The sequence below is a fragment of the Natrinema amylolyticum genome (genome assembly GCF_020515625.1).
In the GTDB taxonomy this organism is placed as follows: Archaea; Halobacteriota; Halobacteria; order Halobacteriales; family Natrialbaceae; genus Natrinema; species Natrinema amylolyticum.
Genome location: NZ_JAIWPJ010000002.1, coordinates 386,265 through 442,921, shown reverse-complemented (window position 1 = coordinate 442,921; position 56,657 = coordinate 386,265). Strand labels below are relative to the sequence as shown.

At 65.7% G+C, this 56,657-nt stretch carries 50 protein-coding genes (2 of these 50 cut by a window edge); 30 read left to right on the top strand and 20 right to left on the bottom strand.

What is annotated here, in order from left to right:
* Together LDH66_RS12450 and LDH66_RS12445 are read left to right on the top strand one after the other, a co-directional pair.
* Positions 1-709: the 3' portion of an IucA/IucC family protein gene (locus LDH66_RS12450; protein WP_226481397.1), read on the top strand. 1,448 nt of this gene lie to the left of the window's left edge; only the last 709 of its 2,157 coding nucleotides appear in the window; its start codon lies off the left edge, out of view; the stop codon is at positions 707-709.
* Between the two features lie 396 nt (positions 710-1,105).
* A complete protein-coding gene (locus tag LDH66_RS12445) occupies positions 1,106-1,300 on the top strand; it encodes a hypothetical protein (protein WP_226481396.1) in 195 nt (64 codons plus the stop codon).
* Positions 1,301-1,327: 27 nt separating this feature from the next.
* Here the strand turns inward: LDH66_RS12445 and LDH66_RS12440 are convergent, their stop codons facing one another.
* Both LDH66_RS12440 and LDH66_RS12435 read right to left on the bottom strand, forming a co-directional pair.
* Positions 1,328-2,260 carry a Vms1/Ankzf1 family peptidyl-tRNA hydrolase gene (locus tag LDH66_RS12440; protein WP_226481395.1) on the bottom strand — a complete coding sequence of 311 codons (933 nt, stop codon included), beginning with the start codon at positions 2,258-2,260 and terminating at the stop codon, positions 1,328-1,330.
* A gap of 29 nt (positions 2,261-2,289) precedes the next feature.
* Positions 2,290-2,673, bottom strand: coding sequence for a DUF5802 family protein (locus LDH66_RS12435; RefSeq protein WP_226482011.1), 384 nt, complete (start codon positions 2,671-2,673; stop codon positions 2,290-2,292).
* 397 nt (positions 2,674-3,070) lie between these two features.
* Between LDH66_RS12435 and LDH66_RS12430 the strand changes: the two genes are divergently transcribed.
* Positions 3,071-4,363 carry a putative sodium/potassium/calcium exchanger gene (locus tag LDH66_RS12430; protein WP_226481394.1) on the top strand — a complete coding sequence of 431 codons (1,293 nt, stop codon included), beginning with the start codon at positions 3,071-3,073 and terminating at the stop codon, positions 4,361-4,363.
* Between the two features lie 86 nt (positions 4,364-4,449).
* A complete protein-coding gene (locus LDH66_RS12425; RefSeq protein ID WP_226481393.1) occupies positions 4,450-5,109 on the top strand; it encodes an ArsR/SmtB family transcription factor in 660 nt (219 codons plus the stop codon).
* Between the two features lie 20 nt (positions 5,110-5,129).
* Here LDH66_RS12425 and LDH66_RS12420 read toward each other — a convergent pair whose 3' ends face one another.
* The gene (locus LDH66_RS12420; protein WP_226481392.1) at positions 5,130-5,762 is read right to left on the bottom strand and encodes a DUF456 domain-containing protein; all 633 of its coding nucleotides are present in this window, start codon (positions 5,760-5,762) and stop codon (positions 5,130-5,132) included.
* A gap of 25 nt (positions 5,763-5,787) precedes the next feature.
* On the opposite strand from LDH66_RS12420, the gene LDH66_RS12415 reads away from it, so the two are divergent.
* A complete protein-coding gene (locus LDH66_RS12415) occupies positions 5,788-5,925 on the top strand; it encodes a hypothetical protein (protein ID WP_226481391.1) in 138 nt (45 codons plus the stop codon).
* Here the strand turns inward: LDH66_RS12415 and ppsA are convergent.
* The 4 genes from ppsA to thiC all read right to left on the bottom strand — a co-directional run bounded on the left by ppsA (position 5,918) and on the right by thiC (position 12,300).
* Positions 5,918-8,263: a phosphoenolpyruvate synthase gene (ppsA, locus tag LDH66_RS12410; RefSeq protein ID WP_226481390.1), complete on the bottom strand. Its 2,346-nt coding sequence runs from the start codon at positions 8,261-8,263 to the stop codon at positions 5,918-5,920. The two genes, LDH66_RS12415 and ppsA, sit on opposite strands and share 8 nt — an antisense overlap.
* 200 nt (positions 8,264-8,463) lie before the next feature.
* The gene (locus tag LDH66_RS12405) at positions 8,464-9,363 is read right to left on the bottom strand and encodes a PhzF family phenazine biosynthesis protein (protein WP_226481389.1); all 900 of its coding nucleotides are present in this window, start codon (positions 9,361-9,363) and stop codon (positions 8,464-8,466) included.
* 69 nt (positions 9,364-9,432) lie between these two features.
* Entirely contained in the window at positions 9,433-10,770 is a 1,338-nt protein-coding gene (locus tag LDH66_RS12400) for an alpha/beta hydrolase family protein (protein WP_226481388.1), read from the bottom strand.
* A gap of 84 nt (positions 10,771-10,854) precedes the next feature.
* Positions 10,855-12,300: a phosphomethylpyrimidine synthase ThiC gene (gene thiC / locus LDH66_RS12395; protein WP_226481387.1), complete on the bottom strand. Its 1,446-nt coding sequence runs from the start codon at positions 12,298-12,300 to the stop codon at positions 10,855-10,857.
* A 164-nt stretch (positions 12,301-12,464) separates the two neighbouring features.
* On the opposite strand from thiC, the gene LDH66_RS12390 reads away from it, so the two are divergent.
* A complete protein-coding gene (locus tag LDH66_RS12390; protein WP_226481386.1) occupies positions 12,465-13,124 on the top strand; it encodes a hypothetical protein in 660 nt (219 codons plus the stop codon).
* Positions 13,125-13,347: 223 nt separating this feature from the next.
* Positions 13,348-14,046: a phosphoribosyltransferase gene (locus tag LDH66_RS12385; RefSeq protein ID WP_226481385.1), complete on the top strand. Its 699-nt coding sequence runs from the start codon at positions 13,348-13,350 to the stop codon at positions 14,044-14,046.
* A gap of 153 nt (positions 14,047-14,199) precedes the next feature.
* Here LDH66_RS12385 and LDH66_RS12380 read toward each other — a convergent pair whose 3' ends face one another.
* On the bottom strand, positions 14,200-15,657 hold the full coding sequence (locus LDH66_RS12380; protein ID WP_226481384.1) for an MATE family efflux transporter: 1,458 nt from the start codon (positions 15,655-15,657) through the stop codon (positions 14,200-14,202).
* A gap of 149 nt (positions 15,658-15,806) precedes the next feature.
* Here LDH66_RS12380 and mtnP point away from each other — a divergent pair, with 149 nt between their 5' ends.
* The 3 genes from mtnP (at position 15,807) to LDH66_RS12365 (ending at position 18,604) form a co-directional block, all read left to right on the top strand.
* Positions 15,807-16,661, top strand: coding sequence for an S-methyl-5'-thioadenosine phosphorylase (gene mtnP, locus LDH66_RS12375; protein ID WP_226481383.1), 855 nt, complete (start codon positions 15,807-15,809; stop codon positions 16,659-16,661).
* Positions 16,662-16,777: 116 nt separating this feature from the next.
* Positions 16,778-17,977, top strand: coding sequence for a M48 family metalloprotease (locus tag LDH66_RS12370; protein ID WP_226481382.1), 1,200 nt, complete (start codon positions 16,778-16,780; stop codon positions 17,975-17,977).
* A 105-nt stretch (positions 17,978-18,082) separates the two neighbouring features.
* Positions 18,083-18,604 carry an SRPBCC family protein gene (locus LDH66_RS12365; RefSeq protein WP_226481381.1) on the top strand — a complete coding sequence of 174 codons (522 nt, stop codon included), beginning with the start codon at positions 18,083-18,085 and terminating at the stop codon, positions 18,602-18,604.
* A gap of 271 nt (positions 18,605-18,875) precedes the next feature.
* Here the strand turns inward: LDH66_RS12365 and LDH66_RS12360 are convergent, their stop codons facing one another.
* The 4 genes from LDH66_RS12360 to LDH66_RS12345 all read right to left on the bottom strand — a co-directional run bounded on the left by LDH66_RS12360 (position 18,876) and on the right by LDH66_RS12345 (position 27,276).
* Positions 18,876-20,150, bottom strand: coding sequence for a segregation and condensation protein A (locus LDH66_RS12360; protein ID WP_226481380.1), 1,275 nt, complete (start codon positions 20,148-20,150; stop codon positions 18,876-18,878).
* Entirely contained in the window at positions 20,143-23,715 is a 3,573-nt protein-coding gene (gene smc / locus LDH66_RS12355; RefSeq protein ID WP_226481379.1) for a chromosome segregation protein SMC, read from the bottom strand. The genes LDH66_RS12360 and smc overlap by 8 nt, the downstream gene beginning before the upstream one ends.
* 88 nt (positions 23,716-23,803) lie before the next feature.
* Entirely contained in the window at positions 23,804-24,118 is a 315-nt protein-coding gene (locus LDH66_RS12350; RefSeq protein WP_226481378.1) for a DUF7518 family protein, read from the bottom strand.
* A gap of 125 nt (positions 24,119-24,243) precedes the next feature.
* Positions 24,244-27,276, bottom strand: coding sequence for a PAS domain-containing sensor histidine kinase (locus LDH66_RS12345; protein WP_226481377.1), 3,033 nt, complete (start codon positions 27,274-27,276; stop codon positions 24,244-24,246).
* Between the two features lie 289 nt (positions 27,277-27,565).
* Between LDH66_RS12345 and LDH66_RS12340 the strand changes: the two genes are divergently transcribed.
* From LDH66_RS12340 to LDH66_RS12320, 5 genes are read left to right on the top strand one after another with little or no spacing between them, the layout of a single operon-like run.
* On the top strand, positions 27,566-28,894 hold the full coding sequence (locus tag LDH66_RS12340; protein WP_226481376.1) for an ABC transporter substrate-binding protein: 1,329 nt from the start codon (positions 27,566-27,568) through the stop codon (positions 28,892-28,894).
* 28 nt (positions 28,895-28,922) lie between these two features.
* Entirely contained in the window at positions 28,923-29,855 is a 933-nt protein-coding gene (locus LDH66_RS12335; protein WP_226481375.1) for a branched-chain amino acid ABC transporter permease, read from the top strand.
* Entirely contained in the window at positions 29,852-30,994 is a 1,143-nt protein-coding gene (locus LDH66_RS12330; RefSeq protein ID WP_226481374.1) for a branched-chain amino acid ABC transporter permease, read from the top strand. Before LDH66_RS12335 ends, LDH66_RS12330 begins: the two co-directional genes overlap by 4 nt.
* Before the next feature lies 1 nt (position 30,995).
* Positions 30,996-31,769: an ABC transporter ATP-binding protein gene (locus LDH66_RS12325; protein WP_226481373.1), complete on the top strand. Its 774-nt coding sequence runs from the start codon at positions 30,996-30,998 to the stop codon at positions 31,767-31,769.
* Positions 31,766-32,536 carry an ABC transporter ATP-binding protein gene (locus tag LDH66_RS12320; RefSeq protein WP_226481372.1) on the top strand — a complete coding sequence of 257 codons (771 nt, stop codon included), beginning with the start codon at positions 31,766-31,768 and terminating at the stop codon, positions 32,534-32,536. Before LDH66_RS12325 ends, LDH66_RS12320 begins: the two co-directional genes overlap by 4 nt.
* Positions 32,537-32,842: 306 nt before the next feature.
* Here LDH66_RS12320 and LDH66_RS12315 read toward each other — a convergent pair whose 3' ends face one another.
* Positions 32,843-33,559 carry a helix-turn-helix domain-containing protein gene (locus tag LDH66_RS12315; RefSeq protein ID WP_226481371.1) on the bottom strand — a complete coding sequence of 239 codons (717 nt, stop codon included), beginning with the start codon at positions 33,557-33,559 and terminating at the stop codon, positions 32,843-32,845.
* Positions 33,560-33,784: 225 nt separating this feature from the next.
* Here LDH66_RS12315 and LDH66_RS12310 point away from each other — a divergent pair, with 225 nt between their 5' ends.
* Together LDH66_RS12310 and LDH66_RS12305 are read left to right on the top strand one after the other, a co-directional pair.
* The gene (locus LDH66_RS12310) at positions 33,785-34,642 is read left to right on the top strand and encodes an SDR family oxidoreductase (RefSeq protein WP_226481370.1); all 858 of its coding nucleotides are present in this window, start codon (positions 33,785-33,787) and stop codon (positions 34,640-34,642) included.
* A 2-nt stretch (positions 34,643-34,644) separates the two neighbouring features.
* Positions 34,645-36,723 (top strand): AMP-binding protein, encoded by a 2,079-nt coding sequence (locus tag LDH66_RS12305; protein WP_226481369.1) that lies wholly within the window; start codon positions 34,645-34,647, stop codon positions 36,721-36,723.
* 9 nt (positions 36,724-36,732) lie between these two features.
* On the opposite strand, the gene LDH66_RS12300 is transcribed toward LDH66_RS12305, so the two are convergent.
* Positions 36,733-38,058: a dicarboxylate/amino acid:cation symporter gene (locus LDH66_RS12300; protein WP_226481368.1), complete on the bottom strand. Its 1,326-nt coding sequence runs from the start codon at positions 38,056-38,058 to the stop codon at positions 36,733-36,735.
* Between the two features lie 226 nt (positions 38,059-38,284).
* Between LDH66_RS12300 and LDH66_RS12295 the strand changes: the two genes are divergently transcribed.
* Together LDH66_RS12295 and gatB are read left to right on the top strand one after the other, a co-directional pair.
* Positions 38,285-39,616, top strand: coding sequence for an outer membrane protein assembly factor BamB family protein (locus tag LDH66_RS12295; RefSeq protein WP_226481367.1), 1,332 nt, complete (start codon positions 38,285-38,287; stop codon positions 39,614-39,616).
* A 134-nt stretch (positions 39,617-39,750) separates the two neighbouring features.
* Positions 39,751-41,247, top strand: coding sequence for an Asp-tRNA(Asn)/Glu-tRNA(Gln) amidotransferase subunit GatB (gatB, locus tag LDH66_RS12290; RefSeq protein ID WP_226481366.1), 1,497 nt, complete (start codon positions 39,751-39,753; stop codon positions 41,245-41,247).
* 163 nt (positions 41,248-41,410) lie between these two features.
* Here the strand turns inward: gatB and LDH66_RS12285 are convergent, their stop codons facing one another.
* Positions 41,411-41,551, bottom strand: coding sequence for a hypothetical protein (locus LDH66_RS12285; RefSeq protein ID WP_226481365.1), 141 nt, complete (start codon positions 41,549-41,551; stop codon positions 41,411-41,413).
* Here LDH66_RS12285 and LDH66_RS12280 point away from each other — a divergent pair.
* The 6 genes from LDH66_RS12280 (at position 41,550) to LDH66_RS12255 (ending at position 47,481) form a co-directional block, all read left to right on the top strand.
* Positions 41,550-42,515 carry an MBL fold metallo-hydrolase gene (locus LDH66_RS12280; RefSeq protein ID WP_226481364.1) on the top strand — a complete coding sequence of 322 codons (966 nt, stop codon included), beginning with the start codon at positions 41,550-41,552 and terminating at the stop codon, positions 42,513-42,515. The two genes, LDH66_RS12285 and LDH66_RS12280, sit on opposite strands and share 2 nt — an antisense overlap.
* 155 nt (positions 42,516-42,670) lie before the next feature.
* Positions 42,671-44,014, top strand: coding sequence for an ABC transporter substrate-binding protein (locus LDH66_RS12275; protein WP_226481363.1), 1,344 nt, complete (start codon positions 42,671-42,673; stop codon positions 44,012-44,014).
* A 3-nt stretch (positions 44,015-44,017) separates the two neighbouring features.
* Complete coding sequence (locus LDH66_RS12270; protein WP_226481362.1) at positions 44,018-44,890, top strand: branched-chain amino acid ABC transporter permease; 873 nt, start codon at positions 44,018-44,020, stop codon at positions 44,888-44,890.
* Positions 44,883-46,040 carry a branched-chain amino acid ABC transporter permease gene (locus LDH66_RS12265; protein ID WP_226481361.1) on the top strand — a complete coding sequence of 386 codons (1,158 nt, stop codon included), beginning with the start codon at positions 44,883-44,885 and terminating at the stop codon, positions 46,038-46,040. Before LDH66_RS12270 ends, LDH66_RS12265 begins: the two co-directional genes overlap by 8 nt.
* Positions 46,037-46,768 carry an ABC transporter ATP-binding protein gene (locus tag LDH66_RS12260; RefSeq protein WP_226481360.1) on the top strand — a complete coding sequence of 244 codons (732 nt, stop codon included), beginning with the start codon at positions 46,037-46,039 and terminating at the stop codon, positions 46,766-46,768. Before LDH66_RS12265 ends, LDH66_RS12260 begins: the two co-directional genes overlap by 4 nt.
* Entirely contained in the window at positions 46,765-47,481 is a 717-nt protein-coding gene (locus LDH66_RS12255) for an ABC transporter ATP-binding protein (RefSeq protein ID WP_226481359.1), read from the top strand. Before LDH66_RS12260 ends, LDH66_RS12255 begins: the two co-directional genes overlap by 4 nt.
* A 77-nt stretch (positions 47,482-47,558) precedes the next feature.
* Here LDH66_RS12255 and LDH66_RS12250 read toward each other — a convergent pair whose 3' ends face one another.
* Positions 47,559-48,035: an acyl-CoA thioesterase gene (locus LDH66_RS12250; RefSeq protein WP_226481358.1), complete on the bottom strand. Its 477-nt coding sequence runs from the start codon at positions 48,033-48,035 to the stop codon at positions 47,559-47,561.
* 249 nt (positions 48,036-48,284) lie between these two features.
* Here LDH66_RS12250 and LDH66_RS12245 point away from each other — a divergent pair, with 249 nt between their 5' ends.
* Both LDH66_RS12245 and LDH66_RS12240 read left to right on the top strand, forming a co-directional pair.
* A complete protein-coding gene (locus tag LDH66_RS12245) occupies positions 48,285-49,334 on the top strand; it encodes a gluconate 2-dehydrogenase subunit 3 family protein (RefSeq protein WP_226481357.1) in 1,050 nt (349 codons plus the stop codon).
* The gene (locus tag LDH66_RS12240; RefSeq protein WP_226481356.1) at positions 49,334-51,097 is read left to right on the top strand and encodes a GMC family oxidoreductase; all 1,764 of its coding nucleotides are present in this window, start codon (positions 49,334-49,336) and stop codon (positions 51,095-51,097) included. Before LDH66_RS12245 ends, LDH66_RS12240 begins: the two co-directional genes overlap by 1 nt.
* Positions 51,098-51,158: 61 nt before the next feature.
* On the opposite strand, the gene LDH66_RS12235 is transcribed toward LDH66_RS12240, so the two are convergent.
* Positions 51,159-52,139, bottom strand: a complete 981-nt coding sequence (locus LDH66_RS12235; RefSeq protein ID WP_226481355.1) for a nucleoside hydrolase — start codon at positions 52,137-52,139, stop codon at positions 51,159-51,161.
* Positions 52,140-52,200: 61 nt separating this feature from the next.
* Entirely contained in the window at positions 52,201-52,338 is a 138-nt protein-coding gene (locus LDH66_RS12230; RefSeq protein ID WP_226481354.1) for a transporter, read from the bottom strand.
* A 189-nt stretch (positions 52,339-52,527) separates the two neighbouring features.
* Between LDH66_RS12230 and LDH66_RS12225 the strand changes: the two genes are divergently transcribed.
* On the top strand, positions 52,528-53,883 hold the full coding sequence (locus LDH66_RS12225; protein WP_226481353.1) for an NAD(P)/FAD-dependent oxidoreductase: 1,356 nt from the start codon (positions 52,528-52,530) through the stop codon (positions 53,881-53,883).
* A 148-nt stretch (positions 53,884-54,031) separates the two neighbouring features.
* Positions 54,032-54,253 carry a hypothetical protein gene (locus tag LDH66_RS12220; protein ID WP_226481352.1) on the top strand — a complete coding sequence of 74 codons (222 nt, stop codon included), beginning with the start codon at positions 54,032-54,034 and terminating at the stop codon, positions 54,251-54,253.
* Between the two features lie 43 nt (positions 54,254-54,296).
* Here LDH66_RS12220 and LDH66_RS12215 read toward each other — a convergent pair whose 3' ends face one another.
* Positions 54,297-55,013, bottom strand: coding sequence for a metallophosphoesterase (locus tag LDH66_RS12215; protein ID WP_226481351.1), 717 nt, complete (start codon positions 55,011-55,013; stop codon positions 54,297-54,299).
* Positions 55,006-56,100, bottom strand: a complete 1,095-nt coding sequence (artA, locus tag LDH66_RS12210; RefSeq protein ID WP_226481350.1) for an archaeosortase A — start codon at positions 56,098-56,100, stop codon at positions 55,006-55,008. The genes LDH66_RS12215 and artA overlap by 8 nt, the downstream gene beginning before the upstream one ends.
* A gap of 128 nt (positions 56,101-56,228) precedes the next feature.
* On the opposite strand from artA, the gene LDH66_RS12205 reads away from it, so the two are divergent.
* A protein-coding gene (locus LDH66_RS12205) for a DUF7839 domain-containing protein (protein WP_226481349.1) crosses the window boundary here: on the top strand, positions 56,229-56,657 show its 5' portion. It continues 351 nt past the right edge of the window; only the first 429 of its 780 coding nucleotides appear in the window; the start codon lies at positions 56,229-56,231; its stop codon lies off the right edge, out of view.

Below are 56,657 nucleotides of genomic sequence, written 5' to 3'. Positions count from 1 at the left end.
GGTGGTGGCCGCGAGCCTCGTCGCCGACGCGCCGACCTCGGGACGCCCTCTCGTCTGCGATCTGATCGATCGATACGGGGAGACCCGGGAGACGACGAGCACCGCGGATGCGGCGCTCGCGTTCGTCGACGAGTACGCCAGCGTCGTCGTCCCCGACCAGCTTCGGCTGCTGTGTACGTACGGCATCGCTCTCGAGAGCCACCTCCAGAACAGTCTGGTCGTCTTCGACGCCGACGCGCGCCCGCTCGCAACGCTGGTTCGCGACCTCGGAGGAATTCGCATTCACGGCGACCGACTCGCGGACCGCGGCCTCTCGCTCGAGCCGTATCCGGAGTCGGATCTGGACGCCGACGGCGAGGCGGACTGCCACCGGAAGCTGTACTACGCGCTCTTCCAGAACCACCTCGCGGAACTCGTCGCGACGATCGGCCACGAACTGGGCGTCGACGAACGATCGTGTTGGGCGCGGATCCGCGAGCACTGCGAGCGATCTTTCGAGCGGCTCCGAGCCGACGGCGACGTCCCCGAATCGCGGATCCGGCGGGACGAACGGGCGCTGTTCGCGGAGCCGACGGTCCACAAGGCGCTGACCGTGATGCGGCTGCGGGGCAAGCGTCACGAGTACGCGACCAGCGAGGTGTCGAACCCGCTCTCCGCGTCGGGTCGCCGGCGAATCGACGACCCCGACTCGGGCGGTAATCGGGGCTAACCGACCGCACGGCGGACCGAAAATAACGGATTCGAGACCGGTCGCCGATCAGGTCGCCGCGAGGGCACACGCGGGACTACAGAATCCCCGCTCCGCGGCTTCGGCGTCCGGATATGCCTTGAAGTCGTCACCACACCGCTCGCACGTGACGGTTTCGAAGTCAGACATACTCGGTCGAGCATTCGTCGTTCGAAAATGAAAACGTGTTGGACACGGGTCGATGACAGCGACGTTCCTGCCCGTAAATAATCGTTTCAGCGCTGGAAACAGCCGGTTTCGGTATCGAATCGGGTTCCGTTACTCGTTCGCTCCGTTCGATAGCCGGAGCGATTCGACGCTCCTCGCCGCGCAACGGACGATGAACTTATATAGTCTGGAGCTGTGCTAACGTATGGCATGAATGGTGTCCTGAACGAGACGACGGACAAGATCCACAAGTACAAATCCGGGCAGTCCGACTTTCAGACGACCTGTGGAGCGACATCGCACGTGGCACACGAGCACCTCCGACTGGTTCCCGTCGAGCAGGCCGTCAGCGATGGCGACGTGAACCGATGCGGCCGCTGTTTTACTAACGGAGACGGGTACTGACGATCAGTCGGGACTCGAGTTCGAAGCTCACAGTACCCGCAGCTCCGTCGTCCAGAACGAGTGAACGGCATCCTCGAGCGCCGGCTCCGGATCGCCGGTCGCGTCGACGGCGGCCGTCGCGGTCGGCACGAGCCCCGATTCCGCAACGAGCGTCTCGACGATGCCGCGCTGGCCGACCAGATAGAGCGGTGTCTCGGCGCGCTCACCGTCGGGTTCGTACGCGGCGAGGGCGTCCCGGCAGCGCTCGAGGTGGTCGTCGATTTGCCCGTCCCGAATCCGTTCGAAGCGGGCCTGAGAGAAGCCGCCCTTGGAGTGGCTCCCCTTGACGTCGCTCTCGAAGCCCCGATAGTCGACGCGCTCGTCGTCCTCGTAGACGCCGAGGGCGAAGAGATCGGTCCGGACGAGCGCGACCGCGTGGCGGCCGGTCGGCAGGAACCACTCGCGCTCGAGGGCGAATCGATCGCGCCAGGTCGCGTCGAGATCGGGGACGGCCGGCGGCTCGAGGGTCACGGCGAGCAGGCCGGCGTCGTCGACGCAACACAGGCAGGGCGCGCCGTCGTCGACGAGCGCGATCCGATCGCCGAGAACGGATTCGAGCTCCGCGCGGACGGACTCGGAAATTCCATCGTCGCCCACGCCGACGGTCAGTGCGCCCTCGGGGCCCGTTCGAAACGACGCGAGGCGATCGAACACCGACTCGAGGCGGGCACCTCGCAGTTGGTCGCGGTGGCGGACGGTCGGTCCGGTCTCCGCCTCGTTAGTCTGCTCTAGTTCGCCCTCGAGTTGGGCGATCCGGTCCTCGAGCCGGTTGACCCGCTCCTCGGCGTCCTGTCTGGCGGTGGCGGCTTCGGCCCGGCGTTCGGATTCGGCCTCGTAGCGCTTCCGTAACCGCTCGTTTTCGTCCTCGAGTTCGTCGATTCGGTCCTTGAGCGATGCGCGGCCAAGCAACTCGTCGAGCATCCGGCCGAAACCGGGAAGCGAGCCTACTTCTAGGTTCCGGCGTTTCGTAGGTCGTCGATCGGACCGCTATCTGACCGCTGGCCGGTGAATTCGAGTAACTGTCGGGCTCGTTCCCGGCGGGCGAGAAACACCTCTCGGAGCGAGGGCGGATTCCGAACGTCGGTCCCCTCGAGCATCGATTCGGGCAACGCGAGCGTGTTCGTCGGGACGTCCGCCGCCCCGTGAACCGGGAAGTGCCGGGACTCGAGTTTCATCACCAGCGGGGTATCGAGGCGCTCGAGCCCGTCACCGGTCGCGTACACTTCCTCGTTGATCCGCTCGTGTTGCTCGCTGTGCATGAGTGCGTGCTCCCCGTCGGTGGGGGTCACGTAGAGACGTCCGAGATAATAGCTTCGGGAAAACACCTCGAACATGCTAACTAGTACCATGATCTGGATAGACATAACTGTTTGCGAATACGTTTAAATGGTCGTGCAATCAGACCGATCGCTTAGCCTCGATCTCGATCACGGGGCAGGTACTCGGTGACACGCCGTCGGGATATCGGGGAGTCGTCTTCGGGTGCTTCCCCGTTCCGTTTACGGCGGTTCGTAGCACTCAATTGACTCGTTTGCGACCGCGCGAAACAGTCCGAATAGTGAGTAACGGTCGGTCGATTCGAGGCGCGAAACCCGCCCGACGAGCCATCCGAATTACGGGAACTACTGCCGCCTTGAACGCTCACAACGGTTCTCGGCTGCTCTTCGAACGGAGTAAACGATTCGAACGAAGGTCCGTCTTTTTAGTATGTTCCGGACAACAACAAAGCTGATGACAACCACCCGGTCGGTCGCTCTCCTCGTGGCCATCGCCGTCGTCGGACTCACGGTCGCACCGCTCGCGAGCGGCGCCGCCGTGAGTTCGCTGACGGCCAGCCACGCGTCCCAATCCGACCACTCCGAGACGGCATCGACGAACGTGTCCGTCGGAACGCTGATGCAAGCGACGGCGGCCGATACGGAGGAAACGGTCGAAACCGGAATGTTCGAAGCGGCGTACGAAACCGCGGACAACGAGAGTCAAGCGGCCCTCGTCGGCGATCGGACGGCCGAACTCGATGCACAGTTGCGGGCCCTCGAGGCCGAACGCGCCGACCTCCGGAACGAACGCGAGAACCTCTCGCGCGGTGCCTATCGGTCCCGAATGGCGAAATTGACCGTCGAAATCGCCAGCCTCGAGCGGTCGATCGAGCGAACCAATAGCACCGTCGACGACAGCAGTCTCGACGAGACCGAACTCGCGACGCTTCGAGAGAACGCGACGGAGATCCGGCGAAACGCCTCGGAAGAGGCCGGGCCAGACGTCGCAGCGGTCGCTCGAGGACTGTCTGAGTCCAACGGTTCGCCCGGTGTCGGAGCGGGGCCGCCCGACGACCGCGGCCCGCCCGCCGACAAGGGGGACTCGAGCGCCGACAGGACGCCCGGAAACAGCGAGAGTGCGAGAAACGCTACCGGGCCTGGAAACAGCGAAGCGACGGGCAACGGTGACGCTAATGGCGGTGCACCCGGGAATAGCGAGAGTGCAGGAAACGGGAACGGGCCCGAGAACAGCGAGGGGTCGGACAACCGTCACAAATCCGAGGACAACGAGGAGGGAGACAACGGGAAGGGGACAGCGAACAGCGAGACGGGTAACGACGAGAACGGCTCTGCGAACAGTGAGAAACGCGGAAGCGGAGCTTCGGACGGCGAGACGGGCGCCGACTCCGCGAACGGCGAGAAAGGTGAAAGCAAACGCGGAAACGGGGCCGAAAACAGCGAGGAGAACGGAGACGGGAGCGGACCCGAGAACAACGAGGGCGGAGACGACGGAACGCACTCCGCGGACAGCGAGAAACGCGGAAACGGTAGCGGTTCCGAGAACGGTGAGGGTGCGGGAAACGATAACGGCTCCGAAGACGGCGAGAACGCCGAATCCGAGGACGGGACGTCCGCCGGCAACGCGGACGACGAGCGATCGACGGGACCATCCGCCGATTCCGGTCCACGGAACGACGATTCGACGGACGATTCCGACGAGGAGCCGGGAGCAGACGCGGGCGGCGGGAACGATACCGGCCGCTAATCCCCGTAACGGCCGGATCGGACCGGCTCTCCCGCGAGTACAGTAAGCAGACACGCTTTTCAGCGGTGATCACTAACTCTCTCTCGATGGACTCCGCCGCGTTGTTGGATTTACTCGGGAACGAAAACCGAAGACGAATCCTTCGGTTGCTCGCCCGCAAACCCTGTTACGTGACCGAAATATCGGAATACCTCGGCGTGAGTCCCAAGGCGGTTATCGAACACCTCCGAAAACTCGAGGAGGCGGGTCTGATCGAGAGCCGCGTCGACGACCAGCGGCGAAAGTACTTCCATATCGCCCGGAACGTCCGCCTCGAGGTGACCGTCTCGCCCTACGGCTTCGCGAGCAAGAGCGCCTATCCGGCGAACAATAGCTTCGATATCACGACCTGTCGGCACCTCTCGCTCGACGTCTCCTGGGACGACACTGACGGTCTCGACGACCTGCTCGTCGCGCTGGAAGATCTCGAGCGACTCGAGAACGAACTCTCGCTGGCCCAGCGATGGGTTCAGGGGCGGCTCTGTGACGTGCTCGACGATATCTCCGAGACCGTCGGTGCCGGCCCGGAGAGCCGTATTTACGCCGATCTGCTCGCGAGCGTTCGCGCCGAGCCGAAATCGGTCGGCGAACTCAGCGAGGATATTGACGCGCCCCGCGAGGTCGTCGCCGAGTTGCTCGAGGTGATGGCCGACAACGGGGTCGTGCGTCGGACCGAGCGCGGCTGGGAGCTGACGACGAACGCGTGAGGCCGACGGCGCGACGGGACTCAGTCGATATCCTGCGAGAGCCCGGTCCGGAGGTCGCGCCCGAAGTAGTAGCCGACGACGGACGCGAGGAGGCCGACGGTCGCGCCGACGGCGACCAGCGTCTGTCCGGAGCCGACGGCGGCGATGACGGCGTTGGAGAGAACCGCCGCGACGCCGCCGACCGAGACGCCGGCGACGCCCATCTCGAGGTAACGTCGCTTCGAGGCGAGGAGCCCGACCGTGAAGGCGACGGCGAACATGCCGATCGTGCGACCGGCGAACGGTAGCGCGGTCTCGCCGGCCAGTAAGCCGGCGCTGAGAACGCCCACGAGTGCGATGTACTCCTTCGGCGAGAAGTATCGACCGAGCGAGAGCCGCGAGGTGAGCGGGGAGAGCCACGAGCGCGACGAGTCGTTCTCGGGCCCGTCGGTCGGTTCCTCGGCTGCCGTGCCGGCGGGTCCGCGATCGCGGTCGGTCGGAGAATTCAGGGGATCGTCACCGACGGACGGCTCTGGCGGGGCAGCGGATTCGGACGCATCGCCGACGTCGGCACCCGACTCCGAGAGCAGGCGGTCCGTCTCCTCTAAGAGGTCGTCGGTGGCGGGCGGGTCTCGGTCCCGGCTCTCGGTCACCTCGTCCGATCGATCGCTCATATGTCAACTGAAGTCAGCCCGCACCATGGGCCTTTCCCCGCGGCCGCAGGGGAGCGGGCGGTCGGCGTTCCACCGCACGTCCGGCCTCTCCCGAAATGCGCCGCTCGAGGCGACTGACGGCGATGCAGAAAATGCGGCGGGGCCGACGGGGCCAGTTATCTGACCGAGTCGAGGAGGAGCTTCTGCTCGACGCGTTTGACTTCGTGTTGGACGTCGCGGACGGCGTCGATGTTCGCCGAGATCGACGTGATCCCTTCCTTGGCGAGGAACTGGACCATCTCGGGTTTGGAGCCGGCCTGTCCGCAGATGCTCGTGTCGACGTCGTGTTCGCGACAGGTCTCGATGACGTCACCGATCAGGCGCAACACGGCGGGGTGGAGTTCGTCGAAGCGGTCGGCGACGTGCTCGTTGTTGCGGTCGACCGCGAGCGTGTACTGGGTCAGGTCGTTGGTCCCGAACGAGGCGAAGTCGATACCGGCTTCGGCCATCTCATCGACCGACAGCGCCGAGGCCGGCGTCTCGATCATCGCACCCCATTTCCGCTTCTCAGGGTCGATGCCCGCCTCTTTCATGCACTCTTTGGCCTGATAGATGTCCTCGGCGTCGTTGACCAGCGGGAACATGATCTCGACGTTGTCGTAGCCCATCTCGTAGAGCCGGTGGAACGCCTCGAGTTCGTGGGCGAAGACGTCGGTGCGGTCGAGCGAGCGACGGATCCCTCGGTAGCCGAGCATCGGGTTGTGCTCCTCGGGTTCGTTTTCGCCGCCCTCGAGCTGGCGGAACTCGTCGCTGGGAGCGTCGAGGGTGCGGACGCGAACGGGACGCGGGTAGAACTCGTCGGCGACGCCGCGGATGCCCTCGACGAGTTCCGTGATGTAGTCGTCCACGCCGTTTTCCTCGATGAACTTCTCTGGCGTCTGGTTCAGCGAGAGGATCATATGCTCGGTTCGCAGCAGGCCGACGCCGTCAGCACCCGTCGCGGCCGCGCGTTCGGCGGCCTCGGGAATGGAGACGTTGACCTTGACCTCCGTCGCGGTCATCGGCTTGACCGGCGACTGCGGGCGGACCTCCTCGACGGGTTCGGTCTCCTCCTCCGGATCGACTTCCGATCCCTCGAGCACGGAGCCCTTGTCGCCGTCGAGCGTGACGACCTGGCCGTCCTCGAGGACGGTCGTGGCGTTGGTCGTGCCGACGATGGCGGGGACGCCGAGTTCGCGGGAGACGATAGCGGCGTGGCTGGTCATGCCGCCCTCGTCCGTGATGATCCCCGAGGCCCGTTTCATCGCGGGTACCATGTCGGGCATCGTCATCTCGGTGACGATGATGTCGCCCTCGCTGACCTTGGCCAGGTCGTCGAGTTTGGTGACGATCTTCGCAGGGCCGCTGACCGTTCCCGGACTCGAGCCGAGGCCGTCGACGATGACGTCGCCGGTGCCGCTCGCATCGTCGGTCTCGGCGCTGCTACTGCCGGCGTCAGCGGCCTGGACGCTCCCGCTGCCGTCGGTCAGGCCCTTCGCGGCGTCGACGCTGCCGGTCGCGTCCGCGGCATCGTCGGTCCCCTCGTCGATCGTCGTGATCGGGCGCGACTGGAGCATGTAGACGTCGCCGTCGACGATCGCCCACTCGACGTCCTGGGGTTCGCCGTAGTGGTCCTCGACGCGCTCGCCGAGATCCATCAGCGCGTCGATCTCGTCGTCGGAAATGACTCGCTGGGTGCGCTTGTCTTCGGGGACCTCGCGCTCGACGGTCTGGCCGGTGGCCTCGTCTTTCTCGTGCATCACCTTCTTCTCGGCGACGGTCACGTCCATCGAGCGGTCCTCGCGGTCGATGACGTAGTTGTCCGGAGAGACCGCACCGGAGACGACGGCCTCGCCCAATCCCCACGCGGCCTCGATGATCATCGTCGGATCGCCAGTCGAGGGGTGGCTCGTGAACATCACGCCGGACTTCTCGGCGTCGACCATCTGCTGGATAACGACCGCGATGTTCACCGCCGAGTGGTCGAATCCCTGCTCCTGGCGGTAGTAGATCGCTCGCTGGGTGAACAGCGAGGCCCAACACTCCCGAACGCGGTCGAGCAGGTCGTCCTCGGTGACGTTGAGGAACGTCTCCTGTTGGCCCGCGAAGGAGGCGTCGGGCAGGTCCTCGGCCGTCGCCGAGGACCGAACGGCGACGAACGCCTCGCCGTCGCCGACCTCACTGTAGCTCTCGAGGATCTCCGCCCGAAGCTCGTCGGGGAAGGGGGTCTCGAGAATGAGTTCCTGTGCGCGGTCGGCGGCGTCGGCCAGCGCGGCCGAATCGTCGACGTCGACGTCGACGGCCGCGAACAGCTCCTCGTCGATTTCGGCCTCTTCGATAAACGATCGATAGGTCCCGGCGGTCACGACGAATCCCGGTGGGACGGGCAGCCCCGCGCCCGTCAGTTCGCCCAGGGAGGCACCTTTACCGCCGACCTTCTCGAGGTCGCCGGCACTGATCTCGTCCAGCCAGAGTACAGCCATCTCTATAGAGTCGATCACTGGAACGAATAAAGAAGGTTGCGAACGGACGCGCCCAGTCGAAACTCGAACGCGAGTAAATCGCGCTCTGACCGTCGGACGGACGCGTCCGGCCGACCGGTTCGCGTCCCGATTGGACGGCCGTCTCACGGTGACAGTGAGGATCGGCGGAATCCGCTCTCGTTCCGACGACGGCCGCGCGGTCAGGCCTCGAGGATTTCGTCGTCGTCGGGCTCGGGGACGACCAGCGAGCCGTCGAGGACGGTCACGCCGCGGCCGCCGACCCGAACCGCGTCGTCGAGGCGAACGCGAACGATCCCCGGCCGGTCGACGTAGTGGCCCTGCTCGAGCCGGAGTTCCTCGGGCAGATCGCCGTCGAACGCGCCGAAGCGGTCGAGATACGCGCTGACGGCCCCGCTCGCGGTGCCGGTGACGGGGTCCTCCGGGACGCCGGCCCCCGGCGCGAACATCCGCCCGTGGACCGTCGACTCAGCCTCGAGCGCGTCGAACGTGAAGAGATAGACGCCCGTCGCGTCGACATCGTCGGTGAGCGCTTCGATCGCCGCCGCGTCCGGGTCGGCGTCGCCGACGTCCGAGAGGTACGTGATCGGGGCGATCAGGAACGGGAGGCCGGTCGAGGCCACCGCGAGCGGAATGTCGTCGCTCGCGCCCTCGAGCGCGGCCCGATCCACCCCGAGGGCGTCGGCCACGCGGTCGTAGCCGACGTCGACCTCGCGGATCGTCGGCTCGTCCTGTGTCATCCAGACCGTGCCGTCGTCCTCGACCTCGATCTCGAGCGTGCCGACGTTCGTCTCGAGGGTCGTCACACCGGGCTCGAGGCCCTCGTCGCGAAGGTGGGCGAAGGCGCCGATCGTCGCGTGGCCGCAGAGGTCGACCTCCTGCGTCGGGGTGAAGTAGCGGATTCGACGGTCGGCGGTCTCGCTCGAGCGGAGGAAGGCGGTCTCGCTGACGGCCATCTCCGCGGCGATCGCCTGCATCTGGTCGCTCGAGAGGCCGTCCGCGTCCGGGACGACGCCCGCCGGATTCCCCGTGTGCGGTTCGTCGGTGAACGCGTCGACCTGTACGATCCGAGTGGTCTCCATACGACGTGGGTCGGGCGACCGGCGTATGAATCCTCGGTCGTGTCGCGCGTCACGGGCCGCGATCGACCGTCAGAGCCCGTCGATCCAGTCCGCGAGATCGCCGACGACGTCCTCAGCGACGTTGTTCCGGACGGCGTACGCGAACTCCACGGACGGTTCCTCGCCCGGCATGAACAGGTGGTCGAGCTCGTCGTACGTCTCGAACGTCGCGTCCGCGTCGTCGAGTTCGGTCCGCCACCGCTCGAGGTCGTCGGCGACGCTGACCTGGAAGTCGCGGGTCCCCTGCAGGAAGTAACGCGGCGCGTCGATCTCCGCCGCAGTCCCGAAGTGGTCGTACGCGGCGAGACTGTCCCAGAACGCGCCCGGTTTGCCCAGCAACGTTTCGGTCGGCTCGTACGCTCCCGATCGGACCCGTTCGATCTCGTCAGTCCAGGTCTCGTAGACGGTCACCAGGTCCGCCCACTCGTGGTCGCCGACCGACACCTTGTGCTCGAGCTGTTCGAGCGTCAGTTCGTGAAACGGTCGCGCCGGCGCGGCGAGGCCGACGACGCCGGCGAGGTCGCCGTCTCGAGCGGCGATCCTCGGTGCCGCCCGGCCGCCGAGGCCGTGCCCGACGACGACGATCCGATCCGGGTCGACGCCCTCGGTCGCCCGGAGTTCCTCAATCGCGACCAGCGCGTCGTCGACGGTGACGCGATCGAGCGTGTATTCGCCGGGAGAGACATCACATGCAGGCAGGCGCTTGTCGTACCGGAGGGTCGCGACGCCCCGCGTCGCGAGCCCCTCGGCGAGATCCGTAAACGCCTGCGTCCCGCCGCGGGCGGTGTCTCGAGTCACCGGTCCGGAGTCGTGGACGAGGACGACTCCGGGAACGTCGCCGCCGTCCGCGGGCGTCGCGACGGTTCCCGGCAGCGAACAGCCCTCGACCGCGAGGCTGACGTCCTCGGTCGCGACCGCGCTCGAGTCGACGTACGACGGCCGTTCGTACTCGTCGGTGACGCCGCAGTCGACGAGTCGCGACTGTCCGTCGACGACGACGCGACAGTCGTGCTCGCCGCGGGCGAACGAGAGCGTCGCGTCGATCGCGGTGGCGTTAGTTCCCGACTTCTCGGTCGTCTCGACGATCTCCTCGAAGCCTCCGCTGACAGAACCGTATCCCATCCAGAATCGCTCGAGGCGGCCAGGGTCGCCGCGTCGGTTCCGTTCGGCCGCGACGAATCGCTCGCTGGCCGCGTCGAACCGATCGTTCGCGAGGTCCTCGACGAACGCCGTCGCCGCGTCTCGCGCGGTCTCCGGATCGCTTCCGTCTTCCTCCGTCGTGTCGGCGAGCAGATCGGCACAGCCGGCCGCTGCCGACGCCGTCGCCGTCGATACCGCCGCCAGTACGGTCCGTCGTCGGGGTGCCATCGATACCGAATCGACCACGGTCTGTCGGATAAAGACGAGGTCGTTTCTCTGTGACTGTATTCGATCGCTAGACGTGCCGACGGCTCAGTCGTCTCCCGGTTCCTCGAGCGGGTCACCACTCTCGTGATCGGCCATCGGCGGCAACGCGCCCGACTCGTGGGTTCCCACGGGCGGCCGGTTGACTTCCGCGGCCGGCGAGGCCTCGAGGTCGGTGCGCTCCTCGCCCTCGATCGCCTCCATCTCGCCGTCTTCGCGCGCGTCCTGATCGATCCGCATCGAGCAGAACTCGGCCCCGCACATCGAGCAGAAGCGGGCTTCCTTGTAGTTGTCTCCGGGCAGGGTCTGGTCGTGGAACGATCGGGCCCGATCGGGATCGAGCGCGAGGTCGAACTGTTCGCGCCAGTCGAACTCGTAGCGCGCTTCCGAGAGGGCGTCGTCCCAGTCGCGAGCGCCGGGTCGTTCGTTGCCCACGTCGCCGGCGTGGGCGGCGATCCGGTAGGCCGCGAGCCCGTCGCGGACGTCTTCCTCCTCGGGGAGGCCGAGGTGTTCCTTCGGGGTGACGTAACACAGCATCGCCGCGCCGGCCTGGGCCGCCATCGCGGCACCGATGGCGCTCGTGATGTGATCGTAGCCCGGCGCGATGTCGGTCACCAGCGGCCCGAGGACGTAGAACGGCGCGCCGTCACAGACCTCCTGCTGGCGCTCGACGTTCTCCGCGACCTTGTGCATCGGGACGTGGCCCGGCCCCTCGACCATCACCTGCACGCCGTGGTCCCAGCCGACGCGAGTCAGTTCGCCCAGGGTGTCGAGTTCGGCGTACTGAGCCTCGTCGCAGGCGTCGGCCAGACAGCCGGGTCGCAGACTATCGCCCAGACTGAACGTCACGTCGTGCTCGGCGAAAATCTCACAGATCTCCGGGAAGATCTGATAGAACGGGTTCTGTTCGCCGTTCTCCTCCATCCACTTGGCCATGATCGAGCCGCCCCGCGAGACGATCCCCGTCTTCCGCCCGTCGGTCAGCGGCAGGTGTTCGGCGAGGATCCCCGCGTGGATCGTCATGTAGTCGACGCCCTGTTTCGCCTGCTTCTCGACGATCTCGAGCAGCAGGTCCGTCGTGATCTCCTCGGGGCTGCCGGCCTGCTTGACCGCCTCGTACAGCGGCACCGTGCCCAGCGGCACCGGTGAGTGCTCGACGTGTGCCTCGCGGATCTCGTCGAGATCGCTGCCGGTCCCGAGATCCATCACCGTGTCCGCGCCGTAGTGGACCGCGGTGTGGAGCTTCTCGAGTTCCGTCTCGAGGTCGCTGGTGGTCTCGCTGTTGCCGATGTTGGCGTTGACCTTCGTCGCGAACTCGCGACCGATGATCATCGCGTCGAGCGCGTCGTGGTTGACGTTCGCCGGAATCACGGCCTGCCCCTCGGCGACCTGCTCGCGGACGAACTCCGGATCTCGGTTCTCTCGTTCGGCAACGCGTTCCATCTCGGGCGTCACCGTCCCCTCGCGGGCGGCCTGAATCTGAGTCTGCGCCATCGATAACTAGGTTGTACTACTGGATTATAAAGATCCTCCGCTCCCGACCGATCGGTCGAGCCGAGGAACCGGCGTAGGGCCGATCGAAGGGGCAACCGGTCTCGAGTCATCACTCCCGGAGAACCCACTCAAAAATTAATAAATATCTAACACGAAGTCCGTCTATGGTCGCCTCACACTCCCCCGTCTCGTGGCCGCTTCGTCCGCTCGCGTCCCGCGCCGGGACGGTCGTCGCTCAGATCGATCCCGAGACCCCGACGGCCGATCCGGCGGTCGCCGAACTCGTCGTTCTCGTCGCCCTCGTGTACGCGGTGTCGGTCGCGTTCACGATCGGCCTCGGTGCGCTCATGCTCGCCGTCTCGAGTGCCGTCGGTTCCGAATCGCCCGTTCGAGCCATCCAGCAGCGGATTCTTGCCCATCCAAGTCGATCCGCGGCGATCGGGATCGGGACCCTCGTCGGCGGCGTCGCTGGGATCGTTCTCCTGCTGTTCGCGCTGGCTTTTCTCGGGGCGGTCGGGCTCCCGGACCCCGTCGCACTGGTCGCCATGGTTCCCCTCCTCGGCGTGCAGTTGTTCGTCTCGCTCACGGCGACGATCGGGGCGATCGCGATGGGCGCGGCCCCGCTCGAACGGCTCCGCGGCGGCGACCCGAGTCCCTGGCTCGCGCTCGTCGTGGGTGCGCTCGTGGTCAATATTCCAGGACTCAATCTCGTACTCGCCCCCCTTGCGCTCGTCCTCGGCACCGGAGCCACGGTCGACTACTGGTGGCAGCACCGACGGAACGGTCGGTCCGGGCAAGCCCCGGAGGGACCGGTCGAAAGCTGACTGACGACTCCGAAACCGACCGATCCGGTGACCGGGACTACCGGATCCTCCCGACCGGGCCGCCCCGGTTCCGACGTCGTCCTCGTTGGACAGCCGGTCCCGCGGTCGCTTCCGCGAGACGAGGACCGTCACCCGGTCGGCGGCCTCGTCGGAGTCGACGCCGATCACGTTTTCAGCCAACTTAAGGGGACCGCGCTCGAGTCACCGGGTAGGTGGCCATCAGATGTCCGATCTACCGGACGATTTCGACTGTACGATAACCAACTGGGAGTACATTTACGGCCTGTGCCGAGACGTCGCCGACGACGTGCGCGACGACGAGTTCGAACCGGACGTCGTCGTCGCCTTGGCCCGGGGCGGCTGGTTCGCCGGCCGATGTCTCTGTGACTTCCTCGGCCTCGACGACCTGACGAGCCTGAAGATGGAACACTACGTCGGTACCGCCGAGATGTCCGGCGAGCCGACCGTCCGCTACCCGATGCCCGAGGGCAGCGTCGAGGACAAGGACGTCCTCATTATCGACGACATCGCCGACACCGGCGGCTCGATTCAGCGGGCCTACGAGTACGTCGACGACCGCGACGCCGGCGAGGTCCGCACGGCGACGCTCCAGTTGCTCGGCACCAGCGAGTTCCGGCCCGACTACGTCGGCGAACGCCTCGAGGAGTGGACCTGGGTCGTCTACCCGTGGAACTTCATCGAGGATATGGTCGATCTGATCTCGAGTGCGATGGAGAAAGCGGAGCAGGAGAGCTTCACGATCGAGGCGATCCGCCGCTACCTCACCGAACACCACGGCATCGAACGCATCGAGATGGAGATCGCCCAGCCCGACCGGCTGTCCGAGGTCCTGAACGAGATGGAACGGCGCGACGTGCTCGAGTCGGTCGGCGACGACGAGTGGGCGCTCGTCGGCGAATAACATCCGACGCCTGCTTCAGTCGTCTCAATCGACCGAACGCTACGACCGGTCGAGTCGATCGGATCAGCCGTCGCGACGGCATCTATTTGTTGATGTCAACCTCACAAGCACGTAAGCGATGATTGCGACCAGAGCGGTCGACTCGATCGCCCGTCATTCAGCGGTCGACTCGGTCTCGGCCGCTCCCGTCGGTCCGTCCGCCGCCCTCTCGTCTCTCTCGTCCGCTTCGACCAGCGACTCCTTCCACGTGCCGCGCGTGAACCACGCGATGGCAGCGATGGCACCGACGACGTCACCGATCACGACACCCGTCCAGATACCCGTCGGCCCCCAGTTCGCGACGAAGAGCAGATAGTAGGTGACGGGAACGCGGACGATCCAGAGCCCGAGTACCGCGAACGCGAGCGCGGTCTTCGTGTTGCCAGCGCCGCGGAACGCGCCCTGAATCACCTGCAAGACGCCCATGAAGGCGAATCCCACCGCGGCGAATCGGAGGTAGGTCACGCCGTAGTCGATCGTCGCCGCTTTGCCCGCCGCGTCCGCGGTGACGAACACCGAGACGAACGGCCTCGGAAAGAGGAACGCGAACACACCGGCAGTGAACATGACCGCCCCGATCACGCCGGCGGCGATCCGGACCGCTCTCGCCGCTCGGTCGGGTTTGCCCGCGCCCAGATTCTGGCCGACGATCGTGTCCGTCGCCTGCCCCATTCCCAGCGCCGGGAGAAAGGCGAGCGAGATCAACCGGTTCCCCAGCCCGTAGGCCGCGACCACCGCCGGCGGGAAGGTGACGACCATCGCCGTCATCGCGACCAGCGCCAGCGCCGTCATCGACTGCTCGAGCGCCGTCGGAATCCCCAGGCGCGTGATCTTCGCGACGTACTCGCGTCGCGGCCGGAGGTGAGCCGCTCGGATGTCCGGGCCCACGTCGGTGTAGTACAGCAGGTAGAAGCCGATAGCCGTCGCGATCCCCCGCGAGATGAGCGTCGCGACAGCGGCGCCCTGTACCTCGAGGCGGGGGAACGGCCCGACGCCGAAGATGAACAGCGGATCGATCACGAGGTTGATGACGACGCTGACGAGCATCACGCGCATCGGTGCGCGCGTGCTGCCGTAGCCGCGCATGAGCGCGACGAAGACGAAGAAGCCGAAGAGGAAGGGGAGTCCGAGGAAGAACACGCGCAGGTACTCGGCGGCGAGCGGAATGATCGCGGCCTGGGTCTCGGCGTCTGCTGGCAACGCGGCGAGCATCGGTTCGGTCGCGACGAACCCGAGGGCGCTCAGTGCGATGGCGACCAACGAAACGAACGACAGCGTCTGGCCGGCGATCAATCCCGCGTCACCGCTCTTCGCGCCGGTGTGCTGGGCGATCAGGATCGCCCCGGCGGTCGTGAATCCGCCGCCGATCGCGATCAGGAGAAAGAGCAGCGGAAAGGCGAGGCTCACCGCCCCCACCGCGTCGGGCGAGAGCGCGCCCAGCCAGAAGGTATCACCGACGTTGTAGGCGACCTGTAACAGCTGAATGACCACCAGCGGCCACGCCAGCCGGACCATCGGCCGAACGAGAGGGCCGTCGGTAAGGCCACCGCTTGACTCCTCGTCGAACGACATACTCGTTCAGTCGCGGCGACACTACTTGGGTTCTCGTGAGGCGTGGTATCGACGGCCACCGACCGCGACACCGCATGGATCGTCGCACCGCAGCGTTCCCGGTGCCCGGAACCGGTCCGTTTACGGCACTGGTCGGTCCATTCAGTGACATGACGATCGGCGTTATCGGCGGCAGCGGCATCTACGACGCACTGCCGCTCGAGGCAGTCCGGACCGAATCGGTATCGACGCCCTTCGGCGAGCCGAGCGACGACCTGACGATCGGGACCCTCGCGGGGACCGAGGTCGTCTTCCTGCCGCGGCACGGCGAGGACCACCAGTACTCGCCGACGGAGACGCCCTATCGAGCGAACATCTACGCGCTCAAATCGCTGGGCGTCGATCGGGTCATCGCCACCAACGCGGTCGGCAGCCTCCGCGAGGACCTGCCGCCGCGGACGCTCGTGATCCCGGACCAGACGTTCGACCGGACCAAACACCGCACCCCTACGTTCTTCGGCGACGGCATGGTCGTCCACATGGGATTCGCGAACCCGTACTGTCCGGCGCTGTCCTCGCATCTCGCGACGGCCGCGCGGGAGGCCACCGACGCGGCCGTCGAGGACGGCGGCACCTACGTCTGCATCGAGGGCCCGCAGTTCTCGACGAAAGCCGAGAGCGAGTTCTACCGCGATCAGGGCTGGGACGTCGTCGGCATGACCGCCATCCCGGAGGCCAAACTCGCCCGCGAGGCCGAACTGAGCTACGCCACCGTCGCCGGCATCACGGACTACGACGTCTGGAAGGCCGACAGCGAGGTATCGCTGGAGGAGGTCCTCGAGAACGCGGCGGCCAACCGAGACGCGATCAACGCGGTCGTCGAACGCGCCGTCCGGACGATGCCCGACGACTTCGAGAGCGAGGCCTGGTCGGCCCTCGAGGGGACGATCAACACGCCGACGCAGGCGATTCCCACCGAGACCAGAGAGCGCGTCGACCTGCTGGTCGGCGACTATCTGGACTGAGTGTGCGAACGCGGCCGAGTTCCGGCAACGAGTGACTCGGCCGATCGATCGGCGCTCGTCTCCGTTCGTGTGAACTTCCCGACAGCATTTTGAGCCGCGGCGGTGAAGCGTCGGCTATGTTCGCCGCCGTCGCGCTCGTCCTCGCGCTCGCGGTCGGTCCGTTCCTCGGATTTCGGGCGTACGCTCGGCGCGTCGAGGCGACCGACGAACCGACAGCGGACCGGCTCCACCGGCTCGACCGGGCCCAACAGGCGGGGGGCATCGCCCTGCCGATCGTCGCTATTCTGGCCGCGTACGAACTCGACGTGATCGCTCCGGTGACCGCTGCCGTCGGCGTTTCGGGCCCCGAACTGTTCGGTATCGCCGTCCTCGAGTTCGGGGCGGTCGTGCTGGTCTCGTTCGGGATCGTCGTCGTCCCGATCGTGTCGATAGCGCTCGGCACGTATCCGACGGTTCGCTCGCTCCGAGACACGTCGGCGTCGCTGTGGCGGGTCGCCAAGGGCGTTCTCGCCGTGATGGGACTGACGATCGTCTCGGTGTCGGTCGCGATCTTCGGGTTCCTCGCGATCACGTCCGTCGTCGGCTCGTCGACCCCCGTTCTCGTCGCCGCGCTCGGGGCGGTCGTCTTCGTCACGTACGGCTGCTCGCCGTATCTGATCGTTCTCTTTCGAGACCGCATCCCGCTCGAGGGCGAGCGCCGCGAGCGCGTCGAACGGCTCTGCGAGGAGCTGGGCTACAGACCCCGCGGGCTCTACGTGCTCGAGGGCGAGTCGACCAAGACCGCGAACGCGCTCGTGGCGGGGACCGTTCCCGGCCTGCGCTACGTCTTCCTGACCGATTACCTGCTCTCGGAGTGCGACGACGCCGAACTGCGCGCGATCATCGCCCACGAGTTCGGCCACGTCGCCGGCCGCCACCTCTGGCAGCGCGGCCTCTTGACCGTCGCCGTCTTCGGCGTCTGGATCGTCGGCGCTCGACACCTCGGCGTCGGCTGGCTCGAGGCGCGGTTCGGCTTCGCCGGCTTCTTCGTCCCGTTCATGGCGCTCTACCTGCTGTATCACGTCGTCTTGCTCGGCGGACTCGCACGCTGGCAGGAGTTCCGCGCGGACGCCCACGCCGCTCGCGAGACCGGTCGCGCGGCGATGATCGCCGCCCTCGAGACGCTCGCCGACGCGAACGACGCGCGCCGCGAGGCGGGCCTGCTCTACAGTCTGGCGACGCACCACCCGCCGATCGGGGACCGCATCGAGGCGGTTCGCGACGGCGGCGACGCGGCCGACGACGTCAGCGGGAGCGAGGCGACGCCGAGCGATTGAGTTCGATGCCGCCGTCCGAGAGACGGGCACGGTCGCCGGCTACTACGGTCGTCGTCGCATCGACGGTATGGCAATCCTTACTTTCGGACCCGTCGTACGGTCGGTGTGGACAGAATTCTCCTCAGTACGCTCGCTTATCGGTCGCCCGAGGAGGTCTTCCCGTACGTCCGGTCATTTACCGACTATCCGCGGTACACGGACCACTTAAAGGAGGTCCGAGTCGACGGCGACGGCGGCGTCGGCTCCGTCTACGACCTCGAGTTGGCGTGGTGGAAACTCAGCTACACCGCCCGCTCGCGGGTGACCGATATTTCGGCCCCCGAGTCGCTCACCTGGCGGCTGGTCAACGACATCGACGCCCGCGGCGAGTGGCGCGTCGAACCGGAGCCCGAATCCGCGCCGCCGGAGGCTGAGACGGCGAGTCGGATCTACTTCGAGGCCGTCTACGATCCGCATTCGGCGAACGAAAACGCCATTTCGCTCCCGCGGTTCGTCTCGCTGGACTGGGTCGTCGAGAAGGTCGAACCGAAACTGCTCGGCGAGGCCCGGACGGTCGTCGAGCGACTGGTCGCGGACATCGAGGGCCGCCCGCGAGACGTCGAGTTGACGGTTCACGAGATGCCGTGAACGGAACGATCCGCTCTGAAAAGGGGACTTCGCCGCCGTTCGCACGGTCCGCGGGACCTCCGGTCCCGCGCTGTTCGCTTCCGAGGCGCTCCCTCCGGTCGCGCCTCGCGGACAGCGCGCGCCATCCCATACGATTGCACGATCCGAAGTGAGACCGCGATCGACTGACACTCTCGCCGAGACGTGAGGCGACCGCCGTGTAGACCGGTGACGACGAACCAGTGACTTCTATCGGCCACTCGAGCCGAGCGACGACGATCGAAGCAGTCCCTCAGCCGGCGACCGCTTCGCTCGCGTCCGACGCCACCGCGTCGTCTCTGACCCAGAGGTCGCCGAACAGTTCGTCCTGCTCGAGGGTCACTCGGCCTCGATGAGCCAGAAAGAGGAGGGCGAGATAGGTCATCACGCGGGAGCCGCCGATCTCGTCGATCTCGGCGTACAGCACCTCGTCGCGCCCGTTCTCGTAGTGCACCTCGAGTTCGGTTTCGACGTCCTCGATGACCGCCTCGATGTCCTCCTCGTGGGTCGTGTGCGTGACGTCGTCGCTGGTCGGCTCGTCGTCGACGCGGAAGTCGTCGCCGGAGTGGTAGTTCAGCTCCTGGACGCCCCGGTCGTACCCCGCCGGCGAGTCGCTCGTGTCGTAACTCCGGGACTCCTTCCACCACGTGTCGCGTTCGGCGCTGCGGAGTTCGCGGACCAGTTCGTCCAGGGTTTCGGGCTTCCCGCGGGCGTGTTTGCGATCGAGGCGACGCTCCATCTCTTCCTCGAGGTTCTCGACGGGGTCGAACCCGGGCGGGTACTCCCGTTCGTCGTCGTCCGCCGCCTCCATCGCTCCGTCCTCGGCGAAGGGCGCTTCCCAGGGCGGTAATTCCTCTTCTTCGGGCTCATCGGTGGCGAACAGCTCGTCGCTTTTCATCCGCAGGAGGACGCTCGCGTAGAACAGCGCCCGTCCGGACGTCCGTAGGTCGGCGTCCTCGATCGCCTCGAGGAACGTGTCCGTCACGTCGACGATGTCGATGTCCCACGGATCGATCTCGCCATCCTTCGCGAGTTGCACGAGCAGTTCGACGGGCTCGACTTCGTCCTCGTCACCGTCGTCCGCGGCCTCGTCCGTCTCGATGTCCGTGAACTCGAGGACTGACTCGCCGGACTCGTCCTCCGGGCCACTGTCACCGCCCTTCTCGCTCGACTTCGGCTCGAGGACGGACCCCGGCGACGGCTCGCTCGGACGGTCTCGCTCGTCGTGACCGGTGATATCGAGGGGGATGTCGTCGCCGCCGTCGGTTCGTATTTCGCCGCTCGCATCACTCGAGGGCTCCTGCGTCGCCTTCGGCTCCGTTTCCTCGGGCACCTTGCCGTCTCGCGGGTCGCTCCGCTCCCCGCTCGGCCTTTCAGAGTCGCTACGCGACTCCCTGCTCGCGACGGTGTCGCTCGCTTTTTCCGAGGGCTCCCGCGTCGCCTTCGGCTCCTCGTAGCCCTCGTTGTCTCGCGGGTCGCTTCGCTCCTCGCTCGACTCTTTGGAGCCGCGTAGCGGCTCCCTAGTCATCAGCCGGCACCTCCCCACTACTCAGATCGATCCCGGTCACCGCGCTCACGTTGTCCTGTTGCATCGTCACGCCGATCGCCCGCTCGGAGCGGTCGAGCATGGCCGAGCGGTGGGAGACGACGACGAACTGGGCGTCGCCGGCGAGTTCCTCGACCATCTCGCCGACCCGCTCGGCGTTGACGGCGTCGAGGAAGGCGTCGATCTCGTCCAACGCGTAGAACGGGGCCGGGTTGTGCCGCTGAATGGCGAAGATGAAAGCCAGCGCGGTCAGCGACTTCTCGCCGCCAGACATCGCGTCCAGGCGCTGAATCGGCTTGTCACCCGGCTGTGCCTTCATCGTCAGCCCGCCGTCGAACGGGTCCACCTCGTTCTCTAAGTGCAGCGAGCCGGTCCCCTCCGAGAGCTTCTCGAAGATCTCGGTGAAGTGGGCGGCGATCGCGTCGTAGGCGTCCATGAACGTCTGCTTCTTCTGGGTCTCGTACTGCTCGATCCGATCGCGGATGCCGTCGGCCTCCTCGACCAGCGTCGCCTTCCCCTCCTCGAGATCGTCGAGATCGCTGCGGACCTCGTCGTACTCGTCGATCGCGAGCATGTTGACCGGCTCCATCGCCTCCATGTCCGCCTGCAGATACTCGATCATCTCGAGGACGGTCTCGTGGTCGGGGACGTCCTCGGGGTCGTAGTCACCGACCTCCGATTCGAGGGATTCGATCTCCCACTCGAGGCTACCCGCGCGCTCGCGTGCGTCCTCGAGTTTGCTCTCGACGGTGTTGACCCGATCTTGCTGCCGGTCCCGGTTCGTCCGGGCCTCGGAGAGCTCCTCCTTGAGGTCGCTGCGCTCGCCTTTCAGTTCCGTCAACTCCTCCTCTAACTCCGCGACGGCCTCGCGTTTCTCCTCGAGGCCCTCGCGTTTCGCCTCGATCTCCGCCTCGTACTCCTCGATCCGCTCCTCGTGTTCGGCCGTGCGGTTCTGGGCCGCCTCGATGTCGTCGTGGAGGTCCTCGATGGCGTCCTCGGCGTACTCCTTCTCGAGGCTCAACTCGTTGAGGTCGGCGTCGAGTTCCTGAATCCGGTCCTCGCGCTCGTCGATCTCGGCCTCTAACTCCTCGATCTGGTCGGTCAGTTCGGGGATCTTCGAGTCCGCGAGTTCGGTCTCGAGCTCGTCGATCTCGGCCTCTAACTCCTCGACTGCCGCCGTCTTGGCGTCGATTTCCGCGGAGATCTCGTTCATCCGCTCGTCGACGGATTCGCGCTCCTCGCGGAGCTCCTCGAGGTCATCCGCTAACTCCGCGATCTCGGCCTCGACGGCCTCGCGCTCGTCGTCGAGCCCCTCGAGTTCGGACTCGATCGAGCGGACCTCGTCGGCCGCGTCGCTCTTGCGGTCGCGGGCGTCGTCGAGGCGCTCCTCGACGCCGCGAAGCTCCTCGCGGAGGGACTCGCGTTCCTCCTGGACCTCCGTGATCTGTTTGGCGACGCGCTCGAGTTGGCCCTCGCCGCCGCCGGTAAAGGAGTAGCGTGAGCCGCCGCCGGAGCCGCCGGTCATCGCGCCGCTCTTCTCGACCAGGTCGCCGTCGAGGGTGACCATCCGATAGTCGCCCATGTACGAGCGGGCGGTTTCGATATCTTCGACGACCAGCGTGTCACCGAGAACGTAGGAGAAGACGCCGGCGTACTCGTCGTCGAAGTCGACGAGATTGTACGCGAAGTCGACGACGCCCGGATCGCTCGGCGCGTTAGGGAGCCGTCGCTGACTCATGTCGGTCAGCGGCAGGAACGTCGCCCGACCCGCGTTTCGCGACTTGAGGTGCTCGATACACTGTTGGCCGATGACGTCGTCGTCGACGATCACGTTCGCCAGCCGCCCGCCAGCGGCGGTCTCACAGGCGGTCGCGTACTCGCCGGGGACGGTTCCCAGTTGCGCGACCGCGCCGTGGACGCCGTCGATCCCCGAATTGAGGATCGTCGTCACCGCGCGACCGAACGAGGAGTCGCCGCTCTCGCCGGCGTTGGCCTCGAGTTCGGCGTACTCCTGTTGTTTCGCTTGGATCTCGTCGTCGAGGTCGTCGACGTCGGACTGCAGCCGGCGCTTCTCGCCCTTCAGGTCGTCGACGACCTCCGCGATGTTCGCGCGGTTCCGCTCGGCCTTCTCGAGTTCCCGCTCTAAGTCGCTTCGCTGACTCTCGAGTTCGGGGATCGATTCGCGTTTCTCCTCGATCGTCGTTTCCGTCTCCTCGATGGCGTTCGAACGCCGTCGAGCCTCGTCGAGCAGCCGGTCCTGCTCGCGCTGGAGGTCGTTCTTCTCGGTCTTCGCCGCCTCTAACTCGTCTTTGCGCTCCGCGAGATCGGCCTTGAGCTCGTCGAACTCGGTGTCGACGGCCTCGATCTCGGCCTCGAGTTCGTCGCGTTCGGCCTCGCGTTCCTGGATCTCGCTCTTGATCGAGGCCTTTTCGAGTTTGTGCTCGCGCATCTCGTCGGCGAGATCGTCGATCGTCTCCTGCTTGCGATCGATCTGGACGAAGGCCTCGCGGCGCTCGGCCTCGGCGTCCTCGATCGCCTCCTCGCTGGTCTCGATCTTGTCCTCGAGCCGGGAGATGTCGCCTTTGATCTCCTCGATCTCGCTCTTGATCCGGAGCTGCTCGTCCTCGCCCTTGCGCTCGATCTCGGCGTTCAAGTCCTCGAGGTCCTCCTGCAAGCGGACGACCTTCCCCTCGCGCTCGTCGAGTTCGCGCTGGAGGTCTCTGAGCTCGTCCGCGAGGTCGTCGACCTCGTCTTCGACGGCGTCGAGTTCGGCGCGTTTCTCCTCGAGTTCGCTGGCCTTCTTGTACCCCTCGTACTCCTCCTTCTCGCGACGGAGCCGGCGGTAGCGCATGGCTTCTCGACGTTCGTCCGCGAGCTGGTCGAGGCGGTCGCGTTTCTCCTCGATGCGGAGTTCGGCCTCGTCGATCCGTTCCTGGACCGTCTCGAGCTCCTCGAAGGCGTCCTCCTTCTTGGCGTCGAACTCCGCGACACCCGCGATCTCGTCGATGATCTCCCGCCGGGCGTGGGGCGTCATGTTGATGATTTCGGTGACGTCGCCCTGCATGACGACGTTGTACCCCTCCGGCGTGATGCCCGCCTGAGCGAGCAGGTCCTGAATGTCCGAGAGGTTGACCGAGCGGTCGTTCAGGTAGTAGTAGGAGTAGTAGTTGTCCTCGGTCTCCTTGACGCGGCGACGAATTCGAATCTCGTCGACGTCGCCCACGTCCTCGCTGCCCGCGGCGTTGACGACCTGCGAGCGCTCGAGAGACCCCTCCGAGTTGTCGAGGATGACCTCGACGGTCGCCTCGCGGGGGCCGCTCGAGGTGTCCGCATCCTCGTCACCGGGGTTGTAGATGAGGTCAGTCAGTTTCTCGGCGCGGATCCCGCGGGTCCGGGCCAGTCCGAGTGCGAAGAGAACGGCGTCGATGATGTTGGACTTCCCGGAGCCGTTCGGACCCGTTACGACCGTGAAATCCTCGTAGAACGGGATCTTCGTCTTTCGGCCGAAGCTCTTGAAATCGTCGAGAACGATCGACTTGATATACATTGTTGTTGCAAGACCTCCGTCCCGCACGCGGCCGTCGATCGAGGGCGCTCGCTTCGCCGCTCACCCCCACCTACGGCATCGTCAGCAGTTATGCAACAATGATGTCGTCGCTACCTGAGTCTTCCGCTTCGTCGCCGGCGGATTCGTCCGCGCCGTCGGCGTCGGCCGCCGCTTCGGCGACTTCGTCCGGGTCGGCCTCGGGGGTTTCGTCCTCGTCGACTTCCGTCGTTCCCGTCTCCTCGCCGCGGCGTTCGGGGACGCGCGTCGGCGTGTCGGCATCGAGCTCCGCCTCGAGCACGCGGATCCGCTCTTTCGCCTCGATGAGTTCGTCCGTCAGGCCCTCTACCGTCGACTCGAGTTCCGCGACCGTCGATTCGAGCTGCTCGACGCGATTGTTCGACATATCCGCTAGGGGTCCGTCCGGCCACATAAACGTACGTCAGACTACTATTATTTATTTTATATGTATCGGCCCCCGGACGGAGCGACGTGACCGGACGGATATCCGCTAAGGGCCCGCCGCGTTCGTCACTGTGGGTCGTCCGCTGTCGCGGGCAGCGTGAACGAGAATGTCGCCCCCTCACCCGGTTCGGAGTCGACCCAGATCTCCCCGTCGTGGCGTTCGATGATCCGCTGGCAGAGCGCGAGGCCGATTCCGGTCCCCGAATACTGCTCTCGACTGTGGAGGCGCTGAAAGACCTCGAACACGCGATCCTGATCGTCGGGATCGATCCCGATACCCTCGTCGCGGACCGAAATCGTCCACTTCGATCCCCGACGCTCGGCGTCGACGGCGATCCGCGGTGGGTCGTCGCCGCTGTACTCGATCGCGTTGCTCAGGAGGTTCTGGAACACCTGTCGTAACTGGCTGGCGTCACCCTCGACGCGGGGCAGGTCTGCGGTCTCGATGTCGGCGTTCGTCTCCTCGATCTGGAGCCGTAAGTCCGTCAGGACGCTCTCGAGGACCGAATCCAGCTCGACCGGTTCGAGCGGATCGCCCTGCGTCTCGACCCGAGAGTACGCGAGGAGTCCCTCGATCATGTCGCGCATTCGGTCGGCACCATCGACGGCGAACTCGAGGAACTCCTCGCCGTCTGCGTCGAGCTCGTCGGCGTAGCGGCTCTCGATGAGCTGGAGGTAACTCGAGACCATCCGCAGGGGCTCTTGTAAGTCGTGGGAGGCGGCGTAGGCGAACTGCTCTAACCGCTTATTGGACTCCTCGAGTCGCGAAATCGTCTCCTCGAGTTTGCGCTGATACTGCTTCCGTTCGGTGATGTCGTAGGCCATCGTCACCCCGGCGAAGACGTCACCTCGGTTGTCGGTGATCGGAACCGTGTAAATGACCCACTCGCGGCCGGCATACTCGAGTTCGACCGATCGCTCCTCGCCCTCGAGTGCGGCTCGGAGCGCCGGCTCGAGCGCGTCGCTCGTCTCGTCGGGCCAGACGTCGTCGAAGTATTCCCCCTCGGCTTCCGCCGGGTCCACCGGTATCTTGTCGAAGCCCTGCCCGGCGACCAGCGTGTACTCGAGGTCGTGGTCGAACAGGGTGACGACGCCGTTCGGGAAGTGTTCCGCGAGCGTACGATACCGCTGCTCGGACTCCTCGAGTTCGCGCTCGCGCTTCTTTCGCTCCGTCACGTCGCGGTCCGACACGAGGATCGACACGACGTCGCCCTCGTCGTTCGTGACCGGCCTGAAGATGCCGTTGAGCGTGTACCACTCGCCGTCCGGCCGCGTCAGATCGATCTCGAAGTCGACGTACTCGCCGGCCGCCGCGCGCTCGGTCCACTCCCTGACGTCGGCCCGGACGTCCGCCCCCCACCACGGCGTCTCACAGAACTGCTCGCCGACCACGTCCGCGAGGTCGGCGTCGACGTACTCCATCGCCGTCTGGTTGATATCGATGACCGTCCCGTCGGGCTCGAGCAGCCCCACGAGGATGTTCGGGTCCTCGAAGATTGCCTCGAAGCGGCGCTCCGTTCGCTCGAGTTCGCGTTCGCGCTCCCGGCGCTCGGTCACGTCGCGGAAGTACACCGAAATCCCGGTCTCGGAGGGATAGAGGTTCGCCTCGACCCGGAAATCGAGCGTGTCGTAGTAGAGTTCGTAGCTGGTCGGCTCCTGCGTTTCCAGGGCCGTGTGGAAGGCGTCCCAGACCGTGTCGATCTCGTGGAGATCGGGAAACACGTCCCAGAGCCGCTCACCGAGGAGTTCCGCCTCGGAGTGCTGGAGGAGTTCGGCGGCGCGGTCGTTGACGTGCGTGAATCGGAACTCGTCGTCGACCGCGTAGAACGCGTCGGAGATCCGGCCGAGGATGCGCTGGAGTTCGCTCTCGAGTTCCTGCTCTCGCTGCCGGCGATCGGTCATGTCGCGAGTCACCTTCAGGAAGCCGCGGTGGGTGCCGTCGTCGTCTCGAACCGGCGTGATCGTGACGTTCGCCCAGAACCGCGTGCCGTCCTCGCGGACGCGCCACCCTTCGTCCTCGACGGACCCGTTCTCGAGCGCCCGCTCGAGGTTCCGTTCGGGAACGTTCGCCGCTCGATCCGCGTCGGTGTAAAACTGCGAGAAGTGTTCGCCGATGATATCTTCGCGGTCGTAGCCTTTGATCTTGTGTGCGCCCCTGTTCCAACTGATGACGGTCCCCGCCGTATCTAACCGGAAGATCGCGTACTCCTCGACGGCGTCGACCAGCGACTGAAACGCATCTTCGCTCTCCTGCAGGTCTGCTTCCGACCGCTTCTGATCGGAGATATCGTAGTAGAATTCGACCCGTCCGCCGGCGAACTCCCCCGATTCGATCGGTTTGCTCTGGTACCTGAGCCAGCGGTCCTCGCGGTCGTCCCCGTCACCGACGACTCGACACTCGAAGCGATCGACGTAGCGACCGTCGTCGTACGACGACAGGACGGTCGCCGCGAACGAATCGGGGTCGGCGAACCGGTCTTTGAGAGCGTCGTCGACGACCCGACGGTTGTTTCGTCCGATGAGGGCCGCGCGATCGAGGTCGAAGTACCGTTCGATCGTCTCGTCGACCCACTCGATTTCGCACCCCTCGTCGAGGACGACGACGCCGATATCGGCCTCGTCGATGATGCTGGTGACCGACTCGTAGGACGCCACTGCCGATGCGAGCGTGTCCTGTCGACGGTGTTTCTCGGAGCGATCGCGAGCGACGCCGATGGTCCCCCGGAACTCGCCGTCCTCGAGCAACAGGTTGACGCGCAGTTCGCAGGGAATCGCGTCGCCGTCGGCGGTTCGGACGGCGAGCTCGAAGGTCGCGACGTCGTCGTCGTTCGCCTCGATCTGGCTCGCGATTTCGCGTTCGATGCGGTCGACATCGCCGTCCCCGAGCACGATCGAGACGTGCTCGCCGAGGAGTTGCTCGCGCGTGTAGCCGGTCTCCTCGACGATGACGTCGTTGACCGCAACGAACCGGCCGTCGGCGTCGAGCTGATAGATGGCGTCGTCGATGGTGTTGACGAGCGTCCGATAGCGGTCGAGCGCCACCTCGTCGTCGGCGTCCCCCCAGAACGACCCGTCATTTGCACCCGCTCGAGTACTCATGGGCTTTCGATAGCCGTCGAACGGGAAAAAACCCTCCGGCGCTCTCGAGTCGTGAGTCGGAGACGCCCCATCGAGCGCACGTCAGCGGGACTGACGGACCGATGGGAAGCACGCACCTCGAGACGGTACGAATGAGAATCCTCTCTGCCCGGAGATACGCGCATCGGTGCGTGGGTCGGTCGAATTCGGGCCGTAGAGAGGGCCGTTAACATGTACACATCCGCCTATTTGCAGTGGTAGTGAGTCTCATGTGTATGGCGAGACAGCCACGGAAGGGCGCGTATTAGCTATGACAACGGGACCAATCGCAGGAACGGACTTAGACGGGATCGACAGACGAACGCTGCTGAAAACGGTCGGCGGCTCGGCGCTCGCGGTCGCACTGGCCGGCTGTACGGAACTGCTTCAGGGCGAAGACGATTCGCTGGAAGACGCCGACGTTCCGGACGAGCCGATCGAGTCGGGGCTGCAGACGTTCACGGAGGGCGCACCGGCGGTACTCGGCGTCCAAGCGCAGTACGGCGCTGAAACCGCGGTCCGTCGGATCAACGAGAACGGTGGGATCGCCGGCCGCGAGATGAATCTCGACGTCGTCGAGGAGGGCGGCGCGTACCTCGTCAACTATCAACAGTTCGTCGACGAGGGAAAAGACGTCACCTTCGGGCCGATCTCGAGCAGCGGGCACGCGGAGATGGTCCCGGAGATCGAGGAGCAGGGCGTCGTCAACGTCTCGACGGACGGGACGGTGACGACGCTGTACGAGGAGGACTTCCCGGACGTGACCTACTCGTTCCGCTTCCAGAATCACGACGTCATGGAGGCGCTGGCGGCCGTCAATCAGGCGGTCGAGGTCCTCGGTGCGGACGAGATCGACACCTACGCCGGAATCAACCCCGGCTACGCGTTCGGCCAGGACGAGATGGAGCTGTTCTCGCAGGGGATCGAACAGCTCACCGGGGCCGAACAGGTCCACAGCGGCTTCCCGGATCTGGGAACCGACGACATGTCGACGCACATCACCGAGATAAACGGCGAGGAACCCGACGTCGTCTTCTCGAGTTGCTGGGGCGGCGACGCGACACTGTTGCTCGAGCAGGGCCACGCTAACGGAATGTTCGACAACATCGAGCTGCTGGTCGGGACGGTCCTCTACGGCTCGGCCAACGACATGAGCGCGGACCTCGTCGACGGGCCGATCTACTCGGGCTCGCGGAACTTCTACTGGGGCGAACCGTCGATCGACCGGTGGAGCCCGGCCGCCGAGCTGGTCGACGAGGTGCAGAGCGAGTACGGCGTCGTGCCGACGGCTCACTTCATGAGCGGCTACGGCGCGGTGACGGCGTGGGCGACGGCCGCCGAGAAGGCCGTCGGTCTCCTCGGCCGCTGGCCCGAACAGGAGGAAATCGCGACGATCCTCGAGAATCACGGCTTCTTCACGCCCGCTGGCTATCACACGATCGGGCCGGACCATCAGGGGTACTCCAACGCCCACTTCGGCGAACTGACCTGGTCGGACGAGCGCGACGCCGCGGCGCTGGCGGACGTGAACGTCTTCTCCGCCGAATCGGTGTCGCCGCCGCCGGGCGAGACCTCGGGCGACTGGATCGGGAGCTGGTGAATGACGTGCAGGGTGGTATCTAGTAACAATGCTCGAGTCACTATGGATTCACGTACTCAACGGGCTCTACTACGGGTCGATCCTGTTCATGATCGCGTCGGGAATGACGATCATCTTCGGCGTTCTGGGGATCCTCAACCTCGCGCACGGCGAACTGTACGCGCTGGGCGCGTTCTGCACCTTCAGTATCGTGGGCTTCCTGGCCGGTCAGGTCGCGTCTCCGACCGGGCCCGTGACGGCGATTATCTTCGGGCTCGTCGTCCTCGCCGGATCGCTCGCGGCCGCCGCCGTGTTGCTGCCGATCGGCGGCGCGCTCGAGGCGACGTTCGTCAGACCGATCTACGACCGGGACGAGGTCTACCAGCTCCTGTTGACCTACGGACTGCTGCTCGTCCTCACGGACGTGATGAAGGTCGGCTGGGGGCCGTCACCGATCGACGTCGGCGTCTACAGCGGTATCAACGAAATTCCCACCACGGAACTCGTCGGGATCAGTTATCCCTCGTACAACGTTCTCGTGATTCTGGTCGGCGTCGCGGTGTTCGCTTGGCTGATCTGGTTCTTCGATCGGACGAAGACCGGACGCATCGTGCGAGCGACCGCTATCAACCGCGAGATGTCGACTGCGATCGGGATCAGCACGGACCGGATGTTCACCCTCGTGTTCGCCATCGGCGCGTTCTTCGCCGGCTTCGGCGGCGCGATGGTCAGCATCGGACCGGGATCCGCCTCGCTCGGCATGGGACTCGATTGGCTGGTGCTGTCGTTCGTCGTGATCGTCATCGGCGGGCTCGGCAGTCTGAAGGGCGCCTTCGTCGGCGCGCTGATGGTCGGTATCTCCAGCCGAGTCGCCACGGCGTACTACTCGCCGCTCGAGCTGGCAGCGCCCTTCCTCCTGATGGTCCTCGTCCTGCTCGTCAGGCCCGAAGGGCTCTACGGTACGTGGGGTGAGATCGAATGAGTCGCTTCCTCGTCGATCGCGACGGCGAAACGCACGTGCGCCTGCTGGAGGGGATGGAGCTGACCAAAGGACAGACGGTCCTCGCGGCCGCCGGGCTCGTCCTCCTCTTTCTCGTCCCCGATATCACGCGGTTCACCGGCCTCTCGTTTACCGCGATCCACCGCGGGATCCTGTTCGGACTCGCGGCGGTCGGACTGAACCTGCTCCTGCGTCACACCGAACTCGTCTCGTTCGGTCACGCGGCGTTCTTCGGCGTCGGAGCCTACGGCGCCGCCGTGTTGGCGTCTCACTTCGACGTCTCGAGCGGGCTGCTCTTGCTCCTCGGGGGCGTCCTCGCGGCGACGACGATCGCGGTGCTGGTCGGCTACTTCGTCGCCGGCTACCTCGACATCTACTTCGCGCTGCTGACGCTCGCGTTCAATCAGGTGCTGTACGCGTTCGTCCTGCAGAGCAGCTACTTCAACTACAGCGACGGGCTCAGCGTCCGCCCCGACGGGCTGAATCCGCCGACGCTGTTCGGCCTCGAGTGGACGTCGGCCGGCTACGATCTGATCCTCTACTACTTCACGGTCGTCGTGCTCGTCGTTTCGTTGCTGGTGATGTGGAAGCTGATCAACTCGCCGTTCGGGAGAGCACTGGACGCGATCGGGCAGAACCGGACGCGAGCCAGATTCGTCGGGATCCCCGTCGAGAAGTACGTCTGGGTCGCGTTCGTGATCTCAGGTATCTACGGCGGGCTCGCCGGCGGACTGTTCGCGCTCTTGCAGCTGCACGTCAGTCCGGACCCGACGCTGTACGCGTTCGTGTCGGGCGAGATCCTCTTCATGGCGATCCTCGGTGGCTTCGGCACCCTCGTCGGGCCGGTCATCGGCGGCGTCGTCCTCGTCTACCTCCTGGTCCAGGCACCGTTCTACGTGGAGTACTACAACGCGCTGACCGGGCTGACGTTGGTCGCGGTCGTGCTCTTCCTCCCCGAGGGGATCCTGGGATCGATCCCGAAGATCGGCACCGGACTGGCCCGGCGGCGTCGGGATCCCGGCTTGCTCCGGGAGGACGTGACGGCGATCGGCTCGTCGCTCCGTCAGAGCGTGACTCGCGCCGTAACCACCGTTCGAATCATCGTTTTCGGGGTCAACTGATATGCTCGAAGCACGAGATCTTCGCAAAGAGTTCGGAGAACTGCGCGCCACGGACGACGTTTCGCTGACGTTCGGCGAGACCCCCGGCGAGATGGTCTTCATCGTCGGCCCGAACGGGGCCGGCAAGACGACGCTCATCAACCTGCTGACCGGGCTGCTCGAGCCCGATCGGGGCTCGGTCGTCGTCCACGGCGACGAGAACGGCGCTTCCGTCGAGGAGGATATCACCGAAATGGCTCCCGAAGAGCGGGTCAAACAGGGGCTCGTCAGGAGCTTCCAGATCGTCCACGTCTTCGAGGAGATGACCGTCCGCGAGAACGTTCGCATCGCGGTCCTCTCTCGACACGACAAGACGCTGAGCATGCGGTCCGTCGACGACGGCCACGAGGACGTCGAACGCGAGATCGACGACCTCCTCGCGCAGTTCCGCCTCGAGGACGTCCAAGACGAAGTGGCCGAGACGCTGCCCCACGGCGACCGGAAGCTGCTCGACGTGGCGATGTCGTTCGGTCTCGATCCGACATACCTGCTGCTCGACGAGCCGACGGCCGGCGTCGCGACTCGCGAGAAGGAGTACGTCATCGAGACGATCGTCGAGGCCAGCGAGGCCGACGACGTCACGACGGTGACGATCGAACACGACATGGACCTCGTCAAGGAGTACGCGGATCGCCTCGTGGTCCTCCACGAAGGCGGGGTCTTCCGGGAGGGCGATCCCTCCCTGCTCGAGACCGACTCGGAGCTCCGGCGGGTCCTGCTGGGGGTGGACGAATGAGTACGCACGGACCCGGTTCCGACGCCGGCACCGGCGCGTCCGACCCGCTGCTCGAGGTATCGAACCTCTCCGCGACGGTCGAGGGATTCCAGGTCACTCACGGGATCGACCTCGAGGTCAACGAGGGCGAGGCTGTCGCGCTCGTCGGCCGCAACGGTGCCGGCAAGACGTCCACCTTCCGGTCGATCATGGGACTCACGCCGGTCGCGACCGGCTCGATCCGACTGCGCGGCGAGGAACTGCTCGAGATGCGGCCCGAACTGATCCCCAAACGGGGGATCGGCTACCAGCCTGAGAGTCGCGACCTCTTCACCGGGATGACCGTCGAGGAGAACTTCCGGCTCCCGATCTGGACCGCCGGCGCGGCGCGCGGCGTCGAAGACGAGGACGCCCTGGTCGAGGACATCTTCGACCTCTTCGACGAACTCGAGGACCGCCGCGACGCCGAAGTCCAGAACCTGAGCGGCGGTCAGGGGAAGATGACCGCGATCGGGCGAGCGCTCGCGCTCGAGCCCGATTTACTCATCCTCGACGAACCGCTCGAGGGGCTGGCGCCGGTGGTCGTCGAGAACGTCAAGTCCTACATCCGCGAGATCATCGACCGGGACATCTCTGTGTTGATCGCCGAGTCGAACGCGAGCCACGTCCCCGAGATCGTCGATCGGATGTACGTGATCGAACGCGGCGAGATCGTCGACAGCGGTGACCCCGAGGCGCTCTCCTCGGACGAGGAGATCCAGATGCTGATGCAGGGCGGCGGCGAGTAGTCTGGTCTGGATCTGCAACTCTCTTCGGCGACGCGAACAGCTCTTTTCCGTGCCGTTGAACTACTCGGTCGAGAATACGATCGAATTTCGTGGCGGTCAGTGCAGGAGAACGACCGACCGTCCCGTTCATCGCACGTCTGAGACGGATTCGTTCTCTGAGCCGTACGAGAACGGACGATACGAGGAGCCGATCCGTTCACTCGCGCGACACTCTCAGAACCCTCGTTCGCGAACGACGCACGTGTGGGAACGTGGGCAGCCGAACCAGCGGAGTGCACGGTCAGTTCGTCGTTCTGACTGCCGGTCTCAAAGCTCGTCTTCGCCGTCCATCTGATCGAGCGCTCCCAGCGCCGCCTGAAGCACTTTCCGCTCGCTCCGTCGCAGGTTCATCGAAACGGCCGTCTTCGAGATGTCGAAGTGGTCCGCGAGTTCGTCGAGCGTCGTCTCCCGCGGCGTCTCGTAGTAGCCGTTTCGGGACGCGACCTCGAACGTTTCGCGTTCGGTCTCGGTCAGCGACCGACAGCCCTCGAGGAGTTGCATCGCGCTCTCGGAGTTCTCGAGGAGGTCGAACAGGGTCGACGGGCCGAACTGATCGCGGTTCTCGACGCTGAAGTCGTTGTGGCGCTCGAGTTCCGCGAGGGTCCGATCCTCGTCTTCGTCCGCGTCGAAGCCGACGTGCCACCGCTCGCGCCCGTTTTCGATCTGGAAGGGGCCGGTGATGTAGCCGCCGTTTCGCTGAATCGTCCCCATCGCGTTGGTCTCCTCGATTTCCGTCCCGATCTCGGCGACGTTGTCTCGCTTCGAGAGTATATAGCAGTCCGTCATGTTCGGGTGCTCTCGGAGCATCCGGAGGCCGTCCTCGAGTGCGCCCCGCGAGTCCGCCTTGGCGATGAGTCGCGTCTCGAGTCGCTCCGCGTCGGTGTCGAGTTGCCACTGCACGGCCGAGAACGCGATATCGATGTCGTCGGTCGTATCGATGAACGGGCAATCGTACTGCCGCATATCGATATCCAGGTCGATCATCGCTAGGGAGAGAGGAACTACCATACAAGGTCTTAATAGTTGCTATTATAAAATGCAGATACGGTCGAAATTTCTACTTTCTAAAACAATCATAATCCTGTTCCCCCACATTAACTGTGATTGCAGAACTAAGTGAATTATCCGCCGGACGACCGGTGGAATACCACTGTTGATATGTTAATGGCGGTCTATTAGGGCGCTCCTCGGTACCGTATATCGTGTAAGATGGCCCGAGCGCACGTGACGCCACCGACAGTGACCCGCGAAGATATACACACCATACCCGACGACGGCTTTACGGCCCGGAACGTCTGTCTCGTAACGGGCGCGGCCTCGGGCATCGGTCGGGCGACCGCACTTGCCGCTGCCGGGAACGGACTCACCGTCGCGGCGACGGACGTCGACGAAGCGGGTCTGGAGGGAACGATCGACCGCGACGAGGAACTCGATCTCGAGGGGACGATCGAGTCGATCCCCGGCGACCTCACGGACGACGCCGACATAGAGCGAATCGTCGAGACGGCCGCGGGGCTGGGCGATCTGAAATACCTCGCGAACGTCGCGGGGATGCAGCACATCGATCCCATCGACGAGTTTCCGATGGAGACCTACGACCGAATGCACCGGCTCATGCTCCGCGCGCCGCTGTACCTCGCGAAGCTCTGCATTCCCCACTTCCGCGAGACCGAGGACGGCGAGGGCTGCGTCGGAAATATGGCGTCGATCCACGGCCACTACGTCACCAGCGACAAGGTGGCGTACAACGTCTCGAAGTTCGGTCTGCGCGGTCTCACCCAATCGATCGCCGCGGAGGGCGAGGGACTGATCCGCGCGTTCTCGATCAGCACCGGCTACGTGAAGACGCCGCTGGTGACGGCCCAGCTCGAGGAAACGGCCGAACAGCGCGGGATCAGCGTCGACGAGGTGATCGAGGACGTCATGCTCGGTCAGTCTCGCGTCACGGAGATGATGGAACCGGTCGACGTCGCCAACCTCTTCCTGCTCGGCTTCTCCGATCTGGGCCGACACCTCGACGGCGGCGACCTGTTGTTTGATGGTGGCATGACGCTAACGTACGAGTGACAATGCCCGGGAACACCAGCCCCAGTCTCGAGGACATCGACGAGATCGCCCACGAACCCGGCCGGGAGTTCGTCGAGTCCACGAACGTCTACGACTTCATGCAGACGTACGGGATCGACGACTACGAGGAGCTGATCGAGCGGACGACGACGGACCTGGACGGCGAACCCGAGAGCGGCGTCGACTGGTTCTGGGACGAACTGGTCGACTATCTCGGGATCGAGTTCTACGAGGCGTACGACGAGATTCGCGACGACAGCGAAAGCGAGGCGCGAAGCGCCTCGAAAGACGCGAGCGGTGAAACCGCGAGCCGCGGTGGCCCGCAGTTCACCGACTGGTACCCCGGCGGCGAACTCAACATCGCCCACAACGTCGTGGACCGCCACGCGGCCGTCGACGAGGAGCGCCGGAACAAGGTCGCCACCATCTGGGAAGGGGAACACGGCGAGGTCCGGGAGATAACGTACCACGAACTCCACCGACAGTCGAATCGGGTCGCGAACGCGCTCGAGGAGCGAGGTATCGGCACGGGCGACACCGTCGGGCTCTACATGCCGATGGTGCCGGAGGTCGTCTCGATCCTCTACGGCTGTTTCAAGGTCGGCGCGATCGCGGTCCCGATCTTCTCGGGCTTCGGCGTCGATGCGGCCGCGACCCGGATCGCGGACTCGGAGTGTTCCGTCCTCTTCACGGGCGACGGCTTCTACCGCCGCGGCGACCCGGTCTTCCTCAAGTCCGCCGCCGACGAGGCGATCGAGGAGGCCGGCCACGTCGAGCGGACGATCGTCTTCGATCGGCTGGGGGCGAGTGCCGCGACCAGCGAGCACGAGATCCCGTGGACCGACGGCCGCGACGAGTGGTGGGACGACGCCGTCGAGAGTCGGGACGACGAGTACGAGACGAAGTCGCTCGACTCGAGTCAGGAGTCGATGCTGCTGTACTCCTCTGGGACGACGGGCAAGCCCAAGGGAATAGTTCACACACACGCGGGCGTGCAGGTCCAGTGTCCCAAGGAGGTCTACTTCGGGATGGACCTCAAGCCCGCGGACCGGTTCTTCTGGGTCTCCGACATCGGCTGGATGATGGGGCCGTGGAGCCTGATCGGCACCCACACCTTCGGCGGCACCGTCTTCATGTACGAAGGCGCACCGGATCACCCCGAGCCAGATCGCTTCTGGTCCATGATCGACCGCCACGGCCTCACCCAGTTCGGCATCTCGCCGACCGCGATCCGCGCGCTCCGAAAGCACGGGGACGACTGGCTCGAGGGCCACGACCTCTCGAGTCTGCGGATCCTGGGATCGACGGGCGAACCCTGGGACCCCGAGTCCTGGCACTGGTTCTACGAGAACGTCGGCGGCGGCGAGGCCCCGATCATCAATATCTCCGGCGGGACCGAGATCTGTGGCTGCTTCCTGATGCCGATGCCGACGGAACCGCTGAAACCCTGTACGCTCGGCGGGCCGGGGCTCGGGATGGACATCGACATCGTCGACCGCGACGGGAACTCGGTGACGGAGAACAACGAGCGCGGCTACCTCGTCGCGCGGGACTCCTGTCCGTCGATGACCAAGTCGCTGTGGTCGGGCGACGACCGCTATCTCAACGAGTACTGGGCGACCTTCGAGGACATGTGGAACCACGGCGACTGGGCCCAGAAGGACGACGACGGCTTCTGGTTCCTCCACGGCCGGGCCGACGACACCCTCAACGTGGCCGGTCGCAAGGTCGGGCCGGCGGAGGTCGAAGGCGCGCTCATCGACCACGAGGCCGTCAACCAGGCCGCCGCTATCGGCGCGCCCGACGACACCACCGGGACCGCCGTCGTCGCCTACGTCGTTCTCGAGGAGGGGTTCGAGGAGAGCGACGACCTCCGCGAGGAACTGCGCGCGCAGGTCGGCGAGGAACTCGGGAAACCGTTCCGCCCGCGCGAGGTGCTGTTCGTCGACGAGTTCCCCAAGACGCAGTCCGGCAAGATCATTCGCCGCGCCATCCAGGCCACCTACACGGGCGAGGACCTCGGTGACATGAGCAGCATCGAAAATCCCGAGGCGCTCGAGGAACTCGAGGACGCGAGATAAGCGGCGGGATCAGTCGCCGCCCGCCGCAGTGTCGCCGCCGACCTCGAGGCCCCGCGTCGGGTCGGCCCAGGAGCCGCCCGAGAAGTCGATCGCGTCGTTCCAGTGAGCGACGACCGTCGTGACGGCGAGGTCGCCGGTCACGTTCGTCATCGTCCGGAGCCGATCGAGGATGGGATCGACGCCGGCGACGAAGCCGACCACCTCGAGCGGGAGGCCGAGCTGGGTCAGCACGAGCGTCAGCATGATCAGCCCCGTCCCGGGGACGCCGCCCGCGCCGATGCTCGCGAGCACGGCGATGAGGACGACCGTCACCTGCTCGACGACGGTCAACTGGACGCCGACGAGGTTCGCGGCGAAGATGGCGACGACGCCCTGGTACATCGCCGTCCCGTCCATGTTGATCGTCGCCCCCAGCGGGAGCGAGAAGCCGTAGACGCTCTCGTCGATCCGCAGGTTCTCGTCGGCGTTGGCCATCGTCACCGGCAGCGTACCGCTCGAGGACCGGATCGAGAGCGCGGTCACGATCGCGTCCTTCGAACCCGCGAGGAAGGCGACGGGGGACTGTCTGGTGAGCGCGACGATCAGACCGCCGAGGTAGACGACCGCGATGTGGATCAGGATCGCGGCGGTCAGCGCGGCGATCAGCATCGCGAAGGGAACGATTGCGTCCGCACCTGCGTCGCCGAAGACGGCCGCCATCAGCGCGAAGACGCCGATGACGCCGTACTCCATGATTCCCCAGACGAGTTTGAACAGCGCCTCCGTCCCCGCCTCGACGATGTTGAAGATCGACTCGATCCCCGACCAGACCGCCTCGTCGTCCGTCGACTCCTCGAGCATGAGGAGCGCGAGTCCGAAGACGATGACGAAGAAGATCGTCGCGAGCACGTCCCCCTCCGCCATCGCGCCGATCGGATTCTCGGGAACGATCCCGACGAGCACCTCGACGAAGTCCGGCGTTTCGGCCGGATCGAACTCGACGTCCTCGGCCAGCGTCAGTCCGGTGCCCGGATTCACCAGGTTCGCCACCGCCAGTCCGATGAACACCGCGATCGCGGACATCACGGCGTAGAGCGCGATCACCTGTCCGCCGATCCGGCCGAGCTGGGCCGGCGAAATGCGTCTGATCCCCATCAGCAGCGTGAAGATTACGATGGGGATGACGATCATGCTCAACAGTCGGACGAAGATATCGCCCACCGGCTGGAGCACCGTTGCCGGCTGACCGACGATCAGGCCGACGATCGATCCGAGCACGAACGCCGCGCCGATTCGGTAGACGATCGGAACCGAGCGGTACCGTCGCCACGACGGTCTGACTGTGTTTGTTGACATTCACCACACCTCGACTAGCGCTTCCACGGCATCGAGGAAAAAGGCTCGAGCGGTCTCGGACGATCGTCGTCGAGGACGTCTCGCTCCCACGGTCGGAGCGAGCGGCCGGTCTCGTGGCGCTCGGCAGTTCCGGACGCCCCGGATCGTCGTCGACCACCACCGGTTGTATTCTTCCCAAAATGGTTGTAGTAGTAACACTTAACGGAACGGCTTCGCTAGGGTTCGTATGGAGTCCCCGCTTACCCGTCGAGAAGCCCTCGGAGCGATCGGCGGTGCCGGCGCGGCCGGACTGGCCGGCTGCTTCGACCTCTTGGCCGACGATCCGCAGCGGCTCGAGGGATGGCCGTCGTACCGGTACGACGCGGCGAACTCGGGTCGGAATCCCGACGCGACCGGACCGAAAGCCGACCTCGAGATCGCGTGGCAACAGGACCTCGAACCGCCCGACGACGGCGTCCCGATCGAGCTCTCTTCTCCGATCGTCCTCGGGGATCGAGTGATCGTCGCGTTCGACTTCGACCGCGGGGTCAGCCGGGAGACGCACGTGATCGCGGTCGACCGAGAGACCGGGGAGCGAGACTGGGCCGAGACCGTCGAACTGGCCCCCGGCGGGAGCAACGAGGCGGTCGCGATGCCCAGTCAAACGCTCGAGTCCGACGGCGTCGCGGTGTACCTCGTGACCCTCGACGGGGGTCCCACCCTCCGGGCCCTCGATCCGGCGACCGGCGACGAACGCTGGAACGCGTCCATCGAGAGACAGCTCTACTCGCCACCGACCGCCGACGGCGGCTCGCTGTACGCCGGCGAGCGGACCTACGCCGTTTTCGATACCGACGACGGTGACCTCGAGCGCCGGTACGAGTGGGAGCGCGACGGTTCGGTTCGGCGGTTGACGAGCGAGTTTCCGCCGACGGTAACCGAGGACGCCGTCTACGCCGGCGTCGCGGACACGCTCCGTGCCACGGACCGGGCGGACGGCTCCCCGCTGTGGACGGCCGAGTCCCCGTTCGACTCGCGGGTCGACGACGGCGGAACCCCGTTCAACCCACCGGTGGTCGGAGACGACGTCGTCTACGCGGTCGCCAGCGATTCCGTCAGGGCCGATACCGGGGGCGGTATCGTCGCCCTCTCGGCGGCCGACGGCGATCAGTTGTGGTCGTTCCTGCCGGACGGGGCCGAGTCCGATACCGAAGGGAGACGTCCGTCCGAAGTCCGGTCCGGAATGGCCGGACTGCCGCTCGTGTTCGAGGAGACGGACACGATCTGCGCCATCGGTACCGAACGAGGCGAGCGGACGTGCTTCGGACTTGCGGCCGAGGACGGGACCGTCCGCTGGGATCTGGAGGGAGCCGGCGGACTGGTCCCGGTCGCCGCCGATGGCGTCGTCTACACGTTCGGTGGAGACGGGATCGTCGCGATCGATCACACCGACGGATCGACGATCGGGACCGGTGAGATCGATCTCGACGAACGAACCCATATCGCGCACACACCGGCGATCGTCGACGACCACCTGTACGTGAACACGAGCGAGGGCGCGGTCGCGATCGGTCCCTGAGTCCTGCGTCGCCGACCCGTCGGGGCCACCCCGGCCCCAAGGACGTGCTCGAGCCGTCTGCTGGCGTTCGCGCGTCGGTCCGCCGTACGCGCCGGTCCGTTACGTTTTACCCCCGCGGGCCCGAATCGCCTCCAATGACTGCCCAGACCGTCCAGCAGGGCGACCTCGTGACCGTCATCGGCCTCGAGGTCCACGTCCAACTGGAGACCGACACGAAGATCTTCTGTGGCTGTTCGACCGAGCCGAGCGACGAGCCCAACGACAACGTCTGTCCGGTCTGTCTCGGGCTCCCGGGGGCGCTGCCGGTACTCAACGAGGGCGCCGTCGAGGCCGCCGTCAAGATCGGGAAGGCGATCGACGCCGACATCCCCGAAGAGACGCGGTTCCACCGGAAGAACTACTACTACCCCGACCTGCCCAAGAACTTCCAGATCACTCAGTACGACGAGCCGATCTGCCAGGACGGCGAACTCGAGGTCTCCGTCGAGGGCCAGCGGCGCACCGTCGCGATCGAGCGCGCCCACCTCGAGGAGGACCCGGGCAGTCTCCAGCACGTCGGCGGCGGTGGCGGCATCGATTCGGCGGAGTACACCCTCGTCGACTACAACCGCGCGGGCACGCCCCTGATGGAGATCGTCACGGCACCCGACTTCCGCAGTCCGAGCGAGGTTCGGGCCTTTCTCGCCGAACTCGAGGAAGTCCTCGAGTACCTGAGCGTCTTCGACGCCGAGCGCGACGGCAGCCTGCGGATCGACGCCAACCTCTCGATCATCCCCGCGGACGATATCGACGGCGACGACACCGACGAGATCGGGAGCGACGCGCTCGAGGCCGCGAACCGGACGGAGGTCAAGAACATCTCGAGTCACAAGGGCGCGGAGAAAGCGCTGGCCTACGAGGAGACGCGCCAGAAGAACGCGATCCAGCGCGGCCGCGCGGTCGAACAGGAGACCCGCCACTGGGACGAGTCCCGGGGCATCACGGTCTCGATGCGTTCGAAAGAGGAGGAGAAGGACTACCGGTACTTCGAGGAAGCTGACCTGCCGCCTCTCCGTGTGTCCCACTGGAAAGAGGAGATCGCGATTCCGGAACTCCCCTCGGCCCGCCGCGAGCGGTTCCGGGCCGAATACGGTCTGAGCGAGGAGGCCGCCTCGAAGCTCACCTCGACGAAGCAGGTCGCGGACTTCTACGAGGACGTCGCGGGCGAGTTCGACCCCGATCTCGCCGCCACGTGGGTCGCGGACAACCTGCTGGGCGAACTCAACTACCGCGACATCGAGATCACGGAGATCGAGGGCCGCCTCGAGGAGGTCAAACGGCTCGTCGAACTCGTCGCCGACGACGAAATCACGGCGAAGAACGCCCGCGAGACCGTCCTGCGGTCGATGCTCGACGACGGCCGGACGCCGGACGAGGTCGTCAAAGAGGAGGGACTGGGCAAGACCGGTGAGGACGAAGTCCAGCGGGCCGTCGTCGAGGCGATCGACGAGAATCCCGACGCCGTCGGCGACTATGAGGCCGGCGACGACGGCGCGATCAACTTCCTCGTGGGGCAGGTCATGCAGAAGACCGGCGGCAGCGCGGATCCCGGCGACGTGAATCAGCTCCTTCGATCCGAACTCGAGGGGTAGCTACCGAAGGCGAACGAGAGCGCGGCGCTACGCAGCGCCCGTGAGCAGCGATCGGCTGGGGAGGGCGTGGCGAGTCCCTATTGCCGGCACGAGCAGAGCACTCGGCGCTGTCGGGAACGAACGAGCAGTGCAGACATCATCCTTCACGGCTGCTACCGGTAGCTCACGACGTTTTGACGGCGATACCGGTCTCGTCGCCCTGCGGCGTGATGATCGCCTCGAGGTCGTCGTGGTCGACGAACTCGTCGCGACGCCCGTCACGACCCGGCGAATTATGAGCGATCGGCGAGTGGTGTCTCGACATGAATCGTATCAGGCTGGGGAACGAAGAGTTCGAGGGTCGAAACAACGCCTACGTGCTCGACGACGACGCCGCGGACGAACTCGCGCTCGTCGATACCGGGCTCGCCACCGACTCCGTTCGACGGGACCTCCGCGACGGTCTCGCCGAACGCGGCTACGACTTCGCCGACGTCGACGACATCGTTCTCACCCACTTCCACGTCGATCACGCCGGACTGGCCGGCGAGATTCAGGCCGAAAGCGACGCGACGGTCTACGTCCACGAGGCCGATGCGCCGTTGGTCGCCCAGGAACCGGACGCGATCGCGGCCGTCGAAGACCGCCGCCGGGAACGCCTCGAGGAGTGGGGCGTTCCCGAGGACGCACGGGCGGAACTCCTCGCCTTCCTCGAGTCGGCCGAAATCGACGGGCGGCCGGCCGACCCGACGCCGATCGAGGACGGTGACGTTCTCGAAGTCGGCGGACGGACCCTCGAGACGGTCCACGCGCCGGGACACGCGGCGGGACTGTGCTGTTTCGAAACCGACGGCGGTGACGAGGCGTTCGTCGGTGACGCCGTCCTCCCGGTGTACACGCCGAACGTCGGCGGCGCGGACGTCCGGGTCGAGCGGCCCCTCCAGCAGTACGTCGAGACCGTAGAGCGACTCATCGACCGCGACTACGAACGGGTCTGGCCCGGTCACCGCGACCCCATCGACGAGCCGACCAAGCGGGCCGAGACCATCCTCGAGCACCATCGCGAGCGAACGGCGGCGATCCTCGCCTTCCTCGACGAACACGGGCCTGCCGACGCCTGGACGGTCAGCGCCCATCTGTTCGGCGACCTCGAGGGAATTCACATCGTCCACGGCCCCGGCGAGGCGTTCGCCCATCTCGATCACCTCCACCACGAGGGCCGTCTCGCGTACGAAAACGGCGAGTATCGGCCAGTAACCAAAACGGTCGATACCGACGTGACTCTCTGAGTGACCGCCGATCAGTAGGCCAGTCAGTCGAACCGCCATTGCGTCCGTAAACTTCTAACCTGTGTATTGTTCTCAATATTCTTGCTAACTTCCCTCATCTTTATTAAGCGAGAATCAAAAGGGAGGAGTGAGAATCGGTAACTCACTGACACACAATGGCTAACGAAGATAATAATAATCTCAAATCGGATAGATTTGGTAACGGTTCTGTCGATCGACGAACGTTCCTGGGAGCCGCGAGTGCCGGTGCCGTCGCGACGACGCTCGCCGGCTGTCTCGGTGGCGGCGGTAGCGACGGACTCGCGATCGGTCATCTCGCGCCGATGAGCAATCCGCTCGGAATCGGATCCAAGCGGACGGTCGACATGGCTGTCGAGGAACTCAACGAAGACGGCGGTTTCAACGGCGAGGAAGCCGAAGTCATCACGAAGGACACGCGAACGGATCCGAGTGAAGCACAGAACGTGACGGAGGAACTCATCCAGCAGGAAGACGTCGACCTCCTCATCGGAACGTTCAACTCCGAGACGACGCAGTCGATTCTGGATCTCACTGCCGAGTTCGACGTCCCGTTTATGATCACCGGGTCGGCCGATCCGGGCCTGATCACGGAATACGCCGGTTCCGACTACGAACAGTACAAGAACGTATTCCGTATCGGTCCGATCAATTCCGATTTCCAGGCCGAGTCCATCGCCGACTACTGTGCCCACCTCAACGATCGACACGGCTGGAACCGAGTCGCGTTTCTCCGCGATCAGGCCGATTGGACGGAACCGTTCGGCGACCAGATTCCGGATCTGCTCTCGGAGCGGGACTTAGAGGTCGTCTATCAGGACGCCCTCTCGATCGAGGGGACCGACTTCGGTCCGGTGATGAGCGACGTCAACGAGTCGAACGCGGACTTCGTCCTGCGGTTTTTCGCACATATCGACGGCGGCGATATGCTCACGCGGTGGCACGAGGGCCAGTACGAGTTCGGCATCGAGGGCGTGCACGTTCCCGGGATGCTCCCGTCGTACAACGGTCCGTCGGCGTACAACGGCGCTGCGACCTACGAGACGACGTCGCAGTCCGGTGCTGCCGGCGTCGCTCCCATTACGGACCGCACGCAGCCCTTCGTCGACGACTACGCCAGTCGGTATCAGGACGCGGATAGCGCACCAATTCGGGCACCGATGTACATGGGATTCAACACGTACGACGGCGTCCACGTTTTCAAGGAGGTCGTCGACTCGCTGGAGACGACGAACACGCGGGACAACCTCGACGACTTCGTCGGCGAGATGCTCGACGTCGACTTCACCGGTGTCGCCGGCCAGGTCAGCTTCTACGGCGAGGACTCTGACTACCCACACGACGTCCGAGAGGAGCGCGGAGAGGACGGGACGATCACGAACTACCCCATGACCCAGTGGGTCGGACCGGAGGAAATCGAGTGCGTCTACCCCGATCAGCACCGGACTGCAGACCACCAGATGCCGCCGTGGATGCAGTGAGAAATGCTCGGAGATATCGCTACGCTGGTGTTGCAAGGAACGATGATCAGCGCCGTCTACGCCCTGATCGCCATCGGCTTCACCATGATCTTCGGCGTCGGCGGGACCCTGAACCTCGCTCACGGCGCGCTGATCATGTCCGGGGCCTACGTCTTCGGTGTCCTCGCACAGAGTACCCACCCCGTCGTCGCGTTCCCGGTCACCATCGGCGTGGTCGCCCTCTTTTCGTGGGGGCTGTACCAGATACTCGTTCGCTGGGTCGAGGAAAACGTCGTCATCACGTTTCTGGCGACCGTCATCGTCGCGGTCGCGGCGACGGAAGTCATCCTCATCCAGTTCGGAAGCTCGCCGCTGGGCATGACGCTCGTCAGCGGTGCCGTGAACCTCGAGCCCTACGGGATCAACGCGCGGCCGCGTACCGTTCAGTTCCTCGGGTTCGTCATCTCGTGGATCGCGATCGGACTGTTGTGGTACTACATCACGAAGACCGACGACGGGCGGTCGATCCTCGCGGCCTCGATGAGCGAACGCGGGGCGCAGTTGACCGGCGTCGACCTTCACTCGGTCCGATCGAAAACGTGGCTCATCGCCGGGGCGCTCGCCGGAGCCGCCGGTATCATCCTCGGTTCGACGGGCGGAGCCACGCCGCTCATGTGGCTCAACCCGCTCGCGCTGGCGTTCATGATCGTCGTTATCGGCGGTATCGGATCGATCAAGGGGTCCGTAGTCGCAGCGTACGTGATCGGATTCCTCGAACAGTTCACGGTGACGTTCGTCGGGCACGGGTTCAGAGGGATCCTCTCGCTCGTCGTGCTCGTGATATTCCTGCTGTTCATGCCGCAGGGACTCTACGGGAGGGAGTTCGCCCATGATTAGTACGATTCTACTCCTCGGAACGGTGCTCTCGACGGTGACAGGACGGATCGGTAACATCGCCGGGACGGTGCGACGACAGCTCCTGTCGCCGATCGGTCGCGTCCTCGATCGGCTCTTCGCGCCGCTCGACCGGGTACTCGATCCCGGCGCGAGGGGCTACAACCGATTACTGGGGCCGTACTTCGGAGAGATGACGGGACTGCAGTTCGGCGTGATCGCCGTCAGTTTCGTCGCGCTCCTCTCCGCGGGCGTCTGGGCCCCGGTGGTCGGGCCGCTCCTCGGCGGCGGCCTCCTACGGACGCTAGCGCTGGCCAGCATCTGGGCCATCTTCGCGATGAGCTGGGACATCCAGAGCGGATACACCGGCTACATCAGCTTCGGCCACTCCGCGCTGTCGGGCGCGGCCGGGTACGCGACGGCCCTCCTGATCGTGCACGTCGATCCGACGCTGTCGATCTGGGTCACGGGATCGATATCGGTGCTGGCCGCCCTCGCGGTCGGCCTGTTGATCGCACTGCCGACACTCCGACTCGAGGGGCCGTACTTCTCGCTGATCACGTTCGTCGCCGTGCTCCTGTTCTACAGGCTGACGACGGCCTTTAGTTCGCTCGGCGGAATTCCGGGATTCGGCCAGCCGGACGTCTTCACCTGGGATCCAGTGATGCGATACTACTACATGGTGATCCCGATGCTGCTCATCGCGCTCGCGTTGACGTTCATGGCTCGATCGGACCTCGGGATGATCCTGGTCGCGATCCGCGAGAACGAATCGGCGGTGTCCGCCGCCGGGATCAATCCGACGAAGTTCAAGCTCTGGTCGTTCATGCTCAGTTCGGTTCCGATGGGAATCGGTGGCGTGCTCCTGGTCGGCTTTACCGGGAACGTCGATCCGAACACCTTCGTCGTCGTCGACAACAGCATCGAGATGATCGCGATCGCCGTCATCGGCGGCATGAGTTCGATTCTCGGCCCGCTCGGCGGCGCGTTCCTCTTCGAGATTCTCAACCACCAGGTCCTCCACGGCTATTCGACGCCGGTCCGGTATCTCTTCCTGTGGTTGATCGTCTTGCTGGTGCTCGTGTTCGCGCGGGACGGGCTGTTCAGAGCCATCTGGCACCGACTCGGTGCCGTTCGAGGTGAGTCCGAATGAGCGTGCTCGAAGTCGACAGTCTCACGAAGACGTTCGGTGGCCTCGTCGCCGTCGACGACTTCTCGTTCGAAGTCGACGAGGGCGAGATCGTCGGCCTGATCGGCCCGAACGGGTCGGGCAAGTCGACGGTGTTCAACTGCATCATGGGTATCTACGACGTGACCGGCGGCGAAATTCGGTTCAACGGGGACGACATCACGTCGGATTCGACCCACCAGATCGTCAACAAGGGGCTCTCACGGGTCTCACAGGAGTCGAACCCGATCGATCTCTACTCCGTCTCGGGGAACATCAAGCTGTTCACCCTGCCGAACAGTATCCGCTCGCTCCACGGCGGCGCGAGCGACGAGGAGATCTACGAGTACGCCGCTCGCATCGACATCGAGGACAAGCTCGACGAGATGCCGGATGAACTCCCGCACGCGGACGTTCGCCGGCTCGAGATCGCCAAAGCGCTGGCGACCGAGCCCGACATGATGCTGCTCGACGAGCCCTTCGCCGGGATGAATCAGGCCGAAATCACGGATCTGGCCGACCAGATCGAGCGCTTCCGCGAGGAAGGGATGGCGATGGTCGTCGTCGACCACAACATGGGCGGCCTGATGGAACTCGTCGATCGAGTCATCGTCCTCAACAACGGCGACTTCCTCGCGGCGGGAACCCCCGAAGAGATCGCCGACGACGACGCAGTCCAGGAGGCCTACCTCGCTGGGGAGGGAATCGAATGAGTGATCCGATACTCGAGATCGAAGATCTCAACGTCTACTACGGAAAGTCACACGCACTGAAGGGCGTCTCGCTGTCGATCGACGAGGGCGAGATCTACGGCGTCATCGGCCCCAACGGAGCCGGCAAGACGACCATGCTCAACGCCATCGCGGGCTTCGTCGAATACGAGGGAACGATCCGCTACGACGGAGCGGATCTCGCCCGCGTGAACCCGCAACAGATCGTCAGGGACGGCCTGATCTACTGTACCGAGGACCGGGACCTGTTCCCGTACTTCTCGGTCCACGACAACCTGCTCATGGGCGCGCAGTTCCGCGACGACCGCGATGCAGTCCGAGAAGACCTCGAGATGGTCTACGAACTGTTCCCGCGGCTGGACGAACGCCGCGAACAGGAGGCCGAGACCATGAGCGGCGGCGAACAGCAGATGCTCGCCGTCGGGCGGGCACTCATGAGTGATCCGGACGTGCTGATGCTCGACGAGCCGACGCTCGGGCTCGCACCGGTGATCATCCAGGACATCAGCGAAGCACTCGAGCGCCTCTCGGAGCAGGGGCTGACGATCCTGCTCGCCGAGCAGAACTCGACGTTCGCGCTGAACCACGCGGAACGGCTCTCGCTGATCGAGACCGGCGAGATCGAACTGTCGGGGACGCACGACGAGTTCACCGACAACGAGTACGTTCGCGAGGCGTACGTCGGCGTCCACTGAGCGCGGGTCACCGATAGCGCGACACCGATCGCGCGTTTTTTTCGCGGCGCACGCGACGGCGAGTGCATCCTGAAGCGTTAGTCGCTCGACTCGAGGCCGCCCTGGAACGCCGCCACCGCCTCCCGGAAGTCGTCCGGGACGGCGACGGGCGCCTCGGTCTCGAGGTCGACGGCGACGTGGGTAACGGAGCCGTCGGCGAGCAGTTCGCCGTCGCGTTTCCGCCTCGCGCGGTAGTCGGACGTGAAACTCGAGGACCCCATCTCGGCGACGCGCAGTTCGTTGACGATGACGTCCTCGAACTCGGCACCGGCGTGGTAGTTCAGTTCGGCGTTGACGACGTGGGTCTGCCAGCCCCGGTCGTGCATCGTCTCGTACCGGTAGTCGAGATCCCGGAAGAACGCGGAGATCGCCTCGTCCTGAAACGTGAAGTACTCGCCGTAGAAGACGATTCCCTGCTGGTCGGTCTCAGCGAATCGAACGCGGTTCTCGAGGACGGGCTGAAAGGCCGGACGCTCCGAGTCCCGGTCCGGATCGTTCGCGTCAGTGTCTCCCATACCGGCAACGCCCTCGCGACGTGCAAAACCGTATCGGCCACGGCAAGCGGCCGGGTTCGGAGTCCGCTCCCGTCGAGGACACCCGTCGGTGGCGCGGTTCGGCTCCGCTTCGCGGACGAAGATCAGCGCGTCGACGCCCGTGACCACTCGATCTGCAGTCGGCTCTCGGACCGATTCGATGGGCAGCCGGGATATGACACGCATTCGCAAGGACACTCACTATTCCGTCACTCGGCGTCCGTCGCCTGTATGTCAGACGACGGTGACCCAACGTTCGACTTCACGCGAGACCTCTCCCGGCGGAAAGTAATGCGGGCCGGCGGCACGCTGGCCGTGTTCGGGATCGCCGGGACGGCGGAGGGGTTCGACCCCGAGAAATTCGACGTGGCTCCCCTCGAACAGGTCGAGGAAGTCGAGGTCGAGCCGCAGGGGCTCGAGTACTTCACGATTCAGCAAGCGCGGGTGGTCCACGACCTGACGGCGCGGATCTACCCATCCGACGACAACGGGCCGGGTGCGCCGGAGGCCGGCGTGGTCTACTTCATCGACGAGCAGATGAACTCGGCGTGGGGCCGGGGCGAGCGGTGGTACATGGAGGCACCGTTCGCTGGAAAGACCCCGACCGATCCGTTTCAGCAGGAACCGGGCGAGGCCGCGGGCGAGGAGGTCGAGGTGCCGTGGGCCGAGGAAGACCCCGCCGCGACCCAGGGCTGGCAGTACGCGCTCACGCCCAACGAGGCGTACGACCAGGGGATCTACGCCGTCGAGCAGTACGTCGAGTCGGAGTACGACGCCGAGTCGTTCACCGGACTCGACGGGAGCCAGCAGGACGAGGTGGTCGCCGCGCTCGAGGCCGACGAGGTCGATACCTTCGAGGAGACCGATATCGACGCGAGCGGCTTCTTCCTCATGGTCCGGCAGAACACCTTAGAGGGGATGTTCAGCGATCCGATGTACGGCGGCAACCGCGAGATGATCGGCTGGCGGTTGAAGGGGTTCCCCGGAACGCCCGGAGCGCTCGGCAGCTATCGAGGGCTGTTACAGGAGGGCGAGTACATCGAACTCGAGGAGGGCGATTTCCGGAAACTGGCCGACGACGTCGAGTCGCTCGGGATCGACGGCGAGAACGAACAGCCGGCGAACGAACAGAGCGAGGAAGGGCACGCACACGTCCACAACGCGGCCGAGGCGGACTATCCGAACGTCGTCGACGAGCAGGCCGCTCGCGGCGACGCCGACGGTGAGACAGTCCAGACCGATCTCGACGACGAGGCCGCCGACCACGGGGGTGAGCACTGATGGCACAACAGCTCGATCCCGTCGACGTCGTGACCGTCGGCGCGGGCTGGACCGGCGGCATCATCGCCAAGGAACTCACTCAGGAGGACTATCAGGTAGTGAGCCTGGAGCGAGGGGGCGAGCGCGAGACTGAGAACTTCTTTACGGTCCACGACGAGCTGGGCTATGCCCTGCGGTACAAGCTGATGCAGGACCTCTCGAAGGAGACGATCACCTTCCGGAACGCGGTCGACGATACCGCCCTGCCGATGCGTCGCTACGGCGCGTTCCTACCCGGCTCCGGCGAGGGCGGCGCGGGCGTCCACTGGAACGGCCAGACGTGGCGGTTCCTCCCCTACGATTTCGAGATTCGGTCGCGGACGGTCGACGAGTACGGCGAGGAGAAGATCCCCGAGAACATGCAGCTCCAGGACTGGGGGATCAGCTACGACGAACTCGAGCCATACTACGACGCGTTCGAGTACACCGCCGGTATCGCGGGCCAGGCGGGGAACATCGAGGGCGAGATCCAGGACCTGGGCAACCCCTACGAGGGGCCCCGGTCGCGGGAGTATCCGCTCCCACCGATGATGGAGACGCCGGTCCTCGAGCGATTCAAGGAAACGACCGCCGAGCTGGGCTACGAACCGTTTCAGGCTCCCTCGGCCAACCTCACGGAGCAGTACACGAACCCCGACGGCGTCCAGCAGGGCCAGTGTCAGTACTGTGGCTACTGCGAGCGATTCGGCTGCGAGTGGGGCGCGAAGGCCTCGCCGATCACCACCGTCCTCCCCGCCGCCCGAGAGACGGGCAACTTCGAACTGCGGACGCACGCCGACGTGGTCGAACTGCTGTACAACGAGGACGAGCAACGGGTCGAGGGCGTCCGGTACGTCGACCGGAAGACCGACGAGGTGTACGAGCAGCCGGCCGACGTCGTCGCGCTGACCGCCTACGTGCTGAACAACGTCCGGCTCCTGTTGCTGTCGGACATCGGCGAGCCGTACGACCCCGAGACGGGCGAGGGCACCGTCGGGAAGAACTACTGCTACCAGAACTTCCAGGCCAGCGCCCGCGGCTTCTTCGACGACGAGGAGTGGAACCTCTACATGGGTGCCGGCGCGCTCGGCGCGTCGATCGACGACTTCAACGGCGACAACTTCGATCACTCCGGGTTGGACTTCCTCCACGGCGGCAACGTCGCCCTGAACCAGACCGGCGACCGGCCGATCGCCAACAACCCGGTCCCCGAGGATACCCCCTCGTGGGGCTCCGAGTTCAAGGCCGAGAGCATCGACAACTACCACAGTTCGGTCTCGATCGCCGCCCAGGGTGCTGTGCTTCCGTTCCGAGAGAACTATCTCGACCTCGACCCCAACTACACTGATCAGTACGGCCGGCCGCTGCTCCGGATGACCTTCGACTGGCGCGAGCAGGACCGACAGATGGTCGAGTACATCGGCCCCTACCTCGAGGAGATCATGGAGGAGATGGGCGCCGACAGGGTCGAAGCCAGCACGAGTCTCGAGGGCAGCTTCGACATCACGCCCTATCAGTCGACACACAACACCGGCGGCGCGATCATGGGTTCGGATCCCGAGGAGTCCGTGGTGAACAACTACCTGCAGAACTGGGACGCGCACAACCTCTTCGTCCCCGGGGCGTCGGCGTTCGCTCACAACAGCGGCTACAACCCGACGGGAACGGTCGGTGCGCTCGCCTTCCGCGCGGCGGAGGGCATTCAGGAGTACCTCGACAGTCCCGACCTACTCGTGAGCCCGTAGCCGGTCTCGGCTCCGGCTTCGGTCCCGCTGGTTCGCGACTCGAGTCCGAGTCCCGGACCGGTCACTCGGCGTAGTGCGGGTCCCGGTGCCGAAGCGTATCGAGCAGCATCCGCTCGAACCGGTCGCCGTCGACGGACTCGACGACGCGCGTTCGCGGCTCGCCCTCGGTCACGCCGAGTTCGTCGACCAGACTGTATCCGCGAGTGAGCCCCTCGCGGTCGTCGACCTCGACGTAGTACCTGCCGGCCGCGTCGATCAGCTCCGGCTCGAGCAGCGTCGCGACGGTCATCGAGTCCGGCTGGGTCGTGACGTCCGCCCCGAGGGCGTCGTGGTCGGACTGGGCGTTGAACGCTCGGACCGCTTCCGTGACCGTCTCGAAGAAGTCCGCCAGCGGCGTGTCGATCGCCTCGATGTCCGCGAAGACGTCGGCGTCGAACACCGAATCGCGCACCGTCACGCCCCAGTCGACGAGCGTCGCCTCGACGGCACCCGTCACCGCTCGAGCGGCGTCGGGGTCGACCCAGAAGTTGTACTCCGCCGCGGGGGTGACGTTGCCGAGCGCGTTGGCGGCACCGCCCATGATCCACACGTCCTCGAGCAACTCGGGGAGGTCGGGCTCGCGCTGGAGCGCCAAGGCGACGTTCGTCAGCGGCGCGATACAGACCAGCGTGATCTCGCCCGGGTTCTCCCGGGCCGAGCGGACGATGTAATCGACCGCGTGCTCGTCGGCCGACGGGATCCCCGTGTTGGGAAAGAGATTTCCGCCCAGTCCGCCCTCGCCGTGGATGTACTCCGCGAACTCGTGGTCCTTGAGCAGCGGTGACCGCGCCCCCTCGTAGACCGGCACGTCGTCGGCGACGTCGGCGAGGTCGAGGGTGTACTTGGCGTTCTCGACCTGATACTCGAACGGGACGTTGCCGGCGCAGATCGTGACGCCCTCGAGCGAGACGCGATCGGAGAGCGCCGCCAGCAGGAGCGCCTGCGTGTCGTCCCCGGCAGTGTCCGTGTCGACGATCACTCGCCGGGAGTCCGCGCCGCTCATGCGCTCACAGTTCCCGGATCGCGTTCGGAGACGGGTGATCGGGCGGTCGGCGTCGCGCTCATCACTTCCCCATTAGTACCCGGAGCGCGATTCCGATGAGAATGATGACGACGCCCCCGAGCGCGCTCGCGATCGGCGGAATCGGGAAGAGCAGTATCAGGACGCCGGCGAGGATCACGATCGTCGAGAGTTTGGCCATATCTCTTGGACGACGCGACGACGGATAGAACGACGGCACGCATTCACAACGGGCCGCTCGGAGACGGTTCCCCCGTTCCGGAGTGAGACCCGAGGAGCGTCGTCCTCGAGCGAGGACCCCGCCGCCCTCGACGCGGCCTGCATTGTTGGGTCGACCATTTTATTCGCCGCCGGACGGACGTTCCTCCGTATGCGTTCGACTCCGCAGGTCGTCGTCGCCGGTGGCGGACTCGCCGGACTGGTCGCCGCGCGGCACCTCGCCGCCGGCGGCGTGGACGTAGCGCTGGTAGAACGCCGAGAGACGGTCGGGGGCCGCGTCCGAACCCTCGAGCGTGACGGCTATCGCTTCGATCGCGGCTTTCAGGTCCTCTTCACCGCCTATCCGGCGGTGCGGAAAGAACTCGATCTCGAGTCGCTCGATTGCCGCCGGTTCGCGCCGGGCGCCACCGTCGCCGGACCGAACGGTCGGTCGACGCTGGCGGACCCGCTCCGAGAACCGGGAACCGTCTCGTCGACGCTGTCCAGTCCGTACGTCTCCGTCGGCGACGCGATTCGAGTCGCTCGGCTCTGGTGGGACCTCCGGCGAACCGAGCCGGACGAAATATTCGCCGGCAGCGACGAACGGATCGACGAGTTCCTCCGCGATCGGGGGTTCTCCGAGGCGTTCGTCGAGGGCTTCGTCGCACCGTTCTACGGGGGTATCACGCTCGACCGGTCGCTCTCGACCTCCCGGCACGTCTTCGAGTACACCTTCCGGACGCTCGCGGCGGGCGAGACGGTGGTCCCGGCGGCCGGCATGGAAGCGATCCCATCCCAGCTCGCCGCCCGCGTTCGCGAGGCCGGCGGGACGATCAGAACGGGCGTCGAGGTCGAGTCAGTCGCGACGAACGGCGGCGGCTCGAGCAGTGACGACCGCGCCGACGGCCGAGTCACGGTCGAGACCGACGGCGGAACCGTCGACGCCGACGCGGTCGTCGTCGCGACCGATCCGCCGACCGCTCGCGACCTCACCGACGTCGCTTCGATCCCGACCGACGGACGGGGCTGTGTCACCCAGTACTACGCGCTGCCGGCCGACACCGACCTCGAGACCGGACGCCGACTCCTGTTGAACGCGACCGATCGCGGGCCGAACCACGTCGTCCCGCACAGTGCGGTCGCGCCCGAATACGCCCCAGACGGGACGACGCTGATCAGCGCGACCTACCTCGACGAACAGTGCGAGGACCGCGCACTCTCGACGCGGAGCGACGCCGATCGCGGCGCGGACGAGCGCGACGCGGATCTCGCCGACCGGACGCGACGAGCCCTCGAGTCGTGGTACCCCGAGCAGGCGTTCGACGGCCTCGCGACGCTCCACACCGAGCGCGTCCCGTTCGCGCAGTTCGACCAGCCGCCGGGGATTCACGACCGCCTCCCCGACGCTCGCGCGCCCGCAGGAGCCGTCTATCTGGCCGGCGACTACACGCAGTGGTCGTCGATCCAAGGCGCGATGGAGAGCGGCCGGCGGGCGGCCAAAGTCGTGATCGACGACCTGTCGCGGTGACCGCACTCGAGTCGGCAGGCGCTGTGATCGCGGCATCCCGTCGCCGCCTCCGCGGTCGCTACGTTCTCCGTCCGATGACAGTCCTCGAGTAGCGGGAAAATACTAACTTCCGCTCGTCTCGTCACCTCGAGACACGGACGGAATCGCTATGGCCATGGACGAATTCCTCGAAGGGACGGCGTTGACCGGGCGACAAGCGGCGATCATTTTCTTCGCCTTCCTCGTTTTGATCATTACCGCGGCGGTCTTACTGATCACGTTCAGCGACTTCTTCAGAAACCTGGTGGCGTCCACCGACGCGACCGGCGTTCGGACCGGCGCGCTGTGGCTCGTCACCGTCCCGTCGGCCAGTGGAGTCAAGCGTCGCTGACGTCGACCGTCGTCCACCCGAACGAGGAGTGGGCCGTCGACAGTCACAGCAACCGCCGTAGCTCCCCCAACGGCGGGAACCACAGGACCTCGCCGCTCGAGTCGTCCCTGACCGCGGGGTGAAACGCGTCGGCGGTTCGGACCAGCGGCGTCTGGAAGTCGCGACCGGCCATCCCGTTGACCGTCGACCCGGCGGCGAGCCGGGTAAACGCCGGGAGGACGAGCACGTCCGCGCCGTCGTAGCACGCCGGCCCGTAGAGGAAACACGGCAGTTTACGACCCTCGATCGACAGCGCCGGATGGTCGTGGCCGACGACGTAGCGCTCGGCCGCCGCCTCGGGGCGCTCGTGGCCGTGACAGACCACCGTCTCGCCGTCGTCCAACCGGTACTCCCCGACGGTCGCGCCTGAAAACACGTTCTCGAGCATCGTATCGTGGTTGCCGGGCGTGACGATCAGGTCGGCACCCGCCGCGTCGACGGTCTCGACGAACCGCTCGAGATCGCGCTCGACCCCCCGCGGAACCCGCGAAAACGAGTGCAGCAGGTCCCCGGCGACGACGACCGTGGTCGGCTCGGCGTCCGCGAGGAGCCCCCGAAGCCGCTCGACGGCGTCGCTCCCGTCGTCGATCGGTGCCTCGACGCTCGAGGCGGCCGCCTTGCCGAGGTGAATATCGGCGAGGACGAGCGTCTCGGCGGCGGGGAAGAGGACGGCGCGGTCGCGGATCGAGAACGGAACGTCGACGGCAGTGTCGTCAGTCATCGTCGGTTTCGGGATCAGACGCGACGTCGGAGTCGACCGTCGCGCCGGAATCGGGCGACCGCGTCGACTCTGACCGCGCCGGGTCCGTCCCGCCGTCGGTACGCATCCCCTCGCCGAGCGCTGCCTCGAGGTCGTACTCGGAGCCGGTCAGAATGAAGAGGACGTCCTCGAGGGGCTCGAGGACTTCCGGGAGGACGCGAACGACGAGGTAGGTGATGCCCAGCAGGGCGACGATAGAGAGGGTCTGCGCAATGAAGTTGTGCGCGACGATGTAGGAGGTCCGGCTCGCGGGGGCGCCCATCAGGTCGCTCGCGATGTAGACGAACACGTCCTGCTGGAACCAGCCCCACGGTGAGGCCAGCCCGATGAAAACGTTTCGAGAGAGGTTGAGAAACCAGATGACGCCGATCGCGCTCACGAAGGCGATCGCTTTCCGCTCGAGCGGTGCCTCGACTGCAGCGATGAGACCGCCGAAGATGGCCATGCTGCCGATACCGGTACAGGCCATGATGATGTAAGTCGTCCGTCCGGTCACCGTCTCCTCGGGATCGAAGTCGAACTTGCTCAGGTAGCCCTCCGCTCCTTCGGTCAGTCCGGGGCTGTGTCCTAACAGCTCCATCCCGAAGTGAGTCTGTGCCGCGGTCGTTTCGATCAACCACGTCCGAACGACCGGGATCGTCTCGGCGGGCAGATAGATGAGCCCCATGAACGCGACGGCTTTCGAGAGCAGGAGCAGCGACTCCCGGCCCTGAACGAGGAGGTAGCCGGTGTAGAGACACAGGGGCAGTGCAGCGAGCGCCAGTAACGTCTCCAGCGGACTCTGAAGTTGGCCGTAGTAGTACGGCACCAGCATGACCCAGTAGACGCCGAAGACGGCCCAGGCCGCTGCGGCGACGTATCGGGCCGGATCGACGGCACCGGCCCACTGGAGCGCCATCGCCGCGACGAAGGTTCCGATCGCGATCCAGGCGATCCAGTCGGACAGTCCGAGCGAATCCAGGACTGCCGGGGTGATCGACATCGTCCCCGTCGCCGCGAGATCGACGCCCGTCGCGGCCGCGGCGGTCGTCGCTTGGAGGGCCGACATACTCACGTGATCCGACGGACTCTCCCGCTATCAACTTGACGCCTCGGAGCGCTCGGTCGCCGCCGGGGCCCGCGACGGATCACCGTCGACCGCGTACCTTTTTTCTCCGCTCGCGAAAACCTAGCTATATGGTCGACGTCCTCGACAACAAGCGGGCCGCGACGCGGTTCCGGATCCTCGTCCAGATCGCCGAGCGCCAGCCCGCAGTCAGCCAGGGGGAGATCGCCGGGGAGGTCGGCGTGACGAGCCAGGCCGTCAGCGAGTACATCCGCGAACTCGTCGACGACGGCCTCGTCGAGAAGGAAGGCCGATCGCGCTATCGCGTCACCCGCGAGGGCGTCGACTGGCTCTTCCGGGCGGCCGACGACGTCCGCCGGTTCGCCGACCACGTCACCGGCGACGTGCTCGGTGCGATGAGCGAGGACGCCTACATCGCGACCGAGGACATCGAGGAAGGTGAGACCGTCTCGCTGACGGTCAGAGACGGCCTCCTCCACGCCACGCCGGGCAGCGACGGTCCCGCGACCGGCATCGCGACGACCGACGCCGAGGCCGGG

What these genes read in the sequence shown, in the direction of transcription:
- LDH66_RS12445 (WP_226481396.1), top strand. Translation starts at nt 1,106, where the DNA reads ATGAATGGTGTCCTGAACGAGACGACGGACAAGATCCACAAGTACAAA.
- LDH66_RS12440 (WP_226481395.1), bottom strand. Translation starts at nt 2,260, where the DNA reads ATGCTCGACGAGTTGCTTGGCCGCGCATCGCTCAAGGACCGAATCGAC.
- LDH66_RS12435 (WP_226482011.1), bottom strand. Translation starts at nt 2,673, where the DNA reads ATGTTCGAGGTGTTTTCCCGAAGCTATTATCTCGGACGTCTCTACGTG.
- LDH66_RS12430 (WP_226481394.1), top strand. Translation starts at nt 3,071, where the DNA reads ATGACAACCACCCGGTCGGTCGCTCTCCTCGTGGCCATCGCCGTCGTC.
- LDH66_RS12425 (WP_226481393.1), top strand. Translation starts at nt 4,450, where the DNA reads ATGGACTCCGCCGCGTTGTTGGATTTACTCGGGAACGAAAACCGAAGA.
- LDH66_RS12420 (WP_226481392.1), bottom strand. Translation starts at nt 5,762, where the DNA reads ATGAGCGATCGATCGGACGAGGTGACCGAGAGCCGGGACCGAGACCCG.
- LDH66_RS12415 (WP_226481391.1), top strand. Translation starts at nt 5,788, where the DNA reads ATGGGCCTTTCCCCGCGGCCGCAGGGGAGCGGGCGGTCGGCGTTCCAC.
- ppsA (WP_226481390.1), bottom strand. Translation starts at nt 8,263, where the DNA reads ATGGCTGTACTCTGGCTGGACGAGATCAGTGCCGGCGACCTCGAGAAG.
- LDH66_RS12405 (WP_226481389.1), bottom strand. Translation starts at nt 9,363, where the DNA reads ATGGAGACCACTCGGATCGTACAGGTCGACGCGTTCACCGACGAACCG.
- LDH66_RS12400 (WP_226481388.1), bottom strand. Translation starts at nt 10,770, where the DNA reads ATGGCACCCCGACGACGGACCGTACTGGCGGCGGTATCGACGGCGACG.
- thiC (WP_226481387.1), bottom strand. Translation starts at nt 12,300, where the DNA reads ATGGCGCAGACTCAGATTCAGGCCGCCCGCGAGGGGACGGTGACGCCC.
- LDH66_RS12390 (WP_226481386.1), top strand. Translation starts at nt 12,465, where the DNA reads ATGGTCGCCTCACACTCCCCCGTCTCGTGGCCGCTTCGTCCGCTCGCG.
- LDH66_RS12385 (WP_226481385.1), top strand. Translation starts at nt 13,348, where the DNA reads ATGTCCGATCTACCGGACGATTTCGACTGTACGATAACCAACTGGGAG.
- LDH66_RS12380 (WP_226481384.1), bottom strand. Translation starts at nt 15,657, where the DNA reads ATGTCGTTCGACGAGGAGTCAAGCGGTGGCCTTACCGACGGCCCTCTC.
- mtnP (WP_226481383.1), top strand. Translation starts at nt 15,807, where the DNA reads ATGACGATCGGCGTTATCGGCGGCAGCGGCATCTACGACGCACTGCCG.
- LDH66_RS12370 (WP_226481382.1), top strand. Translation starts at nt 16,778, where the DNA reads ATGTTCGCCGCCGTCGCGCTCGTCCTCGCGCTCGCGGTCGGTCCGTTC.
- LDH66_RS12360 (WP_226481380.1), bottom strand. Translation starts at nt 20,150, where the DNA reads ATGACTAGGGAGCCGCTACGCGGCTCCAAAGAGTCGAGCGAGGAGCGA.
- smc (WP_226481379.1), bottom strand. Translation starts at nt 23,715, where the DNA reads ATGTATATCAAGTCGATCGTTCTCGACGATTTCAAGAGCTTCGGCCGA.
- LDH66_RS12350 (WP_226481378.1), bottom strand. Translation starts at nt 24,118, where the DNA reads ATGTCGAACAATCGCGTCGAGCAGCTCGAATCGACGGTCGCGGAACTC.
- LDH66_RS12345 (WP_226481377.1), bottom strand. Translation starts at nt 27,276, where the DNA reads ATGAGTACTCGAGCGGGTGCAAATGACGGGTCGTTCTGGGGGGACGCC.
- LDH66_RS12340 (WP_226481376.1), top strand. Translation starts at nt 27,566, where the DNA reads ATGACAACGGGACCAATCGCAGGAACGGACTTAGACGGGATCGACAGA.
- LDH66_RS12335 (WP_226481375.1), top strand. Translation starts at nt 28,923, where the DNA reads ATGCTCGAGTCACTATGGATTCACGTACTCAACGGGCTCTACTACGGG.
- LDH66_RS12330 (WP_226481374.1), top strand. Translation starts at nt 29,852, where the DNA reads ATGAGTCGCTTCCTCGTCGATCGCGACGGCGAAACGCACGTGCGCCTG.
- LDH66_RS12325 (WP_226481373.1), top strand. Translation starts at nt 30,996, where the DNA reads ATGCTCGAAGCACGAGATCTTCGCAAAGAGTTCGGAGAACTGCGCGCC.
- LDH66_RS12320 (WP_226481372.1), top strand. Translation starts at nt 31,766, where the DNA reads ATGAGTACGCACGGACCCGGTTCCGACGCCGGCACCGGCGCGTCCGAC.
- LDH66_RS12315 (WP_226481371.1), bottom strand. Translation starts at nt 33,559, where the DNA reads ATGATCGACCTGGATATCGATATGCGGCAGTACGATTGCCCGTTCATC.
- LDH66_RS12310 (WP_226481370.1), top strand. Translation starts at nt 33,785, where the DNA reads ATGGCCCGAGCGCACGTGACGCCACCGACAGTGACCCGCGAAGATATA.
- LDH66_RS12305 (WP_226481369.1), top strand. Translation starts at nt 34,645, where the DNA reads ATGCCCGGGAACACCAGCCCCAGTCTCGAGGACATCGACGAGATCGCC.
- LDH66_RS12300 (WP_226481368.1), bottom strand. Translation starts at nt 38,058, where the DNA reads ATGTCAACAAACACAGTCAGACCGTCGTGGCGACGGTACCGCTCGGTT.
- LDH66_RS12295 (WP_226481367.1), top strand. Translation starts at nt 38,285, where the DNA reads ATGGAGTCCCCGCTTACCCGTCGAGAAGCCCTCGGAGCGATCGGCGGT.
- gatB (WP_226481366.1), top strand. Translation starts at nt 39,751, where the DNA reads ATGACTGCCCAGACCGTCCAGCAGGGCGACCTCGTGACCGTCATCGGC.
- LDH66_RS12280 (WP_226481364.1), top strand. Translation starts at nt 41,550, where the DNA reads ATGAATCGTATCAGGCTGGGGAACGAAGAGTTCGAGGGTCGAAACAAC.
- LDH66_RS12285 (WP_226481365.1), bottom strand. Translation starts at nt 41,551, where the DNA reads ATGTCGAGACACCACTCGCCGATCGCTCATAATTCGCCGGGTCGTGAC.
- LDH66_RS12275 (WP_226481363.1), top strand. Translation starts at nt 42,671, where the DNA reads ATGGCTAACGAAGATAATAATAATCTCAAATCGGATAGATTTGGTAAC.
- LDH66_RS12270 (WP_226481362.1), top strand. Translation starts at nt 44,018, where the DNA reads ATGCTCGGAGATATCGCTACGCTGGTGTTGCAAGGAACGATGATCAGC.
- LDH66_RS12265 (WP_226481361.1), top strand. Translation starts at nt 44,883, where the DNA reads ATGATTAGTACGATTCTACTCCTCGGAACGGTGCTCTCGACGGTGACA.
- LDH66_RS12260 (WP_226481360.1), top strand. Translation starts at nt 46,037, where the DNA reads ATGAGCGTGCTCGAAGTCGACAGTCTCACGAAGACGTTCGGTGGCCTC.
- LDH66_RS12255 (WP_226481359.1), top strand. Translation starts at nt 46,765, where the DNA reads ATGAGTGATCCGATACTCGAGATCGAAGATCTCAACGTCTACTACGGA.
- LDH66_RS12250 (WP_226481358.1), bottom strand. Translation starts at nt 48,035, where the DNA reads ATGGGAGACACTGACGCGAACGATCCGGACCGGGACTCGGAGCGTCCG.
- LDH66_RS12245 (WP_226481357.1), top strand. Translation starts at nt 48,285, where the DNA reads ATGTCAGACGACGGTGACCCAACGTTCGACTTCACGCGAGACCTCTCC.
- LDH66_RS12240 (WP_226481356.1), top strand. Translation starts at nt 49,334, where the DNA reads ATGGCACAACAGCTCGATCCCGTCGACGTCGTGACCGTCGGCGCGGGC.
- LDH66_RS12235 (WP_226481355.1), bottom strand. Translation starts at nt 52,139, where the DNA reads ATGAGCGGCGCGGACTCCCGGCGAGTGATCGTCGACACGGACACTGCC.
- LDH66_RS12230 (WP_226481354.1), bottom strand. Translation starts at nt 52,338, where the DNA reads ATGGCCAAACTCTCGACGATCGTGATCCTCGCCGGCGTCCTGATACTG.
- LDH66_RS12225 (WP_226481353.1), top strand. Translation starts at nt 52,528, where the DNA reads ATGCGTTCGACTCCGCAGGTCGTCGTCGCCGGTGGCGGACTCGCCGGA.
- LDH66_RS12220 (WP_226481352.1), top strand. Translation starts at nt 54,032, where the DNA reads ATGGCCATGGACGAATTCCTCGAAGGGACGGCGTTGACCGGGCGACAA.
- LDH66_RS12215 (WP_226481351.1), bottom strand. Translation starts at nt 55,013, where the DNA reads ATGACTGACGACACTGCCGTCGACGTTCCGTTCTCGATCCGCGACCGC.
- artA (WP_226481350.1), bottom strand. Translation starts at nt 56,100, where the DNA reads ATGTCGGCCCTCCAAGCGACGACCGCCGCGGCCGCGACGGGCGTCGAT.